Here is a 57,062-nt window from a genome sequence, read left to right as displayed (position 1 = left end):
GATCCGCTGCCGCGCCGGGGCGGACCGAGCTGGCTGGACTGGCTGCCCGCGTTCGCACTCCCGGTCGTGCTGGGCGCGGTGGTGCTGTTCATCGCCTGCGCCGACAAATACGCGGAGCTGTACGGGTTCGGCCAGGGCGTCGGCACCCTGCTTGCCGCCGTCCAGTCCGTGGCGCTGGCGGCGGCGCTGTTCCGGCCGGTCCCGGCGTGGTGGGCGATCACGGCCGTGACGGTGGTGATCGCGTGGTTCAGGTCCGGGGCCGTCCCCGAGGCCACGTTCCCCTGGTCCGGCGAGGGGCTGACCGTGCAGGCGTTGGTGCTGTTCCTGCTGGCCCTGCGCACCCGCCCCCGGATCGCGGCCGAGGTGCTGGCGATCAGCCTGCTGGTGTGCGTGGCCTGCCGCGCCTTCACCGCCCCGGCGCCCGTCCCCGACTCCGACCCCGGCTTGGTCATCTCGGTCCTGACGACCGCCGTGGTGGTCGGCACCGCGCTGCGCGGCCGCCGGGTGGCCCGGGCGCGACTGGTCGAGCAGCAGGAGCTGACCGCCGAGGAGCGGGCCCGGCGCACCCTGCTGGAGGAGCGCAACCGGATCGCCCGGGAGCTGCACGACGTGGTCGCCCACCACATGTCGGTGATCTCCATCCAGGCGCAAGTCGCCCCGCATCTGACCGAGAACCCCTCCGACGAGCTGAAGGAGAACCTGGCGGGCATCCGCCGCAGCGCGGTCGAGGCGCTGACCGAGCTGCGCCGGGTGCTGGGCGTGCTGCGCTCCGAGGACGCCCTCGCCGATGGCGTCCGGCATGCCCCGCAGCCCACCCTGGACCGGTTGGACGAACTGGTGGACACGGTGCGGGGGACCGGGGTCGCGATCGCCACCGAGATCTGCGGGGAGCGGCGGTCGCTGCCGCCGGGCATCGAGCTGTCAGCGTTCCGCATCGTGCAGGAGGCGCTGAGCAATGTGATGCGGCACGCACCGGGCGCGGAGGTGCGGGTGGAGATCGGGTACCACCCGGACGGGCTCACCGTCTGGGTCGTCAACACCGCCCCGGACCGGCCCACCCCGCCCTCGCCGGGCGCCGGGCACGGGCTGCTCGGGATGCGGGAGCGCGTCGCGATGCTGCGGGGCGAGCTGGCCACCGGCCCCACCCCGGACGGGGGTTACGAGGTGGCCGCCGTGCTGCCCATGCGCCACGCCACCGCAGCCGCCACGGCCACCGCAGCCGCCACGGCCACCGAGACCGTCGAGGATCCCGTATGACCATGAGCATTCGCGTCCTGATCGCCGACGACCAGAGCATGGTCCGCCAGGGCTTCACGGTGCTGCTGAACGCCGAATCCGGCATCGAGGTCGTCGGCCAGGCCGTGGACGGGGAGGACGCCATCGCGCAGGTCGCCGAACTCGCCCCCGATGTCGTCCTGATGGACATCCGGATGCCCGGGCTCGGCGGCATCGAGGCCACCCGTCGGCTCACCGAACCCGGCGGCGCCACCGTCAAGGTCCTCGTCCTCACCACCTTCGACCTCGACGAGTATGTGTACGAGGCGCTGCGCGCGGGCGCGTCCGGGTTTCTGCTGAAGGACGCGTCGGCCGAGGAACTGGCCCATGCGGTACGGGTGGTGGCGGCCGGGGACGCGCTGCTCGCCCCGAACATCACCAAGCGCCTGATCACCGAGTTCTCCCGGGTGTCCGCCGCCGCCCCGCGCGCCCCGCTCAAGGACCGCGTCGGCGCTCTGACGGAGCGCGAGACCGAGGTGCTGGCCCTGATCGCACAGGGCCTGTCGAACGGGGAAATCGCCACCCGGCTGGTGGTGGCCGAGCAGACCGTGAAGACCCATGTCGGCCGGATCCTCCTCAAGCTGGGCCTGCGCGACCGCACTCAGGCCGCGGTCTACGCCTACGAGACCGGTCTTGTGCGCCCGACGGCGTTCTGACAGCCCGCGTTCCGACCGCCGTGGTCCGACCCGTGAACGCGTGTTCAGTTAGTGAAGGCGTTGCTCCATCCATTGACCTGTTGTGTTCACCTCTTTATCGTCACTGCGACCGTCACCGGCGAACCACGACGGAGAACAATGACGTACTCCAACCCCCGGCTGCCGCGCGCCGCCCGGCTGATCGCCCCGCTGCTCGTCTGCGGGCTGATCGCCGCCGTGCCCCCGGCGTCCGCCGCTCCCGAATCCGACTCCTCAGCGGCGGCCCGTGCCGGCGGCGGGGGATGTGCGCGTGGGCCGTCCGACGGCTGGGCGCAGACCTCCGACCGCATCGATCCGAAGGACAGCTACCACGCGTACGTGGGCAACGGCTATCTCGGGCAGCGCGTGCCGCCGAACGGCACCGGCTACACGGGCGGCGGCGACAAGACCGGATGGCCGCTTTTCACACCCCGGTACGACGGCTCGTTCGTCTCCGGCCTGTACGGGCACAACAAGAAGACCACCGAGAACCGGCAGGTCGCCGCCGCCATCCCCACCTGGTCCACGCTCAACGTGGCCACCGGGGGCAAGGGCTCGGAGACCTTCGGCTCCGACACGTCCGCCGGTCGCATCTCGCACTACCGGCAGACCGTCTTCCTGCGCTGCGGCTTCGTCCGCACGTCCCTCACCTGGACGGCGTCTGACGGCCGCGCCACCGACCTCACCTACGACGTGCTCGCCGACCGCAACGACGCCCATGTGGGCGCCGTACGGCTGCGCATGACCCCGCACTGGAGCGGCGACGCCACCGTCACCGACCGCATCGACGGGCGCGGCGCGCGCCGCATGACGCAGACCGGCGGCGGGACGCATGGCGACCGTACGGTCGATGTGGCGTTCCGTACGGACGGCACCAAGACCGAGGGCGCCGTCGCGTCCACGCTGCGGCCCGGCCGTAACGTACAGAAGGCGAACGAGCAACGGCCCGAGGAGAGCGGCAAGTTGAGCGCCCGGCAGGGCGTCCGCTTCCCGGTGCGCCAGGGCCGGGCCTACGAGTTCACCAAGTACGTCGGCGTCGACACCGCGCTGACCTCCCACGCCCCGCGCGCCGACGCCGTCGCCGCCTCCCGCCGGGCCGCCGACCGTGGCTGGCCCGCGCTGTTCACCGAGCACACCGCCGCCTGGCGGAAGCTCTGGCGCTCCGACATCGAGATCGGCGGCCGCAGGCAGCGCGACCTCCAGGGCTGGGTGCGTTCCGCGCAGTACGGGCTGCTGTCCGCCACCCGCGCCGGTTCCCGCAACAGCATCTCCCCGACCGGGCTGACCAGCGACAACTACGGCGGCCTGGTCTTCTGGGACGCCGAGACCTGGATGTACCCGGGGCTGCTGGCGAGCCACCCCGAACTGGCCAAGTCCGTGGTCGAGTACCGCTACAAGACCCGCGCCGGGGCCCGTACGAACGCGCGCAAGCTCGGCTACCCCGGCCTCTTCTACCCCTGGACCAGCGCGAGCAAGGGCGGGCTGTGGAGCGAGTGCCACAGCTGGGACCCGCCGCACTGCCGCACCCAGAACCACCTCCAGAGCGATATCGCGCTCGCCGCCTGGCAGTACTTCCAGGCCACCGGGGACGCCGCCTGGCTGCGCGAGCGCGGCTGGCCGGTGCTCAAGGGGATCGCCGAGTTCTGGGCCGGGCGCGCCACCCGCAACGACGACGGCAGCTACTCCATCAGAGACGTCGCGGGCCCCGACGAGTACAGCAACGGCGTGGACGACGCGGTGTTCACCAACGCCGGAGCCGCCACCGCCCTGCGCGACGCCGCCCGCGCCGCCCGCGTCCTCGGCGAGAAGCCCCCCGCCGCCTGGGCCCGGATCGCGGACAAGCTGCGCATCCCGTACGACAAGAAGAAGCAGGTCTTCCAGCAGTACGACGGCTACAAGGGCTCGCTGATCAAGCAGGCGGACACCGTGCTGCTCATGTATCCGCTGGAATGGCCGATGTCCGGGGAGTCCGCCGCGAAGACGCTCGACTACTACGCGGCGCGCACCGACCCCGACGGCCCGGCCATGACCGACTCGGTGCACGCGATCGACGCCGCGTCCATCGGGGAGCCCGGCTGCTCCTCGTACACGTATCTGATGCGCTCCATCAAGCCGTTCGTGCGCGGCCCGTTCGACCAGTTCTCGGAGGCGCGCGGCGAGAAGGCGGGCGCCAACGACCCGCTGGCCGGGTCCCCCGCGCAGGACTTCCTCACCGGCAAGGGCGGCTTCCTCCAGGTCTTCACCCACGGCCTGACCGGGATGCGGATGCGCGAGGACGCGGTGCGCCTCGACCCGATGCTGCCGCCGCAGCTCCGCGACGGCGTCACGCTGCGCGGCCTGCGCTGGCAGGGCCGTACGTACGACGTGGCGATCGGCCCGCACGAGACGACGGTGCGGCTGACCGCCGGGGCGCCGTTCGACATCGAGACGCCGCAGGGCGGGAAGCAGGTCGTGAGCGAGGGCGCCCCCGCCGTCCTCAAGACCCGCCGCCCGGACCTCACCCCGACCACCAACCTCGCCCGCTGCCAGGAGGCGACGGCGAGTTCGCGGGAGCCGGGCATGGAGCCGGGCGCCGCCCTCGACGGCAACGCGGCCACCGCCTGGGTGCCCGACGCCGCCCGGGGCACGCTCACCGCCGACCTCGGCCGGACCGTACGGATCGGAGAGGTGACCCCGGAGTGGACCTCCACCCGGCCCGCCGCGCACCGCACCCAGACGTCGCTGGACGGCAGGCACTGGCGTGACGGTGCGACGGGCCCGGCCCGCTACGTCCGCGTCACGCTGCGCTCGGCGGACGACAAGAAGCGCGCGGGCATCGAGGAGCTGAAGGTCACCAAATAAGGCACGCGTGCAGTGCACGGAACATCAAGGACTGTGCACTGCACGCCAACGACATCCGGCCGCCGACGGTCCATCCTGAACAGGGAAGGTGAGCAGGGCTTCGACGGGGGGAGGCCCTGCTTATTTCCCCCCGGGCGTGCCCTGTAGTTCGAGGCCTCCCTGCGACAGGGCCGTCCGGCGGAATTCCCGGGGCGGCATGCCGTACGTGCCGCGGAACGCGCGGCTGAAGTCGGCCGCGTGGCTGAAGCCCCAGCGCGCGGCGATGGCGTGGATGGGGGTGCCGCCCAGCGCGGGGTCGGCCAGGTCCTGGCAGCAGCGCTCCAGCCGCTGGGCGCGGATCCAGGCGGCGACGGTGTGCCCCTGCCGCTCGAAGAGCCGGTGGAGGTAGCGCACCGAGATGTGGTGGGCCGCGGCGATCGAGGCGGGGGTGAGATCGGATGTGTGCAGGTTCCGTCGCGCGAAGTCCTGGATCCGCAGGACGAGGGCGTTCCGGTGGCTCTCGGGGGCCATCCGGAGGGTGGCGGGCCCGGTCTCCGCGTCGCTGCCGTCCAGCTCGTGCGCGAGCAGCGCGGTCAGCAGATCGGCCACGACGGTGCCCAGGCGCTGCGCGTCGGCCGGGCGGTACGCGGCGTGCTCCGCGCCCAGCCGGATGAGGACGTCGGCGAGGAGGGCGCCGATCCCGGTCCGCCCCGACAACTGCCGTCCGAGCAGCTGGTTGAGGTCGGCCACCGGGAACGGCAGCAGGGACGGCGGGATGCCGATCGTCAACTCGTCCGTCCTGCCGCGCGCGATGGCCCCCTCGTACGGCAGGGAGGTGCAGGTGAGCATGAACTGACGGTCGCCCAGCGTCGTCGTCACGCCCCCGTGCACCATGTCGGCCTCGCCGCGCAGGTTCAGCTGGAGGTGGTACAGCTCCGGATCCGACCGCCGGATATGGGTCTTGGTCCGCTGGGTCCACAGCGAGGGGAAGGACGACCCGGCCACCGTGACCCGGCCCAGGTCCATGCCCCACATGGTCGCGCTGAAGTCGTCCTCGTGGGCGCTGCGCAGTTCCATCGGGACCATCGGCCCCTCGCACAGGGCGCGCCAGGCCGCGAACCGTTCCGAGGGCGGGATGTCGTCGATCTGGAGGTCCATATCGATCATCACCCTTCTGCTGTGCGGCGATCGCCTGATACGACCCTAGTCGGCCTCCATAAGTGTTCGCTGAACGATCCGGTAGTCAACCGTCCGTATGGGTGGGCGATCTGGGTGCCTCTCAGGGCGCGGTGAGCACGCGCGGGCCGTCGTCCGTGATCGCCACGGTGTGTTCGTTGTGCGTCGCCCGGCTGCCGTCGACCGTACGGAGCGTCCAGCCGTCGTCGTCCTCCCGGTACGCGTCCTGGCCGCCCGCCATGAGCATCGGCTCGATCGCCAGCACCAGCCCGTGCCGCAGCCGGTAACCGCGCCCCGGCCGCCCCTCGTTGGGAACCGGTGGGTCCTCGTGCATCTCCCGGCCCACGCCATGGCCGCCGAAGTCCGCGGGGATGCCGTAGCCAGCCGCCCGGCCGACCGTGCCGATGGCGTGCGCGATGTCGCCGATCCGGGCGCCGACGACGGCCGCCGCGATGCCCGCCTCCAGGGCCTTTCGGCCGGTCTCCACCAACCGCTGGTCCTCGGGGCGCGCGGTGCCGACGATGAAGCTGATCGCGCAGTCGCTGGCCCAGCCGTCGACGACCGCGCCGCAGTCGATGGAGACCAGATCGCCGTCGCGCAGCCGGTAGCCGTCCGGGATGCCGTGCACGATCGCGTCGTTGACCGAGGCGCAGATGGCCGCGGGGAAGGGGGTCGAGGCGAAGTGCGGCCGGTAGCCGAGGAACGGGGAGGTGGCCCCGGCGTCCCGCAGCACCTCCCGGGCCACCTCGTCCAGTTCGCGCAGGCGCACGCCGATGGCGGCGGCCTCGCGCGTCGCCGTGAGGATGCCCGCGGCGACCCGGCCCGCTTCCCGCATGGCGTCCAGTGACGCGTCCGTCTTGATCTCTACCACGGTGTGGCCTCCCTGCGTGCTACCCAATTCTTATACCGGTATTAGTATCACGGTCATGGTGCGCACTCCTCTCACTCCGCTGGAACGTGAACGCGGCCGCTTCCTCGGCGTCCTGCTGCGGCAGGCCCGTGGCGAACGGTCCATGGCGGACGTCGCCGCCGGTGCCGGGATCTCGGCGGAGACCCTCCGCAAGATCGAGACCGGCCGGGCCCCGACGCCCGCCTTCTTCACCATCGCCGCCCTCGCCGCGACCCTCGGTCTGCGGCTGGACGACATCGCCGCGCGCTGTGCCGCGGCCGCCGTCCCGGAGGAGGGGGCGCGCGACGAGGCGGCGTAGCGACCCCGCGTGAAACCCCGCGCCCCGGCCGGTTTATTTCGGAAGGATGAAATCCGCACGCCTGTGCGTTGGTCCTTCCGGTAGCAGTGGAAAACCGGGAGGTCACGAGTGGCGGACGGCAAGGGCGACAAACGCGACGAAGAGAACGAGCGCGGCAAAAGCGGCCATGCGGATGTGGGTGCGGACGCGGACGCGGACCGGGGCTGGGCGCGGCGGCTGACCCGCCTCTGCCTGCGGTACCGCCGTAACGTGCTGCTCGCGCTCGGGTCCTCGCTCGCCGGGATGGGCGTCATGGCGCTGGTCCCGCTCGTCACCAAGCTGATCATCGACGAGGTGATCGTCCAGCATGACCGGGCCCTCGCACCCTGGGCCGTCCTGCTGATCGTGGCCGCCCTCGTCGTCTACGCCCTCACCTACGTCCGCCGCTTCTACGGCGGACGGCTCGCGCTCGACGTCCAGCACGATCTGCGGACCGACATGTACGAGTCGCTGGTCCGCCTCGACGGCCGTCGCCAGGACGAGCTGTCCACCGGCCAGATCATCGGCCGCGCCACCAGCGACCTCCAGCTGATCCAGAGCCTGCTCTTCATGGTGCCGATGATGATCGGCAACGTGCTGCTCTTCCTGGTCTCGATCGTCGTGATGGCGGTGCTCTCCCCGCTGCTCACCGTCGTCGCCCTCGCCGTCGCCCCCGCCCTGTGGGTGCTCGCCTCGCGCAGCCGCGTCAAGCTCTTCCCGGCCACCTGGTACGCCCAGGGGCAGGCGGCCGCCGTCGCCGGGGTCGTGGACGGGGCGGTGACCGGCGTCCGCGTCGTCAAGGGCTTCGGCCAGGAGGGCCAGGAGACCGGCAAGCTCCGCGAGGTCGGCCGCCGCCTCTTCGCCGCCCGGCTGCGCACGGTCCGGCTGAACGCCCGCTACACCCCCGCCCTCCAGGCCGTTCCCGCCCTCGGCCAGGTCGCGATGCTGGCACTCGGCGGCTGGATGGCCACGCGCGGGCAGATCACCCTCGGCACGTTCGTCGCCTTCTCGACGTATCTCGCGCAGCTCGTCGGCCCGGTGCGGATGCTCACCATGATGCTGACCGTCGGCCAGCAGGCCCGGGCCGGAGTCGAGCGGGTCTTCGAACTCATCGACACCGAACCGGTCATCCAGGAGCGCCCGGACGCCCGCGAACTGCCCACGGACGCGCCCGCGACGGTCGAATTCGATCACGTCACCTTCGGCTACGACCCTGACCGGCCCGTGCTCTCCGATGTGTCGCTGCGCATCGAACCGGGCGAGACGGTCGCCGTGGTCGGCGCCTCGGGCAGCGGCAAGTCCACCCTGTCCCTGCTGCTGCCCCGCTTCTACGACGTGACGGACGGCGCGGTGCGGGTCGGCGGCCACGATGTGCGCGAGCTGACGTACGCGTCGCTGCGCGATGCCATCGGGCTCGTTCCGGAAGACAGCTTCCTCTTCTCCGACACCGTGCGCGCCAACCTCGCCTACGGGCTGCCGGACGCCGACGATGAGCAGATCAGGGCCGCCGCCCGGGCCGCCCAGGCCGACGGCTTCATCTCCGCCCTCCCGGACGGCTACGACACCGAGGTCGGCGAGCAGGGCCTCACCCTCTCCGGCGGCCAGCGCCAGCGCATGGCCCTGGCCCGCGCGATCCTCACCGACCCCCGGCTGCTCGTCCTCGACGACGCCACGTCGGCGGTCGACGCGCGCGTCGAGCACGAGATCCACGAGGCGCTGCGGGGTGTGATGGCTGGGCGTACGACCCTTCTCATCGCCCACCGCCTCTCCACCCTCGCCCTCGCCGACCGCATCGCCGTCCTGGACGGCGGCGCTCTGGTGGACGTCGGCACGGACGACGAACTGCGGGGGCGCTGCGAGCTGTACCGCCGCCTGCTGACCGACCCGGACGAGCTGAGCGGCATCACCCGCGACCCGGCCGGACGCCTCGCCGTACGGCCGCGCGGCGGCGACGACCCGGAGCACGCGAACGCGCGGGTGAACGCGGCCGGGCTCGCCGGGTCCTTCGGCGGCGAGGCCGCCGCCACCGGGCTGGTCGAGCCGTGCCAGGACAGCACCGCCCATACGAACGGCGACCGGTCGCCGTCGCGCGGCGGCGACGACCCCGCGCACGCGGCACCGGGCACCGCCGTGGGTGGCGTCACCCCGGAGCTGTGGGTGCGGCGCGACGGGGACGGCCCCACAGAAACCGCGCCCATCGCCGGGATGCCCGCCACGCCCGAGCTGCTGGCCAAGGTCGAGGCCCTGCCGCCCGCCACCGACACGCCCGATGTGGACGAGGCGCGGGCCGCGCAACCCGAAGAGGCGTACGGCCTGCGGCGGTTGCTGCGCGGGTTCGGGGCGCCGCTGCTGTTCTGTCTGCTGCTGGTGGCCATCGACGCGGGGTCAGGGCTGCTGCTGCCCGTGCTCATCCGGCACGGCATCGACCAGGGCGTCCAGCGCCTCGCGCTGGGCGCGGTGTGGGCGGCGTCCGGGCTGGCGCTGGTCGTCGTCCTGGCGCAGTGGGCCGCGCAGTGGGGGGAGACGCGGCTGACCGGGCGCACCGGCGAGCGCATGCTCTACTCCCTGCGGGTCAAGATCTTCGCGCAGTTGCAGCGGCTCGGACTCGACTACTACGAGCGCGAGCTGACCGGCAAGATCATGACGCGGATGACCACCGACTTGGACGCGATGTCGACGTTCCTCCAGACCGGTCTGGTCACCGCCGTCGTCAGCCTGCTGACCTTCTTCGGCATCCTGGTCGCGCTGCTGGTGATCGATGTCCAGCTGGCGCTGGTGGTGTTCGCCACCCTGCCGCCGCTGATCATCGGCACGTTCGTGTTCCGCCGTAAGAGCGTCAGGGCGTACGAACTCGCCCGCGAGCGCGTGGGCACCGTCAACGCCGACCTCCAGGAGAGCGTGGCCGGGCTGCGGATCGTGCAGGCCTTCCGGCGCGAGCGCGTCGGCCGCGAGCGGTTCGCGGGGCGCAGCGACGCGTACCGGCAGGCGCGGGTGCGGGGGCAGTGGCTGATCTCGGTGTACTTCCCGTTCGTGCAGCTGCTGTCGTCCACCGCCGCCGCGCTGGTGCTGATCGTCGGCTCCGGTCGGGTCAGCGAGGGGACGCTGACGGCGGGCGCGCTGGTCGCCTATCTCCTCTACATAGACCTGTTCTTCGCGCCCGTGCAGCAGCTCTCCCAGGTGTTCGACGGCTATCAGCAGGCCACGGTGTCACTGGGCCGTATCCAGGAGCTGCTGCGGGAGCCGACCACCACCCCGGCGCCGAAGAGCCCGCGCGCGGTGCGGACGGTGCGCGGCGAGGTCGCCTTCGACGACGTGCGCTTCCGTTACGGCGGAGCGGACGGGGACGGCGAGGAGGCCCTGTCGGGCATCGGCATCACGATCCCGGCCGGGCAGACCGTCGCGTTCGTGGGGGAGACGGGCGCGGGCAAGTCCACGCTCGTCAAGCTGGTCGCCCGCTTCTACGACCCCACCGGCGGCGCCGTGCGGATCGACGGCACGGATCTGCGCGAGCTGGACCTCACCGCGTACCGCAACCGGCTGGGCGTCGTCCCGCAGGAGCCGTATCTCTTCCCCGGGACCGTGCGCGACGCCATCGCCTACGGGCGCCCCGGCGCGAGCGACGCCGAGGTGGAGGCGGCCGCGCGGGCGGTCGGCGCCCACGCCATGGTGGCCTCGCTCGACGGCGGTTATCTCCACGCGGTCTCCGAGCGCGGGCGCAATCTGTCGGCCGGTCAGCGCCAGCTGATCGCGCTCGCGCGCGCCGAGCTGGTGGGCCCGGACATCCTGCTGCTCGACGAGGCCACGGCCGCGCTCGACCTGGCCACCGAGGCCCTGGTCAACCAGGCCACGGACCGGCTGGCGGGCCGTCGCACCACGCTGGTCGTCGCGCACCGGCTGACCACCGCGGCCCGCGCGGACCGGGTGGTGGTCCTGGATCACGGACGGGTGGTCGAGGACGGTACGCACGAGGAGCTGGTGGCGCGGCCGGGTGGCCGGTATGCCGAGCTGTGGCGCACCTTTACGGGAGAGACGGCCCCGGTGGGGGCGTAGACCCGGTCGCCGGATGGTGTCCGGTGGCCAGGGAAGGTGGCGCCGCCCGGCCGTGACGACAACGGTATACGGCCGGTAACTCTCGGCGTTCGCCGCATATCACGTACGGTGACGTCACGGTTCCATGCCGCTCGCCCTCGCGATGCCCTCCACCTCGCGCCGGTCCGCCTCCCGCTGCTCGGCCTCGGCCGCCACCCGCTGCTTGTGGCGGTGCAGGAAGTCCGGGTCCTGGGCCCGTTCCTGGGGCACCAGCACCTTCATGCCCTTGGCGTGCGGGCTGTCGCCGAGGTCGACGACCACCCGCTCGTCCTGGGAGGTGAGCAGGCCGAACAGCACCAGCAACTCGGCCTGGAGTGCGGGGGTGAACAGCTCTTTCTCCTCGGGCCCCATGCCGAGTTCGTACGTCCCCCCGCGGACGGCCGGTGAGGTGCTCAGCTCGCGCAGCAGCCGCATGAGCAGCTCCAGCGAGCGCGGATCGATTCGTTCCTGCAATTCGGTCAGATACTGCGTCAGCCGCTCGGCCCGTTCGCTCCGGTCGTGCCGTTCGTCTCGGTCCATGTCAGCAGGATGCGCCATCACAGCCCGCTACGAAAGAGGGTGACGGTAACAACTCTCCGTATTCGGCGGCAGGTTGGCGTGATCGGACGTCTCTAGCCACTCCGTCTGTGCCCCGATAGGTTTCCGGCGACCTGTGTGAATCATGTGCATACAAGGGGAGGGCGAATGGGCAAGGCGCTCAGATGGCTGTTGTCGCTCGTGATAATCGTGGGGGCGGTCGGCGCCGCACCGGCTGCGGCCGCCCCCACGACCGGCACGGCCGAGCCGGACATCAAGGAACGCGTCCTGGCGATCCGCGGGATGAGCTTCGTCGAGGAGCAGCCGTACGACGGCTACCGCTTCCTCGTCTTCACGTACCAGCAGCCGGTCGACCACCGGCATCCGTCCAAGGGCACCTTCAAGCAGCGGTTCACCCTGCTGCACAAGGCCACCGACCGGCCGACGGTGTTCTTCACCTCCGGCTACAACGTCAACACCACGCCGCGCCGCAGTGAGCCCACGCAGATCGTGGACGGCAACCAGGTGTCCATGGAGTATCGGTTCTTCACGCCGTCGCGGCCGCAGCCCGCCGACTGGTCGAAGCTCGACATCTGGCAGGCCGCCAGCGACCAGCACCGGCTGTACCGGGCGCTGCACCGCGTCTACGGCAAGAAGTGGCTCGCCACCGGCGGCAGCAAGGGCGGCATGACCGCCACGTACTACCGCCGCTTCTACCCGGACGACATGGCGGGCACCATCGCCTACGTCGCGCCCAACGACGTGGTCAACAAGGAGGATTCGGCGTACGACCGCTTCTTCGCGGGCGTCGGCACCGCCGAATGCCGCACCAAGCTGAACGCGGTCCAGCGCGAGGCGCTCGTGCGGCGCGACGAGATCGTGGCGCGGTACGAGAAGTGGGCCGACGCGGAGAAGCAGACCTTCACGGTCGTCGGCAGCGCCGACAAGGCGTACGAGAACGTCGTCCTCGACCTGGTGTGGGCCTTCTGGCAGTACCACCTGCTGAAGGACTGCGCGGACGTCCCGGCGGCCACGGCCTCCACCGATGAGCTGTACACCTTCATCGACGACATCTCCGGCTTCTCCGCCTACACCGACCAGGGCCTGGAGACCTACACCCCGTACTACTACCAGGCGGGCACCGAACTGGGCGCCCCCACCTTCGAGACCCCCCACCTGGACGGTCTGCTCCGCTACCCCGGCATCTACAACCCGCGCAACTACGTCCCGCGCGACATCCCGATGCGCTTCAAGGCGGGCGCGATGCGGGACGTGGACCGCTGGGTCCGCCATGACGCGAAGCGGATGCTGTTCGTCTACGGCGAGAACGACCCGTGGGGCGCCGAGCCGTTCCGCCCCGGCAAGGGCGCGCGCGACTCGTACGTCTACACGGCCCCCGGCGGCAACCACGGCGCCAACATCGCCCAGCTGACCCCCGCCGAGAAGGCGAAGGCGACGGCGGCCGTCCAGAAGTGGGCAGGCGTCCCGACATCGTCCAAGCCCCTGGCCCCCCATGACAAGAAGCTGGACCGCCAGGACACCTCGACCCTGAGGCCGTAACCCCCGCGAGTAGCGCCACCCGCCCCTCGCCCCGGCACGGGAGCCCGAAGGGGCCGCCCCGGCGCCAGCCCTTGGCGGACGCCGGAAACGGTGCGCCCACCTGGGCCGGGGCGGGCGGTGGCCCGTAGCCGGGCTCGCTGCCGGGCGCCGTGTCCGGCGTCCGCCGGAGCCGGGGATGCCCAGGGGCGCTGTCCGGCTCGGGCCAAGGCGGGGCCGGGGCGCCTCAGGCTCAGCCGGGCGGGCGCTTCAGCGCCGTGGCGAGGTCTGCGGCCCACCCCGGGCCTGTGCCGGGGCGGGCGGTGGCCGTGGTTCCCGGGTCGCCGCCGAAGTCCGCATGATCCATGCGCCGTTGCCCCTCCCGGGCCAGGCCGGGCATTCTCGGGCCCGGCGGGCGGGTGCTCGGCTGCCGGGCCGGGCGCCGGGGGAGTCCCCCGGTTTCGGGAAGGGGCGGGGTGGGGGATCAACATCCCCGCCCCGCCGCCTCAGTACGAGAGCCCGTACCCGATCGGGTACAGCACCCGCGACGGGGCGTCCGCGCGGCGTATCGGGACCGGCAGGCGCCCGCGCGGGTTCCGCTGACCGGCGATGACCCGGGCAGCGGCCCGCACCTCGACGTCCGTCCAGCCGTAGGTGGCCAGCGACGCGCCGGGGTCGTTGCCCAACTGGGCGATGTCGTACGGGTCCTTGAGCGCGACGTGCACCACCGGCACCCCCGTCGCGGACAGCTCCGAGACCAGCCGCCGCTGGCCGGACCCGGCGTCGACGTCGCGGGTCAGGACGATCACCGCGTCCCGCTCGCGCGCCGCCGCGACCGCCTCGGCGATCCGTCCCGGGGACGGGGCGGGCGCGCTGCCGGTGCCCGTGGACAGGGCCTTCGCCGTGAAGCCGAGGGCGCCGAGGGCGCGGGCGAGGACGGCCGTCGGCGGGCCGCCGGTGCCGGTCGGGGCGGCGGGGTCCACCCCGACCACGAGCAGCGCGCGGTGGCGGCGCCGGGACAGCGGCAGCAGCCCGCCCCGGTTGGTGATCAGCGTCGTGGTGCGGTCCGCGATCCGGGCCGCGGTGGTGGCGTGCGCGCGAGTGCCCACCGTACGGTCCACCGCGCGGCCGCTGGTGTACGGATCGTCCAACAGCCCACGGCGCGCCTTGAGTTCCAGCACGCGCAGCACGGACGCGTCGAGCCGGTCCTCGCTGATCTCGCCCTTCCGTACCGCCGTGCGCACGCTGTTCCAGGCGGCGGGCAGATCGGGCGGGGTCAGCAGCTGGTCCACGCCCGCCTTCAGCGCGAGCACCGGCACCCGGGCGTCCCCGTACTTCTCGCGCACGCCCTGCATGCCGAGGGAGTCGGTGATCACGACGCCGTCGTAGCCGAGTTCGTCGCGGAGGACGCCGGTGATGATGGGGCGGGAGAGCGTGGCCGGGTCGTCGGCCGGGTCGAGCGCGGGGAACAGCAGATGCGCGGTCATGACGGAGTCGATCCCGGCGGCGATCGCGGCGCGGAACGGCGGGGCGTCCAGCCGCTCCCACTCCTTGCGGGAGTGGGTGATGGTCGGCAGCCCGACATGGCTGTCCACGGAGGTGTCGCCGTGCCCCGGGAAGTGCTTGGCGGTGGCCGCGACCCCGGCCCGCTGATACCCCTCGACCTGCGCCGCGACCAGCCGGGCGACCGCCTTGGGGTCGGCGCCGAAGGAGCGGATGCCGATCACCGGGTTGGCCGGGTCGACGTTGACGTCCGCGTCCGGCGCGTAGTCCTGCCGTACGCCGAGCGCGGCCAGCTCCGCCCCGGCGGTCCTTGCCGCCGCCCGTACGTCCGGCACGCTGCCGCCCGCGCCGAGCGCCATCGCGCCGGGGAGCAGCGTGGCGGGGGCCCCGATCCGGGCCACCATGCCGTGCTCCTGGTCGGTGGAGATGAGCAGCGGCACGCCCGCCGGGCCCTCCATAGCGGCCTTCTGCAGGCCGTTGCAGAGGGCGGCGACCTGCCGGGGGTCGCGGATGTTGTTCGCCCACTCCGTGTACATGATCCCGCCGAGGTGGTACCTGGCCACCAGCTCGGCGGCGCTGCCGACGCCGTACTTCTTGCGGTTGGCCGAGGCGTCGGCGGGGTCGGGCGCGGTGGCCGAGTGCCCGTACACCGACAGGACGAAGAGCTGGCCGATCTTCTGGTCGAGCGTCATACGGCCGAGGAGGGCCGAGGCGCGGTCCCGGTCGCTCTTCCGGGTCGGGGTGGCGGGGCGGCGCGGTGCCGCCGATGTGGTCGTGGCGGAGGCGGACGCCGACGCGGATGTCGACGTGGACGTCTCGGGCGAGCTGAGCGTACGCGGGCTGCAGGCGGTGGCGACGGCGGCGGTCGCCGCGGCGAGCAGGGTGCGGCGCGAGGTCGGCTGGTGCACCCGCACTCCTTCCATGATCTTTGGAGGGGGTGGCTGATGTTCATATGACACGCTGGTGTGCCCGGTGGGGCCTGGTCAATGGGAATCGGTGATTCGGTCCAACTTCGTTCATGACCAGGCGGCTTCGGTCGTCATGAGGTGGCGAAAGATGCGGCCCGTGCCGCCGACGCTCTGGGAGGGGTGCGCGTCGGCGGCGGGGCGCTGATGGCCGCAGGCGGCGAGGAGGGTGGTCAGCGACGCAGCCAGCAGCGAGGCCGATACCGCTGTGCGGGGACTCCCCATCAGTACGCCGCTTGGACGCCGCGCCGAGCGGGTCGGTTCCGTGGCGGGGGTGGCCTCCGGCGGTAGTTCCCCACCCCGCCCCTTCCCGAACCGGGGCCCGCGCCCCAGGCGCCCGGGTTTCGTCGCCGGGTGCGGGCCGGTGGTCGGGGTTGTGCCCACCCGTCCCGCCCCGCGGGACGATTGCCCACAACCGGGTCGACACTGCCCCGACGCGCGGCTTCGCCTCCCAGGCGGGGGGTCCGGGGGATTCCCCCGGTTTCGGGGAGGGGCGGGGTGGGGGAAGCCGCCGGAGGCGGTCAGGGGGTGGGGCTCGGGGGCCAGGCTTCGGTCAGGGCCGCCACCGTTTCGGTGATCGCGGGGCGGCGGGCGGCGCCCTCACGCCAGAGGGCGTAGAGGCGGCGTACCGGCAGCGGGTCGAGGGGGACCGCGCGGACCCCCTCCGGCAAGGGACCGCGCCCCAGGCGGGGCATCAGGGCGATGCCCAGGCCCGCCGCCACCAAGGCGATCTGGGTGTGGTTCTCCGCCGCCTGGTACGCCAGATCCGGTTCGCTGCCGGACGCCCGCAGCGTCCGTACGAGCCAGTCGTGGCACACCGACCCCGGCGGCTGGCAGATCCACCGCTGCCCCGGCAGATCCGTCCGCCGCAGCACATCGCGCCCCGCCAGCGGATGCCCCACCGGTACGAGGACATCGCACAGGTCGTCCCCGATGACCGCGCGCCGGAGCCCGTCCGGGGCGGGCAGCGGGGCGATGTCCCAGTCGTGGGCGACGGCCAGGTCGATGACGCCCTGCGCCACCAGGTCCACCGACAGATGCGGGTCGACCTCGACGAGCCGGGCGTCCAGCGCGGGGTGCTCGGCGGCGAGCCGGGCCAGTACGGCGGGCAGCAACCCCCGCGCGGCGGACGGGAAGGCGCCGATCACCAGCCGCCCGGTCGGCTGTCCGCGCCGCTCCTCCAGGCTGGTCTCGGCCCGTTCGACGATCGCGAGGAGCTGCTGCGCGGTGGCGGCCAGATGCTGGGCCGCGTCGGTGAGGACGACGCCCCGGCCCTGCCGTTCCAGCAGCGTGGTCCGGGTCTCCCGCTCCAACTTGGCGATCTGCTGCGATACGGCGGACGGGGTGTAGCCGAGCGCGACGGCGGCCGCGCTGACCGAACCGTGCACGGCCACCGCGTGCAGCGCCCGCAGCCGGGACAGATCCAGCAAGGCAGCCGACCCCCACTCACGTTTTACAGATGCTGCATCCAACCATGAAGTCATCCGCGCTAGTGCTAAAAGGTCCCGCCACCCGATGCTCGACCTATGCGACCTGCACACATCGGCCTCGCCGTGCTTGTCACGGCCCTGTGGGGCGTCAACTTCGTGGTCATCGACATCGGCCTCGACCACTTCCCGCCGCTCCTCTTCTGCGCGCTCCGCTTCCTGGTGGCGGCGGTGCCCGCGATCTTCTTCGTCGGCCTGCCGCGGGTCTCCTGGCGGTGGATCGCGGGGGTCGGGCTGACACTGGGTGTGGGGAAGTTCGGGCTGCTGTTCATCGGGATGCGGGAGGGGATGCCCGCCGGGCTGTCCTCGCTGGTGCTGCAGATCCAGGCGGTGTTCACCGCGCTGTTCGCGGCCGTCGTCCTCGCCGAACGCCCCGGCCGCCGACGGCTGCTCGGCATGGCGGTGGCGCTCACCGGTATCGGCGTCGCCGCCCTCGACGAGGGCACCTCGGGCCCGCTGCTCGGCTTCGTCCTCGTCATCGCGGCGGCGGCCTTCTGGGGCGTGTCGAACGTCCTCACCCGCAAGGCCGCCCCGCCCGACCCGCTGAGCTTCATGGTGTGGGTGAGCGTGGTGCCCGTCCTGCCGCTGCTCGGGCTGTCGCTGATGTTCGAGGGCGCGGACCCCGGCATGCACGCGCTGGCCACGCTCGACTGGTCCGGGGCGGGCGCCATCGTCTACGTCGCCTGGGGCGCCACCGTGCTGGGCTTCGGCATCTGGAGCTTCCTGCTGCGCACGTACGACGCCTCCGCGGTGGCCCCCTTCTCCCTGCTGGTGCCGGTCTTCGGCATGTCCTCGGCGGCGCTGCTGCTGGGCGAGGGGATCAGCCCGCTGCGCTGGCTGGCGGCGGCGCTGCTGGTGGGCGGCGTGGCGCTGACGTCGCTCCCGTCCGTACGCCTCCCCGGCCTCAGGCCGCGTCGGCGAGCAATCGCAGCAGGTGGTCCCGGCCCGGGGCCAGCAACTCCGGCAGCTCCCGCGCCGCCGGGTACCACCGCTTCTCGTACTCCCAGCACAGCCAGCCGTCCCACCCCTCGCGGCTGAGCAGCTCCACGCACTCGGTCAGCGGCAGCACGCCCGCGCCCAGCGCCAGCGGGGTGGTGTCGTCGGCTGAGGCGATGTCCTTGACCTGGACGTAGCCCAGGTGCGGGGAGAGCGCCGCGTAGCTGGTGGCGGGGTCCTCGCCGCCCAGCCAGGGGTGCATCACGTCCCAGATCGCGCCGACGCTGCCGTGCCCGACCGGCCCGAGGACGCGGGCCGCGTCGGCGCCGGTGCGGTGCGAGTCGTGGGTCTCCAGCAGGATCCGTACGCCCAGCTCCGTGGCGTACGGCGCGGCGTCGCCCAGGCGGGCGGCGGCCGACGCGTCGGCCTCGGCGGCGCTCCGGTCGCCGCCGCCCGGGAAGACGCGGACGTTGCGCGCGCCCAGGTCGTGGGCGAGCCTGACCAGGTCCCGCAGCCCGGTCAGGACCGGCTCGTCGGGCCCCTCCGCCGCGACCCGTACGTACCCGGCGACGGTCAGGATCTCCACCCCGGCGGCCCGGAACTCCGCCGCCACCCTGGCCCGTTCGTCCGGCGCGATCCCGGGGTGCACGGGTTCCTCGGTGTGCCCGCGCAGCTCGACACCGTGGTACCCGTTCGCGGCGGCGAGCCGGGCGACGTCGGGCATGGGCAGACCGGGGACGCCGAGGGTCGAGAAGGCGAGCTTCATGGCGGGCTCCGTGGGGGTGAGAGGCTTCCGGGAGGGGGCTTCCGGAGGACGGGTACCTTCCTTCCGGATCTTCAATCCGGACGCTAGGCAGCGGCGGGGGCGCGGTCAATCCCGCCGTGCCGAAGGATCACGTCCGGGACTTCATCAGCGGCTGGATGCGCGTACCGAAGTTGTCCAGGCCTTCGAGGAAGTCGTCGAACACCAGCATGATCCCCTTGGTGCCGTCCACCTCCGCGACCTCGTCGAGCATCGCCGCGACCGTCTCGTACGAGCCGACGAGCGTGCCCATGTTGAAGTTCACCGCGCCCTCGGGCAGCGAGATGGTCCGGGCGGTGGAGGAGCCGTCGGAGGTCGTGTCCGTGGCGGTTTCCCCGGCCATGTACGCCAGCGCCGCGTGGTCGGCGTTGTCGTGGTAGTCCTTCCACTTCGCCTGGGCGGCCTCGTCGGTCTCGTCCGCGATGACCATGAAGAGGGAGAGCGCCCCGACATCGCGCCCGGTCTCGCGCGCCGCGTCCGCGAGCGCGGCGGTGGTGTCCGAGAGCGCGAGCGGGGTGTTGACGCCGCTGCCCAGGATGAAGTTGTACTCGGCGTGCTCGGCGGCGAACTTCATGCCGGTGGCGCTCTGCCCGGCGGCGACGATGTCGATGTGCCCGTTCGCCGGGCGCGGCGACAGCACGCAGTCGTCCATCGTGTAGAACTCGCCCTTGAAGTCGCTGACGCCCTCCTGCCACAGCTCCTTCATGACGGTCACGTACTCCGCGGCCCGGGCGTAGCGGTTGCCGAAGTGCTCGTCCCCGGGCCACAGGTCCATCTGGGAGTACTCGCCGGGCGCCCAGCCGGTGACGATGTTGACGCCGAACCGGCCGGGGGCGATCGAGTCGACCGTCGCCGCCATGCGCGCGGTGATCGCCGGGTGCATGGCGAGGATCGGCGTCGAGGCGTACAGCCTGATCCGCTCCGTCACGGCGGCCAGGCCCGCCATCAGGGTGAACGATTCCAGGCAGTGGTCCCAGAACTCGGTATCGCCGCCGAACCCCTTGAGCTTGATCATCGACAGCGCGAAGTCGAGCCCGTGCTCCTCGGCCTTCCGCACGATGGCCTTGTTCAGTTCGAAGGTCGGCATGTACTGCGGAGAACTCTTCGAGATGAGCCAGCCGTTGTTGCCGATGGGGATGAAGACGCCGATATCCATGCCGCTCCTCAGCGGGTCGTTCTCGTCATGCTCGCCATGCGCGTCATGCAAAAGGCGACGAGAACGTGGCGCCCCGTCACCTCACCCCATCGTCGCATCGCATGGCCGAAGGCCGCCGGGGCCGCGTCGATGTCTCCCTCGGCCTGTCCTCTCCAGCACTAGGGTGGTCACAGGGCCCTTATGGGAGGACGGTGAAGACCCGTTGCGTCGCCGTGCACTACTCGCGTTAGCCGGAACGACCACCGCATCGTCGGCCCTCGCCGCCGCCCCTCCAACCGCCGCGGCTGCTTCGCGCCCGGCCCTGGTCGGCTTGGAGGACCTGCTGCTCTACGGTCCACCCCCGCTTGCCGGTGTGGACCCGACGAGCACCGTCCTCTCGGCGGCCGTGGAGAAGTCCCGGGCTGACTTCGCGGCGTGCAGGTACGACGCCCTCGCCCGCAAACTCCCTCAGCGCCTGGCGCTCACGTACGCCTGCGACGACGACTCGGCGGTCAGCGCCCGCGCGGCGCTGTTCAACCTCGCGACCCGCCTGTGCATCAAGCTCGGCGACGACCGGCTCTCAGCGGTTACGGCGGACCGGGCCGTGACGGCCGCCCGCGATGGAGCGGACCTGCTGGCTCTCGCCGAGGCGCACCGCATGGTCTCCAGCGTGTGCCGCAGACGGGGCGACTACGAGCGCGCGACCAAGATCGCGGTGCATGCCGCCGAACAACTCGCCGCCGACAGGAGCACCAACCGGTCCGGGCGACTGTCCACCCAGGGCAACCTCTACGCCAGCGCCGCGTACACGGCGGCGAAGGCAGGCGACCGCGACAGCGCGAACACCTTGATCACCGAGGCCGCAGCGGTGGCCAAGCAGCTCGGCCATGACGCCAACGTCGGCGGCTTCTTCGGCCCCAGCCAGGTCGCCCTCCATCAGGTGTCCGTCCACCACCTCCTCGGAGACGCCGGAGCCGCCGTCGCCCACGCCCGCACCGTCGCCGTTGACCGCCTGCCCGCCGAACGGCAAGCACGGCTGTGGATCGATGTGGCCCGCGCATTCGATCAGTGGGGCAAACCCGAGCACTGCTACCGCGCGCTGCTCTCCGCCGAGGCGGCCGCTCCCCAGGAAGTACGGCGCGGCTCCGTCCGCACGATCGCCACGGGCCTGCTTCGGCACGACCGCGCGCTCCCGGACGTCCGTTCCTTCGCCAAACGTATCGGCGGCGGGTAGCAGTCCGGGCGCTTACGGCGACGAGCCCCCTGCCTCCCGGGCAGCGGTTCGATGCCCTCCCCGGCCCTGCTCGGGTCAGCTTCTACCCCGGCGGCTAGCCGTCCGCCGTCAGCCGCCACAGCGACGTCACCTCCGCCGCCCGGGCCGCGTGCAGCGGGTCGCCGGGGTCGGTGGCGCGGCGGTGGGCGGGGCGGGTGTCGAGCCGGTCGACGACCCGCAGCCCCGCCGTCTCGAAGGCGTCCAGCAACTCCTCGCGGGTCCGCAGCCCGAGGTGTTCGGCGAGGTCGGAGAGGATGAGCCAGCCTTCGCCGCCGGGGGTGAGGGCGTCCGCGAGCCCGTTCAGGAAGCCGTGCAGCATGCGGCTGCCCGGGTCGTACACCGCGTACTCGACCGGCGAGCTGGGGCGCGCCGGGACCCAGGGCGGGTTGCAGACCACGAGCGGTGCGCGGCCCGGCGGGAACAGGTCCGCCTCGACCACCTCCACCCGCTCGGCGACCCCCAGCCGCGCCACGTTCTCCCGCGCGCACGCTAGCGCCCGCGCGTCCTGGTCGGTGGCCACCACGTGCTCGATGCCGCGCCGCGCGAGCACGGCGGCCAGGACGCCCGTCCCGGTGCCGATGTCGAACGCGGCCGCGCGGGAGGCGGGCAGCGGGGCCTCGGCCACCAGGTCGACGTACTCGCCGCGCACCGGTGAGAAGACCCCGTAGTACGGATGGACGCGGTCGCCGCCGAGCGCCGGGATCTCGACGCCTTTCTCGCGCCACTCGTGCGCGCCGATGAGGCCGAGTAATTCGCGCAGCGAGACGACGGCCGGTCCGCTTACCGCGCCGTACGCCTGCGCGCACGCCTCCCGTACGTCCGGCGCCCGGCGCAGCGGTACGGCGAGGTCGGCGTCCAGCGGCACCAGCAGCATCCCCAGCAGCCGGGCCCGCCGCCCCTGCTCCTGCCGGTGCCGGTGGAACGTCTCGGCCGCCGTCTCCGCCGGTCCGCGCCGCCCCCGCGGCCGCCGCGGCCCCCGGTCCACCCGCCGCGCCAGCGCGGCGAGCAACTGCCGGGCGCCCTGGTAGTCGCCGCGCCAGAGCAGCGCGGTGCCCTCGCAGACGAGGCGGTACGCGGCGTCCGCCGTCATCCGGTCGTCCGCGATCGTGACGCGCCGCGGCGGTGGCGCCCCGCTCTCGGACCGCCATGCGGCGGCCTGGGGCTGGCCGTCCTCGGTCCACTCGATGACCTGCTGCGTGCTCAGGGCGTACACCTTTGCTCTTGTGGGGTGCGCACCCGTGGTGCGCCTCAACCGATCCTTCCGGTACGGCCGCCCCGGCGCGAGCGGTTTCCGGGACGGGTGCCGCCCGTGTCACCAGCAGGAGTCCCAAAAGGAGCCGCCTGAGGGACCAACTACCGTTTCTACGTGGGCTTTTCGGGGAATGATCTCTACACGCTGGCAGGGGATTTTCAGCGACACCGGGGGGTCATACATGAGCCGTACGAACGCCACGGCTGAGCCGCAGCGCAACAAGGTCAAGCAGCTCGCCACCGAGCCGGTCCCGCCGGGGCTACCGCGCGAGCGCAACAGCGGCAACTTCAGTGATGAACACGTCGACCGCTCTCTCACCTCGCAGTTGGCCAAGGTCGAACGCGGGGAGACCATCGCGGCTCCCGGAAGCAGGACGGCGGACAGCGAAGACCGCGACATTCATGAGGAGGAGTGGCGGGCCCACGACCGGCACGGCCCCTACGGGCAAGGCCGCCGCCGCAAGAACTGACGCGGCGCGACGGTCCGCCTTGGTGATCACGCGGTCCACGGCGTCGGCGAGCAGCCGTGCCGCGTCGTTCGAGGCGCCGTCGATCAGCACCGTGCGCGCCCCCGCTTCGGCCAAGGCGCGCAGGACGGTCTCGGGCTCGTCGCCAACCGGCTGATGCGGGACGCGGAAGGCGCCTTCCCCGTGCCCGCCGGGCGCGCCTTCCTCGATCGTCCCGTTCCGCCGGATAACCAGGTCGTGGGTGCGTCTCAGCTCGCTCACGGCCCGGGCGCCGTACGCCACGGTGATGTACGGGCGTCCCGTACGCAGCGAGTGCCGCCACGGGCCCAGAACGAGCAGCGCTTCCCGCTCCAGGACGCCGCGCTCCACCTCGACGCCTGCCCGTTCCAGCACCGCCGCGCTACCGTCTCCCCGCGAGGTGGGGTGGCAAGCAGTTGTTGGTTGAGTGTGTATGAGTGCGTTCTGGCGTGTGTGAGTGAGTATCCGGGCCGTGGACTGTGCGATTCCAGGGGAGGGAACGGGAGTTCCCGGTTCGAATGGGTGACCTTTTCGCGGGTGTGGTCGTTGGGTGGGTGATGGGCGTGTTGCCGCCGGGCTCGCGGAAAGGGAGGGGCAGATGGGTGTGCTGCATGTGCTGTCGGCGCCGTTCGTCGTCCCCGGTCCGTCCGGTGTCGCGATCCGTACGCGGCTCAAGGGCCTGACCGCGAGGGACGAGGAGGCGCTGCGGCTGATCGGCGCGCATCTTGGGACCTTGGCTGCGCGTGACCTGAAGCGGCGCTGTGCCGAGGGGGTGGGGCACTGCGCGGACTCGTGGGCGGCGCGTAAACGCGCTGTGACCGGGGAGTCCTCGTCGCGGTGGGCGGGCAGTATCACCAAGGCCACGCACGACCAGTGGGCGTTATCGCGGCGTGCGCAGTACGCCCACATCCAGACCCTGGAAGCCGGTGTGCACACCATCACGCACCGCTTGTCGCTGCCGGTGGGTTCGAAGGGGACGAAGCGGAGCCCGGGCGGCTACCGCACCCGGCAGGAGTGGTTCGCAAAATCGCGCCGCCTGCGCGTCCTGCGGGACCGGCTCGCTGCCGAGTGTGCTGACCGCGAAGCGGGGCGTGTGCGCGTGGTGCGAGGGGGAAAGCGGCTGGCCCGCAACCGCCACCACCTCGAACAAGCGCAGCTCTCCGAGGCCGGGTGGCGGCAGCGGTGGGAGGCCCGGCGCTGGTTCCTGCAGGCTGATGGTGAGAGCGGGAAGCGGCTGGGGAACGAGACGATCCGCGTCAGCCCGGACGGTCAGGTCAGCATCAAGCTTCCGGCGCCGCTGGCGCATCTGGCGAACGCCCAGCATGGCCGGTATGTCCTCACCGGTGCCGTCGCCTTCCGTCACCGGGGTGCGGAGTGGGCCGACCGTGTGGCGGCGAATCGCGCTGTGGCCTACCGCATCCACCTGGACGTGGCCCGCCACCGCTGGTACATCACCGCCTCCTGGACCATCCCGCCGGTGAAGACCGTTCCGCTGGCTCAGGCCCGCGCCGGTGGCCTGGTCGGTGTCGATACCAACGCCGATCACCTGGCGGCGTGGCGCCTGGATGAGTATGGCAATCCGGTCGGCGACCCGCGCCGGTTCGTCTTCGACTTGAACGGACCGGCCACCTACCGCGACGCCCAGGTACGGCATGCGCTGGTACGCCTGCTGCACTGGGCCAAACGCCACGGCCTGAGCATCGCGATCGAGGACCTGGACTTCCAAGCGGACAAGACCCGCGAGAAGTACGGGCGGCGGAAGCGGTTCCGCGAGCTGATCTCCGGCATGCCCACCGCCAAGCTACGGGCACGGCTCGTATCGATGGCGGCCGAGTTCGGCATCACGATCGTGGCCATCGACCCCGCGTACACGTCCAAGTGGGGCGCTCAGCACTGGCAAAAGCCCCTCACCAGCCAGAACAGGAAGACCACTCGCCACGACGCGGCAGCGGTGGCGATCGGAAGGCGCGCCCTGGGGTACCCGATCCGGCGACGGACGGCACCGCCCCCACACGACCAGAGCGATCGTGCGGGGCATCGGACCGTCCAGGCCGCATCGGGCCTCCCGGGGCGTGAGGAAACCCGCCCCCGCATTCCCGGACCACGGACACGATCCGTCGGCGCCGGAGGCGGAGCGAAAGCGGGCGACCAGGGTGCCCAACACCGTCCGGGGCACCCGGCTGAGTACGAGTCCTCGCACCAGGACTCACTACCACTCAGTCTTTAGGAACGGTCCATGACGGCCATCAGGACGCGGGACACCTTCGCGTCGATCAACGCCTGTCGGCACGGCGGTGTCCGCCCGTGGTGGTTGCAGGGCTCCAGGGTCACCACGGCCGTGCCGCCCGCAGCCCGCTCACCCGCTGTGGCGAGCGCGTTGACCTCGGCGTGGTGGTCTCCCTTACGGAGGTGGTACCCCTCGCCGACCGGTACGCCGTCGCGGTCGAGGATCACGCACCCGACGGGCGGGTTGGGGCTCGTCGTCCCGAGGCCCTGGGCGGAGATGGCGATGGCTCGCCGCATGGCCGTCAGTTCGTCCGGTGTAGCCATGAGAACCCCAGTCCGCATCGGTCATGTGTCGTCCCACAGGAGCCAGACGGCTGCTTCGTCCCGGTCCTCGCTTCACATGTGGTCGGCGTGCTCACCTTCGTCGCTTTCGCCCAACTCGCACATGGCGAACGGGCCCTGCCTGCGAATGCACCTCTACTCGTGCGCTGGAAGCGCCCTGCCCCGGATAGCGGGAGTCTTCTGGGTGCCCAAATGTCGCATGCGCAGCCATGTCGTTGATGACCGCATGGAAAAGTTCAAGACTTTTTTCGCGGGCAGACTTCTCAAGCCTGGACACCAGCACGGCGCACAGCTCGCAAGATTCGGGATCAACGGGACCGATTCGAGGTTCGAGCAGACCGGTTAGGGGGTGCACTGTGCGAGAGCCTTTCTGGTGGTACTCGTCCCTGCCGGGTTTTCGAATAGGACGGGGGAGTCCCACGTCCAGTACGTCCGGCAGGGACGGAGCTGATTACTGGCCAGCGTGACGGCCATTGGCCCATGAGGACCTGAGGATCCGTTTGAAGAACTGCCGTCTGGACCGACCTTCGCTGGTGTCACAGATGTGGCATTCGAAAGGGCAGCGCGGGTGTTCAATCGGAGGCAGGTGGATCACGCCCGACTCTGCGTCCCTCACTCCGCCGTATTCAGTCCACCAACCCTCGGGGCTTCCTTCATGGGCGGTACCCGTAAGGTCTGATCCGGCGCCCTGATTGCACTCCTCTGTCACCGCAACCGCCCCAAATTCCTCCGCGTGCGGTCTTCTCGCACGCGTCCACGAAGCCGGATCGGGGTGTCGTGACGCTCGGGATTGAAGAGCGGGATGTACGGAGGCGCGGGGTCGGTGTCCCAAAGGATCGGGACGCGATCCTCAACCGGGACGCGCGGGATGGAGAGGGTGGGACGGTCGGCGTCCACGTCAAACCATGCGCGAGGGGCAGTGGTCAGACGGGACGCTGGCGGCCGAACGGGCGCAAGCCTCACGCCGGTCGAGGGCTTCCGGGGTGGGTTGGCCTCCGGCTCAGGCCGCATGAGCCCGGGGGGTAAGTCCGAGGCCTTGGTAGCGAGGTAGACCGCGCTGTGCCTCCCTGGGGACGTGACGATCAGTTGCCGCAGTCTCCGCAGCACCGATCGAGCGGTACCCTTTCGCATGTTGACGCTCCTGGTAAGCGTTAGCCACGCCCCCGGACGTCGCCACGTCGCGGGGGTCTTGCGTCGCGCAGCTGCCCTCGGCGCGAAGCGGCACCGTGAGGGTGATCTGTGCTCGTATAAGGCAACCGCTTCGCAGCAGGTGGCGGTACGGTGACTGTGCTGGCAGCTTTTAAGAGCTTTAAGTGCTCGCAGACGCTGGGGAGTTGAAGATCAATGAAGACTCCGGAACCGAACGCATGTCTTGATCGGCTCTATCGCGAGACTGGTTTGACGCTGCGCCAGTTCGCGCAGGACGTCAATCGCCTCGGCACCGAGCGCGGCACCCCCCTCAAGTACCGGGAACCGTCGGTTTACCAGTGGCTCCAGGGGCACATGCCAAGAGAGGCCGTCCGCCCCCTCATCCTCGAAGCGCTGGCCCGGAGACTTCACCGCCCTGTGACGTCCAGCGAGGCGGGCTTCCCCTCGTCGCCCGATCAGCTGAAACAACCCGCCAGTACAGTGCAGGGACTGATCCATCTGGGGAGGGAAGACATGGACCCGTCCCGCCGGGCCGTCCTCGGCACGGGGCTTTTCTCTGTGGCGCTCACCATTCCAGGCTGGCCCGATGTCGTAGGCCGGATGAAGGCCATAAAGACTGACCCACAGCGCCGCATCGGACAATCTGAGGTCCAGGCAGTATCGGCGATGACCGATCGTCTGTCAGACCTCGATGGAGAATTCGGCGGGCGCTATGCCCGTCCGATGGCTGCTGCTTTCTTGGTCAACACGGTTGCGCCCTACTTGAAAGCAAGCGCATCAAGCGAAACCCGCAAATCAATGATGTCTGCCGCTTCGTTCCTCTGCTATCTGACCGGGTGGATGGCAGTGGATGAGGGGGCCCATGGTCGAGCGCAAGAGTATTACGTAAAGGGTTTGGAGCTTGCGGGCGCTAGTGGCGACCGCAGGGCGTATTGCCATATCTTGCGAGGCATGTCAGTGCAGGCGGCAAATCTCGGTCACGGCACGCCAGCGGTGCGGCTCGCGAACGCTGCCGCAGAGGTATCCCCGGAGTCCAGCCCCCGTATGCGCGCCTTTCTCGCCGGGCAGCAAGCACACTCGTACGCGCTGGCGGGCGAGCCGACAAACGCATGGAACAGTCTCCGCGAGGCGGAACGCGCGGTGAACCAGGCGGAAGGCCAACTCGGTACGTTCGGTGGATTCAGCTCGGCAACATTGGCGTATTGCACTGCGGAGGTCCGGCACGCGTTGGGTGATGCGAAGGGAAGTGTCAAATCGCTGAAGGAGCACTTCCCTCTGCGGGATTCCACGGACACGCAGAGAAGTAAGTTGCTTTTCAGTTCCCTGCTTGCCGAGAGACAGCTTGAAATCGGCCACCTAGAGGCGGCATGCGCCACTTGGAATACCGTCCTCGATGACTATCCAGCGCTCCACTCAGGGCGAGTGGATGAAAAAGTAGCGAAAATCCGCACGCTGCTTTCGCCGTATCGCGCGAATTCCATTGCACGACAAACCGCCGAGCGTTCTCGTGAACTACTTGTGAAATGAAACGCGAAAGAATCCCACTCCCGCCGCCCCTAAGCCCGGTACACCAGCAGGTAGCGCCAGAAGAACAGGCGGCGCAGGGTGGAGCCGGGGAGGAGGCGGGTGGCTTCGGTGCGGGTTTGGGCGTAGGTCAGTGGGGGTGGCCAGACGAGGGGGATCTGTGCGGAGGGGGCGGGGCGGTGGCGCGTGGGGAGGAGGCGCTGTGCGTGGAGCAGGGACTTCGCCGGGAAGGCCCATGCGAAGTCGGCGGGTGAGTTGATCTCGTAGAGCCCGAGCACCGTCAGGATGCCGCCGGGTGCGAGGGCCTTCCGTAGCGTCAGCACCGTGTCGAACGGCATGTGGTGGAGGCTGGCGATGCACGAGATGACGTCGTAGTGGGCGTCGGGCAGGTGCGCCTCGCGTACGTCGGCCTGGCGGTAGCGGGGGCCGCCGCCGGTGGCGCGGGCGGACTCGATGACGGCGGCGTTGGGGTCCATTCCGTCGACCGACAGCCCCCGCGCGGCGAGCAGCCGGGCGAAGCGGCCCGTGCCGCAGCCGATGTCCAGGGCCGTGCGCGCTCCGGCCGGGATCTGTTTCAGCAGGAGCGGGTGGTAGTGGTCGTTGTAGTTCAGCGCCATGGGGGCGGACCCTACTCCCGGCCGATGACGACGCCCCGTCATGTGTCTGGCCGACTCATGATCCCCGTCCTAGCATGGGAGCGCTCCCGCGCACACCCCGAAAGCGGAGCTGGAGGCGCAGTGAATTGTCATGGGCATGTTCGTCGCTGGGGTCTTCGCGCCTCGGCTGTCGCGTCCGCCGCGACGCTGCTGGCCACCGTGGCGCTGGTGGACACCGCCGCCGCGCATGGGTCGGCCATCGGGCCCGCGTCGCGCAACTACGGGTGCTGGAAGCGGTGGGGCGGGGACTTCCAGAATCCGGAGATGAAGACCAAGGACCCGATGTGCTGGCAGGCGTGGCAGGCCGACACCAACGCCATGTGGAACTGGAACGGGCTCTACCGCGAGGGCGTCGCGGGCAATCACCAGGCCGCGCTGCCCGATGGGCAGCTGTGCAGCGCCGGGCGGACCTCGTCCGGGCGGTACAACGCGATGGACGTGCCCGGGAAGTGGGAGGCCACCTCGGTCGGGAACAGCTTCACGTTCAAGAACCACGACCAGGCGCGGCACGGTGCGGACTACTACCGCGTCTATGTGACCAAACAGGGCTACGACCCGGTCACCCAGCCGCTGCGCTGGAGCAACCTCGAACTCGTCGCCCAGACCGGCAAGATCGCCCCGGGGGCGGGGGAGACCTCCACCGAGCCGAGCCTGAATGGGGTCACCGTCTCGATCCCGGTCAACGCGCCGGGGCGCACCGGTCGCCACGTCGTCTTCATGGTCTGGCAGGCCAGCCACTTCGACCAGACCTTCTACTCGTGCAGTGATGTGATCTTTCCTGGGTGACCCATGTGGAATTGACCCGTGATTTTGGTGCTGGAATGACCCGGGCAGCGGGTCATTCCAGGCCGTACGGTCGCCGTATGACTGCAGAAAGCAAGACAGTGCTGACCCGCCGCGCGGACGCCGAGACCTGTGCCGACCCCAGCAGTGTGATGACCCTCCTCGGCGAGTCGGACGGCACGCCCGGCGGCTTCACGAGCTACCGGTCCAGCTTCGCCAAGGGGGCCGTGGGGGCACCAGCCCACTTCCACACCAAGGCGACGGAGCTGTTCTTCGTCATCGGCGGGTCCCTGCGCGTGCTGGTGGGCGAGGAGGTCACCACCCTCGACGAGGGCGACTTCCTCGCGGTGCCGCCGCGCACCCCGCACGCCTTCGCCGCCGCGCCCGGCGCCGAGGCGGACGTGCTGTTCGTATTCACCCCGGGCATGGGCCGGTTCGACTACCTGCGGCTGCTCGGCCGGGTCATGCGCGGGGAGGCCGACCCGAAGGAGATCGCCGAGTCAGCCGAGAGATTCGACAACCACTACGTCGACAGCCCGGTGTGGCGTGCCGCCCTGGAGGGCTCCGCGTGATCGACTCCACGACACACGTCCGGGTGGCCCGCCCCTCGCGGGACCTCACCGCCGCCGAACGCTTTTACGTGCACGGTCTCGGACTCGACGTGCTGTGGCGGACCACCGACCGCGTCCCGGGCGAGCACGATCTGCTGATGGTCGGCCCCAAGGGGGCGTCCTGGCACTTCGAGTTGACCCACGACCCCGAGCGCCCGCTGGAGCCGACCCCGACCGTGGACGACCTGTTCGTGGTCTACCTGGGCGGCCCCGTGGACGAGGCCCTGGTCGACCGCCTGGTGGCCACCGGCGGGACCAGGGTTGCGGCGCACAACCCGTACTGGGACGAGCACGGAGTGACCGTCGCCGACCCGGACGGCTACCGCCTCGTCCTGTGCTCGCGCACCTGGGGTTAGACGCGCACCTGGGATGAGACGCGCGCCTCAGCGCTTCGGCGGGGCCGTCGAGGCGCGGGCCATCAGTTCGGCGCGGATCATGGCCACGCCGCCCGGCGGCTGCGGCTCGCGGCCGAGGGCGAGGCGCCCGGCGCGTACTCCGGCGTCGTGCAGCGGCAGCCGCACCGTGGTCAGGGCGGGGACGGCGTCGGCGCTGAAGGGGAGGTCGTCGAAGCCCGCCACCGAGACGTCCTCGGGGATCCGCAGGCCCTGGTCGCGCAGGGCAGCGCAGACACCGAGGGCGATGGTGTCGTTGGCGGCCACGATGGCGGTCAGACCGGCGTCGCGGCGCAGGAGTTCGAGGGTGGCGTCGTAGCCGGAGGCGCGGTCGTAGAGGCCGTGGACGGTCAGCTGCTCCGCGTCCCCCGCCAGGTCGGCCGCGACCAGGGCCTCGCGGTGGCCCTCCAGCCGGTGGCGGGTGGTGGTGCGCTCGGCGGGGCCCGCGACGTAGCCGATGCGGCGGTGGCCGAGGGTCAGCAGATGCTCCGTCAGACGGCGGGCGCCGCCGCGGTTGTCGAAGGTGAGGGTGATCGCGTCCTCGATCGGGGGCCGCCCGCACAGCACCACCCGGGTCCCGGAGGCGGCGAGCCGGGACGCTTTGACGGCGACCGCCTCGGCGTGGCCGGGGCGCTCGACCGCGCCGCCGGTGAGGACGACGGCGGCGGCGCGCTGCCGCTGGAGCAGGGTGAGGTAGTTCAGCTCGCGCTCGGGCGAGCCGCCCGTATTGCAGATGACGGCCAGTTTCTCGGCGCCGCGCACCTGTTCGCCGCCGGAGCCGATGGAGCCGTTGCCGGAGCCATTGCCTCCAGCGGCACCCGGCGCGCCCATCTCGGACTGCACGGCGCCCGCGATGATGCCGAAGAAGGGGTCCGCGATGTCGTTGACCAGCACCCCGACCAGATCGGACGTGGCGGCGGCGAGAGCGCTTGCCGGGCCGTTGACCACGTACTCCAGGTCCTCGACGGCGCGCAGTACCCGGGCCCGGGTCGATTCGGCAACCGGATAGTTGCCGCTCAGGACGCGCGACACGGTCGCCGCCGAGACCCGAGCCCGTGCGGCCACATCGGCCAGGGTCACTGCCATGTTTCCTCCGTTGGATGGTCACCTGGGTGACGAGGGGTGGGACACCGCGTGCGCTGGTGGGGCCGGGTTCATCGTCTCACTGGTCAGCGCCGTAGCGGCCATCGCATATCGAACCGGGAACGGGCGCGGGAATCTGCTCGCCGGGGTCTTGTCCTGACATCCGGACCGTGCCTAGGGTCGACCCCCAGCAAGCGCTTTCCGTCCCGTTGGCGAGGAGCCTCACTCCATGGCGACACCGCAGTCCGCCGCCGCAGCAGCACCCGCCCGCATCCGTGCCGCGGTCATCGGCACCGGAGCCATCGTCTCGGGCAGTCATCTGCCCGCCCTGCGCGATCACGCCGACCGGGTCGAGCTGGTCGCCGCGGTCGATGTGGACGCGGAACGGCTCGACGCGTTCCGTACGACGGCCGCCGAGAGCGCCGGATTCACCGTGGCCGGTTATACCGATGTGGCCGCGATGCTGAAGACCGAGCGCCCCGACCTGGTGCTCATCGGCACCCCGCCGTCCCTCCACCGCGAGCAGACGGTGGCCGCGCTCGAAGCGGGCGCGTGGGTGCTGTGCGAGAAGCCGCTGTGCCTCACGCTCGCCGAGTACGACGAGATCGCGGAGGCGGAGAAGACCGGCGGGCCGTACGCGTCCGTGGTCTTCCAGCACCGCTACGGCTCGGGCGCCGTCCACGCCCGGGACCTGCTGGCTACCGGGGCGCTGGGCCGCCCGCTGGTGGCGCACTGCCAGACCACCTGGCACCGGGACACCGCGTACTACGCCGTGCCCTGGCGCGGCCGCTGGGACAGCGAGGGCGGCGGGCCCTCCATGGGCCACGGCATCCACCAGATGGATCTGCTGCTGCACCTCCTCGGCGACTGGACCGAGATCCGCGCCATGGCCGGGCGGCTGGTGCACGACGTGGAGAGCGAGGACGTGTCCACCGCGCTGGTCCGGTTCGAGAACGGAGCCATGGCCACCGTCGTCAACAGCGTGCTCTCGCCCGACGAGGTCAGCCGCATCCGTATCGACTGCGCGGACGCCACCGTCGAGCTGACCCACCTCTACGGGCACCGCAACGACGACTGGGTCTACACCCCCGCCCCGCACGTCCGCGACGAGCCCGCCCGGCAGGAGCGCTGGCGGACCCCCGCCGCCGATCTGCCCAGCTCGCACGCCGCCCAGCTGGCCGGGCTGCTGGACGCGATGCGGGACGGCGTACGGCCCCCGGGCAGCGGCCCGGACGCCCGCCGCACCCTCGAATTCATCGCCGCGCTCTACAAGGCGGCCTTCACCGGGCAGCCCGTGCACGCGGGGGAGATCGCGCCCGGCGACCCGTACTACGACGCCATGCACGGAAGCCACCCCGAGTGGGCCCCGAAGGCACCGAAGACCGCGCAGGCCGAGCAGGCCCCGAAGAAGGAGAGCTGAGGCCGTCATGAGCCAGCAGATCACCGTCACCCACACCCACGGCGAGCGGATCTCGGTAGCCTCCGGCGGCGTCGAGCTGATGGCGTACGTCTACGCGCCCGACCCGGACGCCTTCGAGGCCCGTAAGCCGTACGCCCACCCGCTGCGCACCCTCGCCGGAAGCCCGGTCTCCGGCTACCGGCCGAACGACCACCGCTGGCACAAGGGTCTGCAGATGACCTCCAGCCATCTGTCCGGCCAGAACTTCTGGGGCGGCAACTCCTACCTCGGCCCCGACGAGGGCTACCAGCGGGTCGAGGAGCGGGTCGGCTCCATGCGGCACGACGGCTTCCGGGAGTTCACGGTCACCGACGACCGGCTGCGCTTCACCGAGCAGCTCACCTGGGTCGCCAATCCCGCCATCCAGCACAGCGGCGGCCCGGAGTGGGCGCGCGAGCTGCGCACCATCGAGCTGCACTCGGTCGAGCCGGACGAGGGCACCTGGGCCCTGGACTGGTCCATCCGCCTCACCAACACCCGCGGCGAGGCGCTGCACTTCGGCTCCCCGACCACCGCGGGCCGTGAGATGGCCGGGTACACCGGGCTCAACTGGCGCGGCCCCCGCGACTTCACCGGCGGCGACGCCTTCGGCCCGGACGGGCGCGGCGGCGAGGGCGAGGCGGGCGCCTCGGACCTGATGGGCACCGCGGCCACCGACGCCCCCTGGGTCGCGTTCACCGGTGAGCACGACGGCATCGACGCGCACTCGACGCTGCTGTTCGCGCACGCGCCGGAGAACAAAGACGGGATCCACGCCTCGCACTGGTTCGTGCGTTCCGAGCCGATCCCCTCGGTCGCCCCCTCGTGGGCGTTCTTCGAGGAGTTCGAGCTGCCGCCGGGGGAGTCCTTCGGCTACCGCTACCGCGTGGTGGTCGCGGACGGCGCGTGGGACCGGGCGCGCGCCGAGAGCTACCTCAAGAACCACGGGTGGTGAGCCAGGTGAGCGAGATGGCAGCGATGCCCGCCCCGCTGCCGGGCGGCGTGGGGATGTCCCACATCAGCGCGTACGACTGGGAGGCGGCCGACGGCGTGTGCGGCGGCAGCCCCCACCTCCACCTCGCCTGCACCGAGGCGTACGTGGTGACCGCCGGGCGCGGCGCCGTCCAGACCCTGACCGTCGCGGACGGCTTCACCGAGACGCCGCTGGAGCCGGGCGCGGTGGTGTGGTTCACCCCCGGCACGGTGCACCGCATGGTGCAGGGCGGCGGCCTCAAGGTGACCGTGCTGATGCAGAACAGCGGGCTGCCCGAGGCCGGGGACGCGGTGTTCACGTTCCCGCCCGAGGTGCTGGCCGACCCCGAGCGGTACGCGGCGGCCGCCGCACTGCCCGCCAAGGAGGGCCCGGAGGCGGACGCGGCCGCGCGGCGCCGCCGGGACCTGGCGGTCGAGGGCTATCTGACCCTGCGCGCCGCCGCCGAGAAGGGCGACGACGCTCCGCTGCGCGCCTTCCACGAGGCGGCCGTGCGGATCGTCGCGCCCAAGGTCAAGGAGTGGGAGCCGCGCTGGCGGGACGGTGCGCTCGCCGCCGCCCGGCGCACCGGTGAGCAGCTGACCGCGCTCGCGGCGGGCGACCCGGCCCACCTCGCCGACGCGCGCGTCACCGCGACCGGGCCCAGCCGCCGGGGCGGTTACGGCATGTGCGGCCGCCGGGACGAGTACGAACTGCCCGGCGCGACGCTCCCGTACTACGGCGAATAAGCACCGGCATCCCCCACAGGAACAGGCACGAACAGGCACATCGGCACATCACAGGAGGGAGGTCGGTCCGGCCATGCGCAAGAAAAGGACAAAGGTGTCCTGCGCCCTGGCTCTCGTCCTCACACTCGGCGGAACCCTCACGGGCTGCGGCGGCGGTGAGGGCGGTGGCTCGGGCGGCAAGGTCACCCTGCGGTTCACCTGGTGGGGCAACCCCGACCGGGCGGCCCGTACCGAGGAGGCCGTCAAGCTGTTCGAGAAGAGCCATCCGAACGTCGACATCAGCACGTCGTTCGCGGGCTTCGACACGTACAAGGCGAAGCTCGCCACCCAGGCCGCGGGCGGCGACGCACCCGATGTGATGCAGCTGGACTACCGGCAGATCAACCAGTACGCCACCTCCGGCATCCTGCTCGACCTCGGCGAACACCGCGAGCTGCGCACCAAGGACATCGACAAGGGGCTGCTGGCCACCGGCGTCGTGGACGACAAGCAGTACGCGCTGCCGGTCGCCCGTGGCGCCGAGGCCATACCGTACGACGCGTCGCTGTGGCGCAAGGCGGGCGTCCCCGAGCCGACGATCGACTGGACGTGGGCCGACTGGACCGACGCGATGCGCAAGCTGAAGGCGGCGAAGAAGGACATCGGCGGCAAGGTCGGCGCCACCGACCCGGGCCAGAGCGAGGACGTCTTCGAGATCTGGCTGCGCGGCCGGGGCAAGTCCCTCTACACCGAGGGCGGCGGGCTGGGCTTCACGGCCGACGATCTGACCCGCTACTGGGAGTTCTGCACCAAGCTCCGCAAGGAGGGCCTGGTGTCCTCCGCCGAGCAGACGACGCAGATGGACGGCTCGGTGGAGAACACCCCGCTCGGCCGCCTGAAGTCCGTATCCGACTTCAACTGGGACGCACCGTCCAGCGGCTACGAGGCCATCGTCGGGAAGGGGCTGAAGCTGGCCCCGCTGCCCGCCGGTGACGACGGCAAGCCCGCCCTGTACTACAAGCCGTCGATGTTCTTCGGGGCGTCCGCCAAGACCCAGCACCCCAAGGAAGCCGCCCAGTTCATCGACTTCCTGCTCAACGACGAGAAGGCCGGGGCCATCCTCGGTGCCACCCGCGGCATCCCGGCCAACGACACCATCCGGGACAAGGTGCTGCCCAAGCTGGAGGGCTTCGACCAGGTCGTCTCCGCGTACCAGAAGCAGTTCGAGGGCAAGCTCGCGGATCCGCCCGCCGCGCCGCCCAAGGGCGACGCCTCGCTGCAGTCCACCTTCACGCGCGACTACGACCAGGTGTCGTACGAGCGCCTGTCGCCGCGCCAAGCGGCGGAGAACTACATCACCGAGGCGAAGGCGGAGCTGAGGCAATGACCGCGACCGCGACCCGCCCCCAGGACGCCGCGCCCCCCGCCGAGGGCGCCAAGCGGGCACCGAAGCGCGAGAGGCAGGGCGCCGCCTGGGTGTTCCTGTCGCCATGGGTGATCGGCGCGACCGTGCTGACGCTGCTGCCGATGGCCGTCTCGCTGTATCTGTCGTTCACCGACTACGACATGTTCGACGCCCCGCAGTGGATCGGCCTCCGCAACTACACCCAGATGTTCACGGAGGACCCCCGCTACTGGCGTTCGGTCACCACGACGCTGACGTACGTCGTGATCGCGGTGCCGCTGCAGCTGGTGCTGGCCCTCGCCGTCGCGATCGCGCTGAAGTCCGTCAAGCGCGGCAAGGGCTTCTACCGCTCCGCGTTCTACGCCCCCTCGCTGCTCGGCGCGTCGATGTCCATCGCCCTCGTCTGGCGGGCGATCTTCAACGACGGCGGCACCGTCGACAACCTGCTGTCCGGCGTCGGCATCGACATCGGCGGCTGGATCAACAAGCCCGGCTGGGCGATCCTGTCGGTCGCGCTGCTGACCATCTGGCAGTTCGGCGCCCCCATGGTGATCTTCCTGGCCGGGCTCCAGCAGATCCCCGCCGAGCTGTACGAGGCGGCGGCGGTCGACGGGGCGTCCTGGTGGCGGCAGTTCCGCTCCATCACCATCCCGATGCTGTCGCCGGTGCTCTTCTTCAACCTGGTGCTCCAGATGATCCAGGCGTTCCAGGTCTTCACCCCGGCCTTCGCGGTCAGCGCGGGCAAGGGCGGCCCCGCCGACTCCACCCTCGTCTACACCCTCTACCTCTACGACCGCGGCTTCACCGCCTCCCACATGGGCTACGCCTCCGCCATGGCGTGGGCGCTGCTGCTGGCCATCGGCGTCGTCACCGCGATCCTCTTCCGGACCTCCCGGGCCTGGGTCTTCTACGCCAACGACAACAACGAGGGGGCCCGATGACCACCGCCCCGATCACCGCCAGCCCGGCCGCCGGACGGTCCAAGGGCCGGATCGCGCTGCACGTCTGCCTGATCGCCATCCTGCTGGTGATGCTGTATCCGCTGGCCTGGCTGCTGGCCACCTCGTTCAAACCGGCCGACGAGGTCATCGCCAGCCTCAAGCTGCTCCCCAGCCATCTGGAGTGGAGCAACTACACCACCGCCATGGAGGGCGTGAACGAGGTCAGCGTCGGGCAGCTGCTGTGGAACTCGCTGCTCATCGCGTGCGGCGCCGTCCTCGGCAACGTCATCAGCTGCTCGCTCGCCGCGTACGCCTTCGCCCGGCTGCGGTTCCGGATGCGCGGGCCGCTGTTCGCCTTCATGATCGCGACGATCATGCTGCCGCACCACGCGATCCTCATCCCGCAGTACATCATCTTCAACCAGCTCGGCATGGTGAACACCTACTGGCCGATGATCCTGCCGAAGTTCCTGGCCACCGACGCCTTCTTCGTCTTCCTCATCGTCCAGTTCATGCGCAACCTGCCGCGCGAGCTGGAGGAGGCGGCCCGGATCGACGGCTGCGGGCCGTTCCGCTCCTTCTTCAGCGTCATCCTGCCGCTGACCAGGCCCGCGCTGATCACCACCGCGATCTTCACCTTCATCTGGACCTGGAACGACTTCTTCACCCAGCTGATCTACCTCTTCGAGCCGGAGAAGTTCACCCTGACCCTGGCCCTGCGCTCCTTCGTGGACGCCTCCAGCCAGTCGGCGTTCGGCCCGATGTTCGCGATGTCGGTCTTCGCGCTGCTGCCCATCGTGCTCTTCTTCCTCGCCTTCCAGCGGTTCCTGGTCGAGGGCATGGCCAACTCCGGAATCAAGGGGTGAGCCGCCATGCCGTCCTCCGCGACCACCCGTGAACCGGGCGAGCTGACCGGTCCGCGCTTCGCCCTCTTCGCCGACGTGCTGGCGGTGGGGCTGGCCACCGCCGCCGCCTCGCTCCCGCTGATCACCGCCCCCGCCGCCATGTCGACCGCCTGCGCCGTCCTCGACCGGCGGGTACGGGAGGACGCCCCCGCCACCGCGGGCGGCTACCTCCGCGCCCTGCGGACCCGGCTGCGCACCGGGGATCTGCTGGCCGGGGCCGGGATGCTGTTCGGCGGCGCGCTGCTGCTGTTCAACGCGCTCGCGGCCGGGGCGGGCCTGCCCGGCGCGGCCGTCTTCCGGCCCGCCCTGCTCGTCGTCGGCGGGCTGCTCACCGTCGTCCTGCTGCGCGCCTGCGCCCGCCCCGAATCGGCGACCAGCTGGCGCACGGCGCTGCGCTCGGCGGCGTACGCCAGCGTGCGCGCCCCCCGCGCGAGCCTCGTTCTGCTGCTGGCCGTGGCCACCGCCGCGGTCTGCGCCTGGGCCTACCCGCCCCTCCTCTTCCTCGTCCCCGGCCCGCTCGCGATCGCGGCCAGAGCCACGGAGCACCACCCATGAGCCTGCTTCGCCGTCATTTCCTCGCCGGAACCGCCGCCGTGAGCGGGTTGCTCGCCTACGGTGCGCCCCAGGCCGCGGCCGCCCCCGGCCGTACCGACAAGCCGTTCCTGGATCTGCTCACCCAGGCCGCCGACAAGCGGGTGGCCGAGGTGGTGGACGGGCTCGACGCCACCCTCGCCCAGCTGAACAACCTCGGCCAGGCTCGCCCCGCCGCCCGCAGCCTGCGGCTGCTCACCTCCGTCCATGTGTGGGCCGACGCCGAGCACCACCACGACGCGGCGCTCATCGCACCGATGACCCGGCTCGCCGACGCGCTGGCCGCCGCCCAGTTCGACGACGGCCTCTTCGACCAGGGCGCGGTGCACTCCCCGCCGGACACCGCCTTCTCGATCGTCGACCTGGGCATGCTCTACGGGCTGCTGGACGATGACGACCACGCGTCCACCGCGAAGGTCCGGGCCACCCTGAAGACGATCCTCCGCAAGGCCGGTTCGGGGCTCGCCACCGGCGGGCTGCACACCCCCAACCACCGCTGGAAGGTGTGCGCCGCGCTCGCCCGGATCAACTCGTTCTGGCCCGACGCCCGCTACACCCGCCGCATCGACGCCTGGCTGGCCGAGGGCATCGACCAGTACGCGTCGGGCCAGTACAGCGAGCGCAGCGCCACGTACGCGCCGATCGTCACCAACCCCGCGCTGCTGACCCTCGCCCGGCTCACCGACCGCCCGAAGCTGTACGACACGGTGCGCCGCAACCTGGAGGCCACGCTCCACCTCGTGGAGCCCAACGGCGATGTGGAGACGGTGCATTCGCGCCGCCAGGACCAGAAGACGGTCAAGCATCTGTCCGAGTACTGGCTCCAGTACCGGGCGCTGGCGCTGCGCGAGAAGGACGGGCGCTTCGCGGCCATGGCCGAGACCGTTCAGCGGCGCGGGGCGGACCAGACCTTCGACGAGACCCCGCTCGGGGACTTCCTCGCCGAGGTGCTGGACGAACCGGAGCTGGCGGCGCCGCTGCCGAAGGCCACCGCGGCGCCCTCCGAGTTCACCTGGCGCGACAAGGACAGCGGGCTGGTGCGGATCGGCCGGGGCGCCACCCGTACGTCCCTCTTCGGCGGTACGGACTTCCCCGACGTCCACGCGATCTCCTCGGGCCTGTCCACCAACCCGACCTTCTTCAAGTGGCGCAAGGGCGCGGCGATCCTGGACTCGCTGCGGCTGTCCCCGCAGTTCTTCTCGCTCGGCCACTTCCGGGCCGAGGACATCGAGCGCACGGCGGACGGCTGGCGGCTCTGGGCGGACGTACGCGCCGGGTACCACCTGCCGCTGCCACCGCAGCACCGCCGCCCCGACGGCCGCTACCCGCTGACGAACGACGGCCGCTTCTGGTCCGCGATGGACTTCCCGCACCGCCCCAAGGAGTGGCGCACCCTGCACACCGAGGTGCGGGCGGCCGAGGCGGACGGCGGCTGGAACCTGGACGTGGAGGTCGGCGAGTCCGACGTCCCGCTCGCCCTCGAACTGTGCTTCCGCGGCGGCGGAAAGCTCACCGGGGTCGAGCCCGTGCCCGGCCAGAAGGACACGTATCAGCTGGTCAAGGGGTACGGAACGTACACCTCCGGCGACGACGTGATCACCTTCGGCCCGGGCAACGGCAGCGGCCCGCGCCAGCCCGCCACCGTGGACCCGGGGGAGCGCTACACCTGGATGGGCGGCGATCTGCCGGTCTCCGGGCTGCGGGTGCTGATCACCGGGCGTTCGCCTCTCGACTATCGCTTGACGCTGCGCTGACTTCGAGATGAAGCGCTGACCGCCTCTGTGTCTCCCCTGTGCCCGCTCTGTACAGGGGTGGCCGGGGCGGCTAGCGTTGGTTTTTAGAAAGCGCTTACTGCAAGCGCTTACGGTGACCCTGGTGAGGAGAAGAAGCCACGTGACACGCAAGACCGTGCGGATCGCCATGAACGGTGTGACCGGCCGGATGGGATACCGCCAACACCTCGTCCGGTCGCTCCTCGCCATCCGCGAACAGGGCGGCATCGACCTCGGCGACGGCAGCGTGCTGTGGCCCGAACCGCTGCTCGTCGGCCGCCGCGAGCACGCCCTGAAGGCGATGGCCGAGCGCCACGGCCTCGACCCCGTCGCCGACGTCTCCACCGACCTGGACGCCGTGCTCGCCGACGACACCGTCGACATCTACTTCGACGCGCAGGTCACCGCCGCCCGCGAGGACGCCCTCAAGAAGGCCATCGCGGCGGGCAAGCACATCTACACCGAGAAGCCCACCGCCACCGACCTCGACGGCGCCCTCGAACTGGCCCGGCTCGCCCAGGCCGCGGGCATCAAGCACGGCGTCGTCCAGGACAAGATCTTCCTGCCGGGGCTGCTGAAGCTGAAGCGGCTCATCGACGGCGGCTTCTTCGGCCAGATCCTCTCCATCCGCGGCGAGTTCGGCTACTGGGTCTTCGAGGGCGACTGGCAGAGCGCCCAGCGCCCCTCCTGGAACTACCGTGCCGAGGACGGCGGCGGCATCGTCGTCGACATGTTCCCGCACTGGGAGTACGTCCTGCACGAGCTGTTCGGCCCCGTCCGCACCGTCCAGGCCCAGACCACCACCCACATCCCGACCCGCTGGGACGAGCAGGGCAAGCCGTACGACGCCACCGCCGACGACGCGGCCTACGGCATCTTCCAGCTCGAGGGCGGCGCCATCGCCCAGATCAATTCCTCCTGGGCGGTCCGCGTCAACCGCGACGAGCTGGTCGAGTTCCAGGTCGACGGCACCGAGGGCTCCGCCGTCGCGGGGCTGCGCAACTGCCGCGTCCAGCACCGCTCGGCCACCCCCAAGCCGGTCTGGAACCCGGACCTCCCGGCCACCGAGTCCTTCCGCGACCAGTGGCAGGAGATTCCGGACAACGACGCGTTCGACAACGGCTTCAAGTCCCAGTGGGAGCTGTTCCTGCGCCACGTCGCCCTGGACGAGCCCTGGCGCTGGGACCTCCTCGCGGGCGCCCGCGGCGTCCAGCTCGCCGAGCTGGGCCTCGCGTCTTCCGCCGAGGGCCGCCGCTTCGACGTCCCGGAGCTGAACCTGTGACCCTCCACCTCCCCGGGCCGGGCGGCGCGACCCGCCCCTACGAGCCCCGCACCGAGCCGCTGGCGCTGACGAAGGGTGCTGCTTTTACGTCCCGCGTCGTGTTCTCGGCCGCCCATGTGGCCGCCGACCCGTACGCCGACGTCAGCCCCGACAGCCCCGCCGCCGTCGACTGGGACGCCACCCTCGCCTTCCGCCGCCACCTGTGGTCGCACGGTCTCGGCGTGGCCGAGGCCATGGACACCGCGCAGCGCGGCATGGGCCTCGACTGGGCGGGCGCCGCCGAACTCATCCGGCGCTCGGCGGCCGAGGCGAAGGCGGTCGGCGGGCGCATCGCGTGCGGCGTCGGCACCGACCAGCTGGCCCCCGGCGACCGTACGGCGGCCGAGGTGCGGACCGCGTACGAGGAGCAGCTCGCCGTCGTCGAGGAGTCCGGCGCCCAGGCGATCCTGATGGCCTCGCGCGCGCTGTGCGCCGCCGCCAAGACCCCGGACGACTACCTCGACGTCTACGGCCATCTGCTGCGCCAGGCGCGCGAGCCGGTCGTCCTGCACTGGCTGGGCCCGATGTTCGACCCGGCCCTGGAGGGCTACTGGGGCAGCGCCGACCTGGACGCCGCCACCCGTACCTTCCTCGACGTGATCGCCGCCCACCCCGACAAGGTCGACGGCATCAAGGTCTCCCTGCTCGACGCCCAGCGCGAGGTCGACCTGCGGCGCCGCCTGCCGGACGGGGTGCGCTGCTACACCGGCGACGACTTCAACTACCCCGAGCTGATCGCGGGCGACGACCACGGCTTCAGTCACGCGCTGCTCGGCATCTTCGACCCGCTGGGCCCGCTCGCCGCCGAGGCCGTACGCCGCCTGGACACGGGCGACACCGAGGGCTTCCGGGCCCTGCTCGACCCCACCGTGGAACTCTCCCGCCACCTCTTCCAGACCCCGACCCGCTACTACAAGACGGGCGTCGTCTTCCTGGCCTGGCTGGCGGGCCACCAGTCGCACTTCACGATGGTGGGCGGCCTCCAGTCGGCCCGTTCGCTGCCGCACCTGGCGCGGGCGTACGAACTGGCCGACGGGCTGGGCCTGTTCCCGGACCCGGCGCTGGCGGAGTCCCGTATGAAGCATCTGCTGAACGTCTACGGAGTGGCCCAATGAACGCCGTGCCCCGGTTGAGCCTGAACCAGGAAACGATCAAGCAGTGGTCGCTGCCGGAGCTGGCGGAGGGCTGCGTCAAGGCGGGAGTCACGGGCGTGGGCCTGTGGCGCGAGCCGGTCCAGAAGTACGGCGTGGAGGCCGCCGCCGCGCTCATCCGGGACGCGGGGCTGACCGTCACCTCGCTGTGCCGCGGCGGCTTCTTCACCGCGCTCGACCCCGATGAGCGCGCCGCCGCACTGGCCGACAACCGCACGGCCATCGACGAGGCCGCCACCCTCGGCACCGACACCCTGGTCCTGGTCTCCGGCGGCCTCCCGTCCGGCAGCCGCGACCTGTTCGCCGCCCGCGAGCGCATCGCCGACGCGCTGGGGGAGCTGGGCCCGTACGCCGCCGAGCGCGGCGTCCGCCTGGCCATCGAGCCCCTGCACCCCATGTACGCCTCCGACCGCTGCGTCGTCTCCACCCTCGCCCAGGCCCTCGACCTGGCGACCCGCTTCCCGGCCGACCAGGTCGGCGTCGTCGTGGACACCTACCACCTGTGGTGGGACGACACCGCGGCCGCCCAGATCGCCCGCGCGGGCGCCGAGGGCCGCATCGCCGCCTTCCAGCTCGCCGACTGGATCACGCCGCTGCCGGAGGGTGTGCTGCTGGGCCGGGGCCAACTCGGTGACGGCGCCGTCGACTTCCGCTGGTTCCGCGAACAGGTCGACGCGACCGGCTACGACGGACCCATCGAGGTCGAGATCTTCAACCCGGACCTCTGGGCCCGCGACGGCGCCGAAGTCCTGGCCGAGGTCGCCGACCGCTACCGGGAGCTGGTGCTGTAACCGGGCCCGGGTAGGGTGCGGCCATGAACACGGGGGCACGAAGGATCATCGAGCCACGGCTGCGGATACGTGACGTCCTGCTGCGCGGTGCGCTGCACGGACTGGCGTCGATCGTCGTCCTGCTGATCGCCATGTGGTGCGTCGGCGATCACAACGACCGGGAGGAATTCCTCGCGGTCGTCGGCGGCATCGCGCTCGTCTTCGGCGGGGTGTTCGCCCTGTTCGGCGCGTTCCTCTGGGCGTGCTGCCGCGGCGACATCCGCCGGTGGCGCGACGTTCGCTCGGTCACCAGCCAGTACGAGGGCGCCACGATCATGGCCCCGGCCATGGTCCGCTGCGGCGTCATGGCCCTGGTCCTGGCGCCCGCCGCGATGGGGCTGTACGGCGTGGTCGACGAGGCGGCGTACGGAAGCTGGCTCTACGGCGCCTGACGCCCGTTCGCCTCGTCCTCCGGCGGCGGCACCGCGTATCCGGGCACCGACGGCCACCGCACCGTCAGCACCACCGACTCCTCCTCCGCGCACCAGGAGTGGTCGACACCGTGCCCCCACACGACGTAATCCCCCTGCTGCTCCAGGAGAACGCTGCGGCCGGGCAGCTCCACGCGGAAGCGGCCGCTGATGAGCACCAGCAGCGCCGTCCGCTCCTCGCCCCTCACCCACCGCGCCCGCTCGTCCCCGGGCGGATGGACACCCCACTTGATCTCCACGTCCGCACTGTGGCGGGGATCGTCGGCGTCCTTGAAGGGCCCGAGGATCCACCCCCGGTCCAACGCCGCGTCCTTGCCCGCGTTGCCCACGTACACGCTGTCATTCACGCTGTCGCTCACGTCTCCGGAAGCTAGCAGGCTAGGGTACGCGCGGCGCGAGAGACGCGTGGCCGCCGCACTGGGCCGGTGACTTTCCCGCCGAGGGCGACCAGGTCATCGCCGGGCTCTTCGCCGAACACCCCGACTGGCTGGGCCCGTACGGCCACCGGCTGATCATCGAACGGGCCACCGGTCTGGTGGTCGGCTCGATCGGTCTGTTCTGGCCGTCGGGTGACGGCGCCGTCGAGATCGGCTACGGCATCGTGCCCTCCCGCCGGGGCCGTGGCTACGCCCCCGAGGCCACCCGCGCCCTCACCGCCTTCGCGCTCGGCGCGCCGGGCGTCCACGCGGTGCACGCCACCGTGGAGCTGTCGAACCCGGCCTCCGCCAGGGTGCTGGAGAAGTCCGGCTTCCAGCGCCATGGCACATCACCCGACCAGAAAACAGCTCGCTACCAGGCGCGTTGATTGCCAGCCCGTACCCGTCCACCGTGGGCTCACCGGCGGCAACCCACCGCCGGTGAGCTGCGGCCACCTCGTCCCACAGTCGGCGCGGCCCGAACTGGGACACCGCGAACATCGCCGTCTGCTCCCCGTCGTAGTCGACCGCCGCCCAGGAAGTGGCGGCGTCGTCGGCCAGCCACAGCCGGGTGTGGACACCAGCCACATCGGTCGCCCAGGAGTGCCAGACGCCGGGTACGGCGAGCCCGACGGCGAATTGCGTGTCCACGTCGTGCCCGGCCACGGACCGTGGCGAGACGTCGGTCACCGACAGGTCCGCCAACTGCCCCTCCCGCAGCACATCCCGGCTTAACCCGACGTCCGGCCGCTGCCCCCGCATGGTCATGTAGGAGCCGTGCGGCGCGAAGCGTCCCGAGGCCCCGCCGTCGGTGTCTCTGGTCAGCACCAAGGTCCCGTAGCAACACCAAGCGCTGTCCCAGGGCGTGACCATCCGGCCCCCGGGGCGGGTCTGCGCCAGCCAGGCGGACGGCACCGCCCGTACCGAACAGGTGGCGATGACCCGGTCGTACGGCCCTCCCGCCGCCCACCCACGGGCACTGTCCCCGCACTCCACAGCGGGGTCGAACCCCGCTCGGGCCAGGCGCTTCCGAGCCCCGTCCGCCAGCCCCGGGTTGATCTCGACCGAGACGACCCGGTCACCGCCCAGCCGTGCCGCCAGCAGCGCGGCGTGAAAGCCGGTCCCGGTGCCGATCTCCAGCACCCGCATGCCGTCCTCGATCTCCGCTTGCTCCAGTATGCGGAGGGCCGTGCTCGGCGCGGACGCGGAGGACATCGGCACCTGGAGCCCCTCCTCCATCGCGAGTTGGGTGACAAGCGGCTCATCGGCGTACGCCACCTCCCTCCAACGCGCGGGCTCACGCGCCCGGTCGCACGGCGCATAGCCGCCGTCCCCGTCCCGCAGCCACAGCCGGTCGGGCAGGAACAGGTGGCGCGGCACCGCCCGCAGCGCCCGCGCCCACTCCTCGGGTACGGGGTGCCCCAGGCTCTCGGTGAGCTGGGCCAGCAGCCGGTCGATCACTTCTGCCCCGGCTACGGCGTAGGCCGCCCCGGCGGCGGAGGCGGCACTGGCCGCCCCGGCTGATGCCCGTCGTCGCCGATGGGCGAGCGGTGCTTCATCTCCAGGCTTCTCTCTCCGCTTCCACGTTGCCCAGCCCACGACGGTGGTCGCAGTGGTCACTCGCGGCCCGCTCGATGTGACTGGCAGCGATGGTTGTCACTTTTGGGCTGTTCCTGAGCATTCCGCTGAGAAGCCTCAGTCACGAGGTGAACCGGAGTCAGATTGCAGCCGTTATGGCTACATGAGGAATCGGCCGAGTTCGACAAGTGCGTGATGCAAGTTGGCGTACTCGATCCGGCGTTGGCTGCCGGGTTGGCACTCAGAGGTCGACGACACCGTGGTCGCTAACAATCACAGAATGGAAGGACTGGTCATGCAGAACGCGGATTACTCTCCCGCGCTGTACGCGTCTGATCCGGAGGGCAGTGACGGTTCTTTCGATCAGGATGTTTCTCCAGAGGAACTCGCTGAACACTATGCGCGATTCAATCCATCCGTTAGTCATGTCCCCCCTCGGACTGTTGGCTTCGGATCCAGTGAATATGGCATCCACCCAAGCAATGTCACCGTCGCCCGAACCGGTGGCGCCGCTGGGCGCCGAGTCCTATACCGGACAGGCGGAGAGCCTCTTTATCGATTTGACGGACGCACGCCGGAACAGATCTATGCAGCCGGTGGATTTCAGCCGATAAGCGACAGGTTTCCTGTAAGCTTGCAGTCGTACCAGAACACCACGCAACGTTCCTCGCTCGTCAGCTTTACCCGAGATCCGGACCCTTCGGCCGAAATGCTTGAGCGTGCAGACGAGCTCTCGCGCGCGCATGACCCCAGTCGAAGTCCCGACGCTCCGGTATATCGCTACAATATGTCGGTGCCCGGCGGTATCGATTTGACCGCGTCACTCGACACGCAGTCCTATCCTGACCAGGCAGAGGTCGTCTTTTATAAAGGTGTCCGGGGCGACTACATCGTCAGCGCCACACCGTACGGCTTTGATGCCGAAGGAAGCCCGGTGCAAACGGGGCCAACGGTTAATTACCCCCCCGCGTCGACGCAGGGGCAGCCCGGCCATTCGCAAAGTCAGGTGGCATGGGCCGCTAATCTTAGGAGTTCTTCCGTGGAGCGCAGCCCTTCTAGGGAAGGGCGCGATTCCGGGCAATCGGAAGTAGGCGCACACGTCGCACAACATGGTCAGCATGCGCATGGCGGGCAGAAGCGGGGGCGGAGGTAGCGAACAAGCCTGCGTGGATTGCAACGGCCCTTCGTGTAGGTTGTTGCGACCTCTCGTGGACTTACTGACCTGCAATGTGTGGTGGTCGGCCAGGGCGGTGCGCTATAGCCCGGAGCAGATGCCCTCGACGGGGTTGAGGTCGGGTGCGCAGGGCGGCAGTTGGATGACCGTGGGCCAGTCACGGTCAGCGGTATACCGCCGCATGCCTGCCGTGAGGTGGGTGTTGAGGTTGAATGCGGTAGAGGGCTGCGTTCGCCTGGCGGTTGCCGCCTCGGTTGAGGCGTCGATGTCGGCTCTTCCCGGAGGAATGCTCGACTGGGCTCACGCCGCACAAGGCGGCGAAGGACGCCTCGCTGGCAAGGCGGTCGTGATTTTCCCCGGCGGCGATGAGCAGAGCTGCCGCGCTGTCGGGGCCGACGCCAAAGACTTTGAGCGGATGCGCACAGCCAGCAGCTGCAGTGCCTGGTGGACGGCGCCATGCTCGGACTTGAGCTGGGCGCAGGCGGCGAAGAGTGCCGGGTTGCCCAGCGGCTCGAGCGATTCACGCAGGCCGGGATCAGCGCAAGGACCGCCCGAGCTGCCGCTTCGGCATCGATGGCATCGGTCTTGCCACGCTGTCGCCGGGTGGCACGGTCTGGCCGGTCAACCTCGATGACCTGCACGCCTTCTGCCTGCAGATATCGGCACAGTGATGTTCCGTAGGATCCCGTGCCTTTCACCCCGGCTCGAAGAACGACGCCGAAGGAGCGGGCCCATGCCAGCAGATCGCGGTATCCGGCCCGGGTCACGGGGAATGAGCTTGTGGCCAGCAAGGCGCCCAGCGCGGTGAGCACAGCGGCGACGTGCACGTTTCTATGGGTATCGACGCCCAGGACCACTTCAACAGTGGCCGTGCGAGGCGCATTTAAGGAATGTTGATCTGCGAACGCGGTGGGCATGGGTGCCTCCTCCGGGCCGGTTCTCTCTGGCCGGCTGTGACGGAGACGGGCGGTCAAGACTGTGACGATGCCGAAGCGAAAGCCCCTATGGGGACACGTCCGTTCGCCGGGGGCCGACAAGTCCCGCCCGGACCACGGCCGACAGATCAACTCTCTGGACACCAAGGTCAGTCCCAGACCGGGCCAGACCGTGATCCGAACGAGACACCGTCATTCTCACAGTCCCAGACCAGCACGATGGGGCCGCCGAGCTGGTCGTGGGCGGTCTGGATCAGGTCGCGGTAGTCCTTCCAGGAGAAGCTCTTGCGCCCGTCGGGACGTTGTCGGGGCAGGGCCGGTAGATCAGCCGGGAGCGTTCGCCGGGCTTGTAGCAGACCAGCGCGGCGACAGCATAGCTGGAGCAGCTCTTGTGGAACCGACGCCCGATCAGGGTCTTGATCCGCCTTGTGGCCAGGCTTTGCGCCAGCACTGTACCGACCGGACGCTGACTCGCAGGTTGTGCGCGATGTCCGCGTTCTCGTCGCCCTGCTGGGGTCGCTCGGCCGCCTCCGACCGCAACTTCTCGCGGAAGGCTCGCCGCTCGTCCGTCAGCCCGCCGCCTTGCGCGTACCTCATGCACTCGGCATCCCGCAGGGGTCGAAGCAGCAGCGGCTCGTCCACCGGCGCGCCGGGGTCCTGGTACGGCGCGGTGTACGCCCGGGCCGTACGCCGTCGGCGCAGCACCGAGCGGGCGGCGTTGACCACGGCGGTGTGCAGATAGGCGTGCGCGTCCTGGAGGTCGTCCAGCCGCGCGCCGTGTCGGCGGCAGACGGCGGCGAACGCGTCCTGGACGACGTCCTCGGCGGTGTGCGGATCGTCCACCAGGAAGATCGCCAGCCGGACCATGTCGAGCCGCCGGGCCCGATAGAGATCTGCCAGCGTGGGAGGTGGCTCCTCGTCGTCCTGGGCGTCCACGGGTCTCAGCAGCCGGGGGCGCACCCCCGGTGCCGGGGCGGTCGTCCGGGCACGGCGAAGCAGCCGGGCCCATCAGGGCAGGACAAGGGTGAGCTGCATTGTCCTCGTTCATCTCGTCGGTGCGGCAGGGCCGACTCCGGATCCGGCCCTGCCCGGGGTTGTCGCGGCACCCGGAAATTCTTGGATCAACCCGAGGGACACCGCTGGCGTCACTACAGACCGCAGGGCCCCATGGGCCCACCGGCTACCCGGAGGTCTACGAATGAGACGGCGAGCGATACGCACGGGCTTATGCGCCCTGGTGGTAAGCCTGGCCGTGGGCGCCACCACCCTCACGCCCGCGCACGCGGCCACCGCCGCCACGAAGGACGGCCACGAGGCGACTCGGGACGCGCTGCGGCAGTGGGTGGAGAAGGGCGGGATACCCGGGGTGGCGGCCACGGTGTGGGAGGACGGGAAGACATGGTTCGGTTCCGCGGGGCACGCGGACACCGACACCGGTCGGAAGCGATCGCCCGATGACCACTTCCGGGCGGCGAGCATCACCAAGCTGTTCATCGCGACCGTCCTCCTCCAACTGGAGGCGGAGGGAGAGCTGAGCCTGGACGACTCGGTCGAGAAGTGGCTGCCCGGGGTGGTGCGGGGCAAGGACTACGACGGCAGCGGGATCACCCTGCGGAGCCTGCTCAACCACACCAGCCGCCTGCACAACTACACCGATGACCCGGACTTCCGGATCAACGCCGCCGGCAGCGGCTTCCCCGAGCACCGCTACGACACGTACACGCCCGAGGACCTGGTGGCCGTTGCGATGAAGCAGGAGCCGCCCCCCGTACAGAAAGGGGAGCCGTGGTACTCGAACACCAATTACATCCTCGCGGGGATGGTCATCAAGAAGGTGACGGGCCACTCCTACGCCCAGGAGGCCGAGCGGCGGATCATCAAGCCGCTGGACCTGGACGAGACATCGTTCCCCGGCACCTGGCCGAAGATGCCGAAGCCGCACCCCGTCGCGTACTCCTGGCTCCACGACGACTCCCCCGGAGCCCCCGTGCACGACGCCACCGAGCAGAACATGAGCTGGCTGGGCGCGGCGGGCGAGCTGATCTCCACCGCCGATGACCTCAACCGCTTCGACCGCGCCCTGATGCGCGGCCGACTGCTGCCCCGCGCCCAGCTGGACGAGATGCTGAACGAGGTGCCCTCGGGCGGCCAGATCAGGTACGGGCTCGGGGTCGAGAAGGCCACTCTGTCCTGCGGTGTGAAGGTGGTGGGCAAGACCGGCCGTACCAATGGCTCGCTGTCGGCGGTGGTGGGCACGGAGGACGGCACGCATCAGCTGACGTTCAACGCCAACGGCGACCGGCTCCCGGAATCGTCCCTCTTCTTCAACGTGATCGAGGCGGAGTTCTGCGGCCCGGGTCGGAAGACCGGCCCGAAGTAACAGATCAATAACTTCGGAAAATCGTGCAACCCTTCCCCGCCTTGGCCGGTCGTACCTGGCATCGGGCTTCCTGGGGAGGGATCTGGGGGGATTCAGAGGGAGCCCTGTGGAGGGGGAAGCGAGGGGCCTGGTCGACGGACCGGGCCCCTCGAAACGCGTCCGGGCCTCGTCCTAGCGCAGGTCGGGGCTCACCGGCCGGTCGTCCGCCAGCTCGCCGAAGAGCTTCTTCGCGCGTGCGGTGTCCCACCGCACGGCGCTGCCCTTCGAGGTCCGGAAGCCCAGGCTGGAGACCGGGACCTTGACCTGCTGCCCGTCACCGGCGGTCACGCCCTTCATCGCCTGGAACAGCGACAGGAGATCGGGCATCTCCATGCCCTTGTCGACAATGAGCGTGTCCAGCCCCGCGCGCATCGTCGGATACATCGTGAACGGGTCGAGGGCGACGCCCGGCGTGGCGGCCTTGTGGGCGAGTGCGGCGAGGAATTTCTGTTGATTCTTGGACCGTCCGAGATCGCCCTCGGCCTCTTGGTGGCGCTGCCGGACGAATGCGAGTGCCTTGGATCCGTCGAGGTTATGGCAGCCCTTCTTCAGATTCAGGCCCGATTTCTCGTCCCGTACATTCCTGTTCACGCACATGTCCACGCCGCCGACCGCGTTCACCAGGCCCACGAATCCCGCGAAGCCTATTTCGGCGTAGTGGTTGATGCGCAGACCCGTATTGTGCTCGATGGTGCGGATGAGCAAATCGGGGCCGCCGAGGGAGTACGCCGCGTTCAGCTTGTTCCGGGCCGCGCGGTAGTGCTTGCCGGTCTCGGGGCGGGTGAACGAGGGGATGGTCACCCAGGAGTCACGCGGGAGGCTCATCAGCGTGCTGCCGTGCGCACCGGTGTGGAGCACCATCATCGAGTCGGTGCGGCCGCCGTCGGCGGAGCCGGTGTGCAGCTGCTTCTTGGCCGCGCCGGACAGCCCCGTGCGGCTGTCGGAGCCCACGATCAGGTAGTTGGTGCCCTTGCCGCTCGGCGGGCGGTCCGTGGCGGCCTTGCCGAGGTCGACCTTGCGGTCGAGCGTGCTGTCGGCCCAGACGTAGGTACCGGCGGACGCCACGAGCGGTACGGAGATCAGGAGGGCCACCGCCCGCGCGATCCGGCGGCGCCTGCTGGCGGGTTGCCGGGGCGGTCTCCGTCTGATGACCGGGCCGCTGATGACCGGGCCGCCGCCGAAGCCCGCCCCGCCACCGTTCTGGTTCCTGTCCACCCACTCGCTCATGGCGCGCCAGTCTGCATGTTCACCAGTCCTACATCAAATGGACGACAGTTCTTCATGATCGTTAGATCGGAGTTGCTGGGCGGCGGTGCCCGAGCGGTGCATGCGGTGCCACGTCAGCCGGGCGCCGAGCAGCGCGGCGACCACGGACTGGATGACCACCAGGTACATCAGCTGCCGGTAGACGAAGAGCTGGAACGGCATCGACCACAGCGACCGCAACCGCTCCCCGTCCAGCCGCAGCGCGTATCCGGCGCACACCAGCTGGACCGCGAGGAACGCGCACCAGATCCCGGCCGACTGCACGGGGCTGAGGAAGAGCGCGCCGTACAGGGCGAACAGATCGACGATCGGCGCGATCAACGGCAGCAGTACCTGGAAGAGGACCAGGTACGACAGCCCCCGGCGCCCGAAGCGCCCGGCCGGGCCCAGTTCGACGGCGGCCCTCCGGTGCTTCCACATGGACTGGAGCGTGCCGAAGCACCAGCGGTAGCGCTGCCGCCACAGCTGGCGCAGCGAGGTGGGCACCTCGGTCCAGGCGACGGCCGTCTCCTCGTACACCACGCGCCAACCGGCCCGCCACAGGGCCATGGTCAGGTCGGTGTCCTCGGCGAGGGTGTCCTCACTGACCCCGCCGACGCCCATCAGCGCGTCCCGGCGGAACGCGCCGATGGCGCCCGGGACGGTCGGCATGCACTCCAGCACCTCGAACATCCGGCGGTCGAGGTTGAAGCCGAAGACGTACTCCAGGTGCTGCCACCGGCCCAGCAGGGTGCGCCGGTTGCCGACCTTGGTGTTCCCGCTCACCGCGCCGATGGCCGGGTGGGCGAGCGGCTGGATGAGCTGGTGCACGGCGTCGGCCTCGAAGACGGTGTCGGCGTCGACCATGACCACGATGTCGTGGGCCGCGTGCGCGAGACCGGTGTTGAGGGCGGTCGCCTTGCCGGAGTTGACCTGCCGGATCACCGACACCCGGGGGTCGTCGATCCAGGTGGCGAGGTCCGCCGTCCGGTCCGTCGACCCGTCGTCGACCACGATGATCTGGAGATACGGATGGGTGGAGGCCAGCAGCGAACGGACGGTGGCCTCGATGCCCGCCTCCTCGTTGTACGCGGGGACGATCACCGTCACCGGCTCGTTGACCTCGCGCAGCCAGGGGGAGCCGGGGCGGAAGCGGGTCAGCCGCCGGACATGGGCGCGGGCGAAGAAGACGAGGGTGACCAGCCGCAGCAGGCCCAGCGCACCGGCGATCGCGAGCACCCAGGCCATGGCGCTGGTGAACGCCCGCCCGATGGCACCGGCCCAGAGCAGCGCATGGCCCTCCGCGCGCTCCCACAGGGACGCCGGGATCTCGCCCGAGGGCGCCCCGATCCCGGCGGTCACGGTGGTGAACCGGTCGACCCGCCGGTCGCCGAGCAGCTTCTTCGCCTCCTGGTACGCGCTCTCGTTCTGGCTGAACTGCCGGACCACGCCCTGCGACGGCTTGCGGTACCACTGATCGGCGGTGACCAGCGTGTATCCGTCGGCGGCGACGCGCTGCGCCGCCTTCCACTCGGCGCCGCACAGGGTGTCCATCGCGGTCGTCTGGGGCATCCGGAGCAGCCCGGTGCGGACGCCAGAGGAGCCCGCCAGCGCCGACTGCGTGAGTGACAGTTCGAGACCGGTGCGAGCGGATGACGAGGTGCCCAGGTCGGCGCCGGTGTAGGTGTTCGACCCGATCTCATGGCCCGCGGCGCGGATCCGCCGCACCAGGTCCGGGTGCTCGGCCGCCTTGGCGCCGTAGAGGAAGAAGGTGGCGTGCGCGTGGTGCTCGCGCAGCAGGTCGAGCAGGCGCGGCGTCCATACGGGGTCGGGGCCGCCGTCGAACGTGAGCGCCACGGTGCGCGCGGGCACCGAGGCCGACGACACCTTGCCGTCCTTGATGCGCAGAACCGGGCCTCCCTTGTCCACGGCCCGGGGCGCGGGGGTGGCGCAGGGGCGCCGCGTCTTCGCGGCGTCGATCTCGTTGTCGGTCCACCCCTGGAACATCAGCATGGCGAACATCACAGGGAGGACGATGATCAGAAACAGCCAGTGTCCCCGCGGATCACGGGCCGCGGCATGCCGACGTCTGGGCTTGCGGCTCATCCGCCGACGCCCGGGGCCGCCCGGCGGAGGACCCGGACGACCCGTCTTCGGCCCGGCGCGGGGCCGGGCGCGGTGACCACCACCAGGGCGCGGTGAGCGTTCGCTATGAGACGGGTTTTCTGTCGCTTGCGGTTCCGGCTGGCCTTACACATGTGGAGGGAGTGTAGCGATCAGTCATTTCGGCGCGACCCCTCGATTTCCTACTGGCCAGTTGTCCCGCGTGACAAAGAACTCACTTATGGCGGAAGGGCGGCAGTGTCGCTCTTGGCGGTTGACGGGCCGCCGTATTCGATGATCGAATCGCCAGCCTCGTCAACCGCCAGCCGGAATGCGGTCATTCACGTTGCCGTTAAGCGCATTTCGCCGACACCGCACCGGATGAATTCAGAACGGCACGCCGCAGCGCAGCAGTACGTTCGCGTACGGCCGCGCCTCACCGGTCCGTACGACCAGTTTCGCCGTGGCCGTACGGGACTTCAGCTCCTCGTGCGACACGAGGTCCAGCGCGGGGTACGGGAAGTACGCGTCCAGCAGCGCCATCGCCGCCGGGTTGTACTCGCTCACCTCCTGCGCCGCGACCGCCCCCTCGGTCACCAGCTCGTCCAGCAGCCCGGCCAGCACCTGCTCGAAGGACGGCACCCCGGCCGTGAAGGCCAGGTCGACGACGACGGGACCGGAGGACGGTATCGGCAGGCCCGCGTCGCACACCATCACCGTGTCGGTGTGGCCCAGCAGCGCAAGGCCCGCGCTCAGATGACGGTTGAGGATCCCCGCACGCTTCACAGGGCGGCCACCTCGTCGGTGGTCGGGAAGGACACCTGCGCCCCGGCCCGGGTCACGGCGGCCGCGCCGACGCGTACGGCGTACCGGACGGCGGTCTCCAGGTCGTCGCCGACGCCCAGGCGCCAGGCGAGCGCACCGGTGAAGGCGTCACCGGCGCCCGTGGTGTCCACGGCCTCGACCGGCAGGCTGGGCACCCGGACCGTACGGTCGCGCTCGGCGACGAGCGCGCCCTCGCCGCCCAGGGTGACCACCACCGAGCGCGGGCCGCGCGCCAGCAGCGCCGCCGCCCACGCCTCGGGGTCCGTGGCGTCCCCGGCCGGGTCGTCGCTCAGCAGATAGCGCGCCTCGTGCTCGTTGACGACGAGGGGATCGCACGCGGCGAGCACATCGGCGGGCAGGGGCGCGGGCGGGGACGGGTTGAGCACCACGCGCGGCCCGGGCCGGTCGCCGAGGCCCGCGCCCGCCGCGCGGACGACCTCGGCGACCGTCTCCAGCGGGATCTCCAGCTGGAGCGAGACGACACGGGCGGCGGCCAGCAGGCTCCCGGCGCCGCGTACGTCCTCGGGGGTGAGCCGGGAGTTGGCGCCGGGGGAGACCACGATGCTGTTGTCGCCCGAGGGATCCACCGTGATCAGCGCGACCCCGGTGGGCGCGCCGCCGACCAGGACGCCGGTGGTGTCGACCCCGGCGTCGCGCTGCGAGTCCAGCAGCAGTCGGCCGTGGCCGTCGTCGCCGACCCGGGCCAGCAGGGCCGTACGGGCCCCGAGGCGGCCTGCGGCGACGGCCTGGTTGGCGCCCTTGCCGCCCGGGTGGACGGCCAGGTCGGAGCCGAGGACGGTTTCCCCGGCCCCGGGGCGGCGGTCGACGCCGACCACCAGATCGGCGTTGGCCGACCCCACGACCAGGAGGTCGTAGTCGTGCATGCGGTATGTCCTTTCAGACGGCCAAGATTGTCAGCTGTCAGCGGATACCTGTCAGCGGATACCTGTCAGCTGATACCTGTCAGCTGTCAGGCGTCAGCCGATACCTGCCAGCTGTTACGCGTCAGCTGATACCTGTCAGCCGATCATTGTCAGCTGTCGCCGGAGGCCTCACTTCGCCGCGACGACCTTCACCGGGACCTTGACCGTCCCGGCGATCTTCTGACCCTTCGCGGCCTTGATCGCGTTCCGTACGACCAGCCGTCCCAGCTCCTCGGGCTGCTGGGCGACGGTCGCGGTCATCGTGCCGTTCTTCACCGCCTTGAGCCCGTCCGGTTCGCCGTCGAAGCCGACGACCTTCACGGACTTGCCCGCCTTGGAGCCCAGCGCCTTGATCGCGCCGAGCGCCATCTCGTCGTTCTCGGCGAAGACGCCGTCGACGCCGGAGTGGGCCTGGAGCAGGTTGGTGGTCACGTCCAGGGCCTTGGTGCGGTCGAAGTCCGCGGGCTGCTTGCCGACGACCTCGATGCCCGGGTACTCCTTCAGCCCCTCCGCGAAGCCCTGGCCGCGCTCGCGCGAGGCCGACGTACCGGCGACGCCCTGGAGGACCAGGATCTTGCCCTTGCCGCCGAGCCGTTCGGCCAGCGTCCTGGCGGCGAGCTTGCCGCCCTCGATGTTGTCGGAGGCCACCAGGGACGCGATGTCCGCCTTGTTGACCGTGCGGTCGGCGGCGAGTACCGGGATACCGGCCTTGTTGGCGGTCTTCACGGACGGGCTCGCCGCGTCCGAGTCGACCGGGTTGATGATGATCGACTTCATGTTCTGGCTGGTGAAGTTCTGTATCTGATTGGCCTGCTGGGAGGCGTCGTTCTGGGCGTCGGTGACGGTGAGGCTGATCCCGGCGCGCTTGGCCTCGGCCTGGGCGCCCGCCTTGAGCTGGACGAAGAAGGGGTTGTTGAGGGTCGAGACCGACAGCCCCACCTTGGGCTTGTCGCCGCTGTCGGAACCGGAGTGCCACAGCGACGAGCCGAAGGCGAACGCGGCGACGACCACGGCGGCCACCGCGAACTTCCCGGCGTTCATGGCAG

At 70.9% G+C, this 57,062-nt stretch carries 45 protein-coding genes and 6 pseudogenes (2 of these 51 cut by a window edge); 28 read left to right on the top strand and 23 right to left on the bottom strand.

Features of this window, described 5'->3' with window-relative positions:
- The 3 genes from ACFV9T_RS08965 to ACFV9T_RS08955 form a co-directional block, all read left to right on the top strand.
- Window positions 1-1,257: the 3' portion of a sensor histidine kinase gene (locus ACFV9T_RS08965; RefSeq protein ID WP_385437739.1), read on the top strand. The gene continues 90 nt to the left of window position 1, outside the view; the window shows 1,257 of its 1,347 coding nt (coding positions 91-1,347); its start codon lies off the left edge, out of view; its stop codon occupies window positions 1,255-1,257.
- Window positions 1,254-1,931, top strand: a complete 678-nt coding sequence (locus tag ACFV9T_RS08960; RefSeq protein ID WP_385437737.1) for a response regulator — start codon at window positions 1,254-1,256, stop codon at window positions 1,929-1,931. Before ACFV9T_RS08965 ends, ACFV9T_RS08960 begins: the two co-directional genes overlap by 4 nt.
- Window positions 1,932-2,069: 138 nt before the next feature.
- A complete protein-coding gene (locus tag ACFV9T_RS08955; RefSeq protein WP_385437736.1) occupies window positions 2,070-4,790 on the top strand; it encodes a glycosyl hydrolase family 65 protein in 2,721 nt (906 codons plus the stop codon).
- A gap of 120 nt (window positions 4,791-4,910) precedes the next feature.
- On the opposite strand, the gene ACFV9T_RS08950 is transcribed toward ACFV9T_RS08955, so the two are convergent.
- Both ACFV9T_RS08950 and map read right to left on the bottom strand, forming a co-directional pair.
- Window positions 4,911-5,936, bottom strand: a complete 1,026-nt coding sequence (locus tag ACFV9T_RS08950; RefSeq protein ID WP_385437735.1) for a helix-turn-helix domain-containing protein — start codon at window positions 5,934-5,936, stop codon at window positions 4,911-4,913.
- A gap of 112 nt (window positions 5,937-6,048) precedes the next feature.
- On the bottom strand, window positions 6,049-6,816 hold the full coding sequence (map, locus tag ACFV9T_RS08945) for a type I methionyl aminopeptidase (protein ID WP_385437734.1): 768 nt from the start codon (window positions 6,814-6,816) through the stop codon (window positions 6,049-6,051).
- Between the two features lie 55 nt (window positions 6,817-6,871).
- On the opposite strand from map, the gene ACFV9T_RS08940 reads away from it, so the two are divergent.
- Together ACFV9T_RS08940 and ACFV9T_RS08935 are read left to right on the top strand one after the other, a co-directional pair.
- Window positions 6,872-7,153 (top strand): helix-turn-helix domain-containing protein, encoded by a 282-nt coding sequence (locus ACFV9T_RS08940; RefSeq protein WP_385437733.1) that lies wholly within the window; start codon window positions 6,872-6,874, stop codon window positions 7,151-7,153.
- Window positions 7,154-7,327: 174 nt separating this feature from the next.
- On the top strand, window positions 7,328-11,221 hold the full coding sequence (locus tag ACFV9T_RS08935) for an ABC transporter ATP-binding protein (protein ID WP_385437893.1): 3,894 nt from the start codon (window positions 7,328-7,330) through the stop codon (window positions 11,219-11,221).
- 114 nt (window positions 11,222-11,335) lie between these two features.
- Here ACFV9T_RS08935 and ACFV9T_RS08930 read toward each other — a convergent pair whose 3' ends face one another.
- Window positions 11,336-11,779, bottom strand: coding sequence for a hypothetical protein (locus ACFV9T_RS08930; RefSeq protein ID WP_385437732.1), 444 nt, complete (start codon window positions 11,777-11,779; stop codon window positions 11,336-11,338).
- Window positions 11,780-11,944: 165 nt separating this feature from the next.
- On the opposite strand from ACFV9T_RS08930, the gene ACFV9T_RS08925 reads away from it, so the two are divergent.
- Window positions 11,945-13,336: a S28 family serine protease gene (locus ACFV9T_RS08925; RefSeq protein WP_385437731.1), complete on the top strand. Its 1,392-nt coding sequence runs from the start codon at window positions 11,945-11,947 to the stop codon at window positions 13,334-13,336.
- Window positions 13,337-13,818: 482 nt separating this feature from the next.
- Here the strand turns inward: ACFV9T_RS08925 and ACFV9T_RS08920 are convergent, their stop codons facing one another.
- The 3 genes from ACFV9T_RS08920 to ACFV9T_RS08910 all read right to left on the bottom strand — a co-directional run bounded on the left by ACFV9T_RS08920 (window position 13,819) and on the right by ACFV9T_RS08910 (window position 17,210).
- Window positions 13,819-15,723, bottom strand: a complete 1,905-nt coding sequence (locus ACFV9T_RS08920) for a glycoside hydrolase family 3 protein (RefSeq protein ID WP_385437730.1) — start codon at window positions 15,721-15,723, stop codon at window positions 13,819-13,821.
- A gap of 108 nt (window positions 15,724-15,831) precedes the next feature.
- Window positions 15,832-16,005: a hypothetical protein gene (locus tag ACFV9T_RS08915; RefSeq protein ID WP_385437729.1), complete on the bottom strand. Its 174-nt coding sequence runs from the start codon at window positions 16,003-16,005 to the stop codon at window positions 15,832-15,834.
- A 296-nt stretch (window positions 16,006-16,301) separates the two neighbouring features.
- Window positions 16,302-17,210 (bottom strand): LysR family transcriptional regulator, encoded by a 909-nt coding sequence (locus tag ACFV9T_RS08910; RefSeq protein ID WP_385437727.1) that lies wholly within the window; start codon window positions 17,208-17,210, stop codon window positions 16,302-16,304.
- 96 nt (window positions 17,211-17,306) lie between these two features.
- Here ACFV9T_RS08910 and ACFV9T_RS08905 point away from each other — a divergent pair.
- A pseudogene (locus ACFV9T_RS08905) lies at window positions 17,307-18,086 on the top strand (EamA family transporter); the annotation flags it as partial.
- Window positions 18,087-18,171: 85 nt separating this feature from the next.
- Here the strand turns inward: ACFV9T_RS08905 and ACFV9T_RS08900 are convergent.
- A complete protein-coding gene (locus ACFV9T_RS08900; RefSeq protein ID WP_385437725.1) occupies window positions 18,172-18,969 on the bottom strand; it encodes a sugar phosphate isomerase/epimerase family protein in 798 nt (265 codons plus the stop codon).
- Window positions 18,970-19,096: 127 nt separating this feature from the next.
- Window positions 19,097-20,161 carry a pyrimidine utilization protein A gene (gene rutA / locus ACFV9T_RS08895; RefSeq protein ID WP_385437724.1) on the bottom strand — a complete coding sequence of 355 codons (1,065 nt, stop codon included), beginning with the start codon at window positions 20,159-20,161 and terminating at the stop codon, window positions 19,097-19,099.
- 352 nt (window positions 20,162-20,513) lie between these two features.
- Here rutA and ACFV9T_RS08890 point away from each other — a divergent pair, with 352 nt between their 5' ends.
- Window positions 20,514-21,374: an XRE family transcriptional regulator gene (locus ACFV9T_RS08890; RefSeq protein WP_385437722.1), complete on the top strand. Its 861-nt coding sequence runs from the start codon at window positions 20,514-20,516 to the stop codon at window positions 21,372-21,374.
- Between the two features lie 94 nt (window positions 21,375-21,468).
- Here the strand turns inward: ACFV9T_RS08890 and ACFV9T_RS08885 are convergent, their stop codons facing one another.
- Window positions 21,469-22,626, bottom strand: coding sequence for a methyltransferase (locus tag ACFV9T_RS08885; RefSeq protein WP_385437721.1), 1,158 nt, complete (start codon window positions 22,624-22,626; stop codon window positions 21,469-21,471).
- Between the two features lie 298 nt (window positions 22,627-22,924).
- Complete coding sequence (locus ACFV9T_RS08880; protein ID WP_385437719.1) at window positions 22,925-23,524, bottom strand: hypothetical protein; 600 nt, start codon at window positions 23,522-23,524, stop codon at window positions 22,925-22,927.
- A 223-nt stretch (window positions 23,525-23,747) separates the two neighbouring features.
- Between ACFV9T_RS08880 and ACFV9T_RS08875 the strand changes: the two genes are divergently transcribed.
- Window positions 23,748-25,376 carry an IS200/IS605 family accessory protein TnpB-related protein gene (locus tag ACFV9T_RS08875; RefSeq protein WP_385437717.1) on the top strand — a complete coding sequence of 543 codons (1,629 nt, stop codon included), beginning with the start codon at window positions 23,748-23,750 and terminating at the stop codon, window positions 25,374-25,376.
- 5 nt (window positions 25,377-25,381) lie between these two features.
- On the opposite strand, the pseudogene ACFV9T_RS08870 reads toward ACFV9T_RS08875, so the two are convergent.
- Window positions 25,382-25,699 (bottom strand): annotated as a pseudogene (locus tag ACFV9T_RS08870) (bifunctional diaminohydroxyphosphoribosylaminopyrimidine deaminase/5-amino-6-(5-phosphoribosylamino)uracil reductase RibD); the annotation flags it as partial.
- Between the two features lie 1,362 nt (window positions 25,700-27,061).
- Between ACFV9T_RS08870 and ACFV9T_RS08865 the strand changes: the two are divergent.
- Window positions 27,062-28,393 carry a tetratricopeptide repeat protein gene (locus ACFV9T_RS08865; protein ID WP_385437716.1) on the top strand — a complete coding sequence of 444 codons (1,332 nt, stop codon included), beginning with the start codon at window positions 27,062-27,064 and terminating at the stop codon, window positions 28,391-28,393.
- 29 nt (window positions 28,394-28,422) lie between these two features.
- On the opposite strand, the gene ACFV9T_RS08860 is transcribed toward ACFV9T_RS08865, so the two are convergent.
- Complete coding sequence (locus tag ACFV9T_RS08860; RefSeq protein WP_385437715.1) at window positions 28,423-29,007, bottom strand: class I SAM-dependent methyltransferase; 585 nt, start codon at window positions 29,005-29,007, stop codon at window positions 28,423-28,425.
- 120 nt (window positions 29,008-29,127) lie between these two features.
- Here ACFV9T_RS08860 and ACFV9T_RS08855 point away from each other — a divergent pair, with 120 nt between their 5' ends.
- From ACFV9T_RS08855 to ACFV9T_RS08845, 3 genes are all read left to right on the top strand, one after another.
- The gene (locus ACFV9T_RS08855) at window positions 29,128-29,832 is read left to right on the top strand and encodes a lytic polysaccharide monooxygenase (protein WP_385437714.1); all 705 of its coding nucleotides are present in this window, start codon (window positions 29,128-29,130) and stop codon (window positions 29,830-29,832) included.
- Window positions 29,833-29,909: 77 nt separating this feature from the next.
- Window positions 29,910-30,401 carry a cupin domain-containing protein gene (locus ACFV9T_RS08850; RefSeq protein ID WP_385437713.1) on the top strand — a complete coding sequence of 164 codons (492 nt, stop codon included), beginning with the start codon at window positions 29,910-29,912 and terminating at the stop codon, window positions 30,399-30,401.
- Window positions 30,398-30,796 (top strand): VOC family protein, encoded by a 399-nt coding sequence (locus ACFV9T_RS08845; RefSeq protein ID WP_385437712.1) that lies wholly within the window; start codon window positions 30,398-30,400, stop codon window positions 30,794-30,796. Before ACFV9T_RS08850 ends, ACFV9T_RS08845 begins: the two co-directional genes overlap by 4 nt.
- 27 nt (window positions 30,797-30,823) lie before the next feature.
- Here ACFV9T_RS08845 and ACFV9T_RS08840 read toward each other — a convergent pair whose 3' ends face one another.
- Window positions 30,824-31,918: a LacI family DNA-binding transcriptional regulator gene (locus ACFV9T_RS08840; RefSeq protein WP_385437710.1), complete on the bottom strand. Its 1,095-nt coding sequence runs from the start codon at window positions 31,916-31,918 to the stop codon at window positions 30,824-30,826.
- Window positions 31,919-32,144: 226 nt separating this feature from the next.
- Between ACFV9T_RS08840 and ACFV9T_RS08835 the strand changes: the two genes are divergently transcribed.
- The 12 genes from ACFV9T_RS08835 to ACFV9T_RS08780 all read left to right on the top strand — a co-directional run bounded on the left by ACFV9T_RS08835 (window position 32,145) and on the right by ACFV9T_RS08780 (window position 44,359).
- Window positions 32,145-33,335, top strand: coding sequence for a Gfo/Idh/MocA family protein (locus tag ACFV9T_RS08835; RefSeq protein ID WP_385437709.1), 1,191 nt, complete (start codon window positions 32,145-32,147; stop codon window positions 33,333-33,335).
- 7 nt (window positions 33,336-33,342) lie between these two features.
- Window positions 33,343-34,308: a PmoA family protein gene (locus tag ACFV9T_RS08830; RefSeq protein WP_385437708.1), complete on the top strand. Its 966-nt coding sequence runs from the start codon at window positions 33,343-33,345 to the stop codon at window positions 34,306-34,308.
- A gap of 14 nt (window positions 34,309-34,322) precedes the next feature.
- Entirely contained in the window at window positions 34,323-35,072 is a 750-nt protein-coding gene (locus ACFV9T_RS08825; RefSeq protein ID WP_385437891.1) for a cupin, read from the top strand.
- 73 nt (window positions 35,073-35,145) lie between these two features.
- Window positions 35,146-36,438 carry an ABC transporter substrate-binding protein gene (locus ACFV9T_RS08820; protein WP_385437707.1) on the top strand — a complete coding sequence of 431 codons (1,293 nt, stop codon included), beginning with the start codon at window positions 35,146-35,148 and terminating at the stop codon, window positions 36,436-36,438.
- Window positions 36,435-37,397 carry a carbohydrate ABC transporter permease gene (locus ACFV9T_RS08815; RefSeq protein WP_385437705.1) on the top strand — a complete coding sequence of 321 codons (963 nt, stop codon included), beginning with the start codon at window positions 36,435-36,437 and terminating at the stop codon, window positions 37,395-37,397. The genes ACFV9T_RS08820 and ACFV9T_RS08815 overlap by 4 nt, the downstream gene beginning before the upstream one ends.
- Window positions 37,394-38,263, top strand: a complete 870-nt coding sequence (locus ACFV9T_RS08810; protein ID WP_385437704.1) for a carbohydrate ABC transporter permease — start codon at window positions 37,394-37,396, stop codon at window positions 38,261-38,263. The genes ACFV9T_RS08815 and ACFV9T_RS08810 overlap by 4 nt, the downstream gene beginning before the upstream one ends.
- A 6-nt stretch (window positions 38,264-38,269) precedes the next feature.
- Entirely contained in the window at window positions 38,270-38,857 is a 588-nt protein-coding gene (locus ACFV9T_RS08805; protein ID WP_385437702.1) for a hypothetical protein, read from the top strand.
- Entirely contained in the window at window positions 38,854-40,647 is a 1,794-nt protein-coding gene (locus ACFV9T_RS08800) for a hypothetical protein (RefSeq protein WP_385437701.1), read from the top strand. The genes ACFV9T_RS08805 and ACFV9T_RS08800 overlap by 4 nt, the downstream gene beginning before the upstream one ends.
- A 139-nt stretch (window positions 40,648-40,786) precedes the next feature.
- Entirely contained in the window at window positions 40,787-41,947 is a 1,161-nt protein-coding gene (locus tag ACFV9T_RS08795) for a Gfo/Idh/MocA family protein (RefSeq protein WP_385437700.1), read from the top strand.
- Window positions 41,944-43,101 carry a dihydrodipicolinate synthase family protein gene (locus ACFV9T_RS08790; RefSeq protein ID WP_385437698.1) on the top strand — a complete coding sequence of 386 codons (1,158 nt, stop codon included), beginning with the start codon at window positions 41,944-41,946 and terminating at the stop codon, window positions 43,099-43,101. The genes ACFV9T_RS08795 and ACFV9T_RS08790 overlap by 4 nt, the downstream gene beginning before the upstream one ends.
- Window positions 43,098-43,928: a sugar phosphate isomerase/epimerase family protein gene (locus ACFV9T_RS08785; RefSeq protein ID WP_385437697.1), complete on the top strand. Its 831-nt coding sequence runs from the start codon at window positions 43,098-43,100 to the stop codon at window positions 43,926-43,928. Before ACFV9T_RS08790 ends, ACFV9T_RS08785 begins: the two co-directional genes overlap by 4 nt.
- 23 nt (window positions 43,929-43,951) lie before the next feature.
- The gene (locus tag ACFV9T_RS08780) at window positions 43,952-44,359 is read left to right on the top strand and encodes a DUF6336 family protein (RefSeq protein WP_385437696.1); all 408 of its coding nucleotides are present in this window, start codon (window positions 43,952-43,954) and stop codon (window positions 44,357-44,359) included.
- Here the strand turns inward: ACFV9T_RS08780 and ACFV9T_RS08775 are convergent.
- Window positions 44,347-44,745, bottom strand: a complete 399-nt coding sequence (locus ACFV9T_RS08775) for a signal peptidase I (RefSeq protein WP_385437888.1) — start codon at window positions 44,743-44,745, stop codon at window positions 44,347-44,349. The two genes, ACFV9T_RS08780 and ACFV9T_RS08775, sit on opposite strands and share 13 nt — an antisense overlap.
- A gap of 65 nt (window positions 44,746-44,810) precedes the next feature.
- Between ACFV9T_RS08775 and ACFV9T_RS08770 the strand changes: the two are divergent.
- Window positions 44,811-45,203, top strand: a pseudogene (locus ACFV9T_RS08770) (GNAT family N-acetyltransferase); the annotation flags it as partial.
- A 478-nt stretch (window positions 45,204-45,681) separates the two neighbouring features.
- On the opposite strand, the pseudogene ACFV9T_RS08765 reads toward ACFV9T_RS08770, so the two are convergent.
- A pseudogene (locus ACFV9T_RS08765) lies at window positions 45,682-46,194 on the bottom strand (methyltransferase domain-containing protein); the annotation flags it as partial.
- Window positions 46,195-46,672: 478 nt separating this feature from the next.
- Here ACFV9T_RS08765 and ACFV9T_RS08760 point away from each other — a divergent pair.
- The gene (locus ACFV9T_RS08760) at window positions 46,673-47,545 is read left to right on the top strand and encodes a hypothetical protein (RefSeq protein ID WP_385437695.1); all 873 of its coding nucleotides are present in this window, start codon (window positions 46,673-46,675) and stop codon (window positions 47,543-47,545) included.
- Window positions 47,546-47,777: 232 nt separating this feature from the next.
- On the opposite strand, the pseudogene ACFV9T_RS08755 reads toward ACFV9T_RS08760, so the two are convergent.
- The 3 genes and pseudogenes from ACFV9T_RS08755 to ACFV9T_RS08745 form a co-directional block, all read right to left on the bottom strand.
- Window positions 47,778-48,483, bottom strand: a pseudogene (locus ACFV9T_RS08755) (transposase); the annotation flags it as partial.
- 188 nt (window positions 48,484-48,671) lie between these two features.
- A pseudogene (locus ACFV9T_RS08750) lies at window positions 48,672-48,910 on the bottom strand (hypothetical protein); the annotation flags it as partial.
- On the bottom strand, window positions 48,910-49,437 hold the full coding sequence (locus ACFV9T_RS08745) for a sigma factor (RefSeq protein WP_385437694.1): 528 nt from the start codon (window positions 49,435-49,437) through the stop codon (window positions 48,910-48,912). The pseudogene ACFV9T_RS08750 and the gene ACFV9T_RS08745, both read right to left, overlap by 1 nt.
- Window positions 49,438-49,699: 262 nt before the next feature.
- Between ACFV9T_RS08745 and ACFV9T_RS08740 the strand changes: the two genes are divergently transcribed.
- The gene (locus tag ACFV9T_RS08740) at window positions 49,700-50,881 is read left to right on the top strand and encodes a serine hydrolase domain-containing protein (protein ID WP_385437693.1); all 1,182 of its coding nucleotides are present in this window, start codon (window positions 49,700-49,702) and stop codon (window positions 50,879-50,881) included.
- Between the two features lie 171 nt (window positions 50,882-51,052).
- On the opposite strand, the gene ACFV9T_RS08735 is transcribed toward ACFV9T_RS08740, so the two are convergent.
- The 5 genes from ACFV9T_RS08735 to ACFV9T_RS08715 form a co-directional block, all read right to left on the bottom strand.
- Complete coding sequence (locus ACFV9T_RS08735) at window positions 51,053-52,147, bottom strand: LCP family protein (protein ID WP_385437692.1); 1,095 nt, start codon at window positions 52,145-52,147, stop codon at window positions 51,053-51,055.
- Window positions 52,148-52,180: 33 nt separating this feature from the next.
- Window positions 52,181-54,271, bottom strand: a complete 2,091-nt coding sequence (locus tag ACFV9T_RS08730; RefSeq protein WP_385437690.1) for a bifunctional polysaccharide deacetylase/glycosyltransferase family 2 protein — start codon at window positions 54,269-54,271, stop codon at window positions 52,181-52,183.
- A gap of 384 nt (window positions 54,272-54,655) precedes the next feature.
- Window positions 54,656-55,054: a D-ribose pyranase gene (gene rbsD / locus ACFV9T_RS08725; protein WP_385437689.1), complete on the bottom strand. Its 399-nt coding sequence runs from the start codon at window positions 55,052-55,054 to the stop codon at window positions 54,656-54,658.
- On the bottom strand, window positions 55,051-55,977 hold the full coding sequence (locus ACFV9T_RS08720) for a ribokinase (protein ID WP_385437687.1): 927 nt from the start codon (window positions 55,975-55,977) through the stop codon (window positions 55,051-55,053). Before ACFV9T_RS08720 ends, rbsD begins: the two co-directional genes overlap by 4 nt.
- A gap of 168 nt (window positions 55,978-56,145) precedes the next feature.
- Window positions 56,146-57,062 carry the end of a substrate-binding domain-containing protein gene (locus ACFV9T_RS08715; RefSeq protein WP_385437685.1) on the bottom strand. Its footprint extends 1,033 nt past the window's final position, so the window shows 917 of its 1,950 coding nt (coding positions 1,034-1,950); the start codon falls outside the window, past its right edge; it ends in the stop codon at window positions 56,146-56,148.

The organism is Streptomyces sp. NPDC059850, from assembly GCF_042731515.1.
In the GTDB taxonomy this organism is placed as follows: Bacteria; Actinomycetota; Actinomycetes; order Streptomycetales; family Streptomycetaceae; genus Streptomyces.
This window is presented reverse-complemented; position numbering and strand designations above follow the sequence as displayed.

What these genes read in the sequence shown, in the direction of transcription:
- ACFV9T_RS08960 (WP_385437737.1), top strand. Translation starts at nt 1,254, where the DNA reads ATGACCATGAGCATTCGCGTCCTGATCGCCGACGACCAGAGCATGGTC.
- ACFV9T_RS08955 (WP_385437736.1), top strand. Translation starts at nt 2,070, where the DNA reads ATGACGTACTCCAACCCCCGGCTGCCGCGCGCCGCCCGGCTGATCGCC.
- ACFV9T_RS08950 (WP_385437735.1), bottom strand. Translation starts at nt 5,936, where the DNA reads ATGATCGATATGGACCTCCAGATCGACGACATCCCGCCCTCGGAACGG.
- ACFV9T_RS08940 (WP_385437733.1), top strand. Translation starts at nt 6,872, where the DNA reads ATGGTGCGCACTCCTCTCACTCCGCTGGAACGTGAACGCGGCCGCTTC.
- ACFV9T_RS08930 (WP_385437732.1), bottom strand. Translation starts at nt 11,779, where the DNA reads ATGGACCGAGACGAACGGCACGACCGGAGCGAACGGGCCGAGCGGCTG.
- ACFV9T_RS08925 (WP_385437731.1), top strand. Translation starts at nt 11,945, where the DNA reads ATGGGCAAGGCGCTCAGATGGCTGTTGTCGCTCGTGATAATCGTGGGG.
- ACFV9T_RS08915 (WP_385437729.1), bottom strand. Translation starts at nt 16,005, where the DNA reads ATGGGGAGTCCCCGCACAGCGGTATCGGCCTCGCTGCTGGCTGCGTCG.
- ACFV9T_RS08900 (WP_385437725.1), bottom strand. Translation starts at nt 18,969, where the DNA reads ATGAAGCTCGCCTTCTCGACCCTCGGCGTCCCCGGTCTGCCCATGCCC.
- rutA (WP_385437724.1), bottom strand. Translation starts at nt 20,161, where the DNA reads ATGGATATCGGCGTCTTCATCCCCATCGGCAACAACGGCTGGCTCATC.
- ACFV9T_RS08875 (WP_385437717.1), top strand. Translation starts at nt 23,748, where the DNA reads ATGGGTGTGCTGCATGTGCTGTCGGCGCCGTTCGTCGTCCCCGGTCCG.
- ACFV9T_RS08865 (WP_385437716.1), top strand. Translation starts at nt 27,062, where the DNA reads ATGAAGACTCCGGAACCGAACGCATGTCTTGATCGGCTCTATCGCGAG.
- ACFV9T_RS08860 (WP_385437715.1), bottom strand. Translation starts at nt 29,007, where the DNA reads ATGGCGCTGAACTACAACGACCACTACCACCCGCTCCTGCTGAAACAG.
- ACFV9T_RS08850 (WP_385437713.1), top strand. Translation starts at nt 29,910, where the DNA reads ATGACTGCAGAAAGCAAGACAGTGCTGACCCGCCGCGCGGACGCCGAG.
- ACFV9T_RS08840 (WP_385437710.1), bottom strand. Translation starts at nt 31,918, where the DNA reads ATGGCAGTGACCCTGGCCGATGTGGCCGCACGGGCTCGGGTCTCGGCG.
- ACFV9T_RS08835 (WP_385437709.1), top strand. Translation starts at nt 32,145, where the DNA reads ATGGCGACACCGCAGTCCGCCGCCGCAGCAGCACCCGCCCGCATCCGT.
- ACFV9T_RS08830 (WP_385437708.1), top strand. Translation starts at nt 33,343, where the DNA reads ATGAGCCAGCAGATCACCGTCACCCACACCCACGGCGAGCGGATCTCG.
- ACFV9T_RS08825 (WP_385437891.1), top strand. Translation starts at nt 34,323, where the DNA reads ATGGCAGCGATGCCCGCCCCGCTGCCGGGCGGCGTGGGGATGTCCCAC.
- ACFV9T_RS08820 (WP_385437707.1), top strand. Translation starts at nt 35,146, where the DNA reads ATGCGCAAGAAAAGGACAAAGGTGTCCTGCGCCCTGGCTCTCGTCCTC.
- ACFV9T_RS08815 (WP_385437705.1), top strand. Translation starts at nt 36,435, where the DNA reads ATGACCGCGACCGCGACCCGCCCCCAGGACGCCGCGCCCCCCGCCGAG.
- ACFV9T_RS08810 (WP_385437704.1), top strand. Translation starts at nt 37,394, where the DNA reads ATGACCACCGCCCCGATCACCGCCAGCCCGGCCGCCGGACGGTCCAAG.
- ACFV9T_RS08805 (WP_385437702.1), top strand. Translation starts at nt 38,270, where the DNA reads ATGCCGTCCTCCGCGACCACCCGTGAACCGGGCGAGCTGACCGGTCCG.
- ACFV9T_RS08800 (WP_385437701.1), top strand. Translation starts at nt 38,854, where the DNA reads ATGAGCCTGCTTCGCCGTCATTTCCTCGCCGGAACCGCCGCCGTGAGC.
- ACFV9T_RS08785 (WP_385437697.1), top strand. Translation starts at nt 43,098, where the DNA reads ATGAACGCCGTGCCCCGGTTGAGCCTGAACCAGGAAACGATCAAGCAG.
- ACFV9T_RS08780 (WP_385437696.1), top strand. Translation starts at nt 43,952, where the DNA reads ATGAACACGGGGGCACGAAGGATCATCGAGCCACGGCTGCGGATACGT.
- ACFV9T_RS08760 (WP_385437695.1), top strand. Translation starts at nt 46,673, where the DNA reads ATGGAAGGACTGGTCATGCAGAACGCGGATTACTCTCCCGCGCTGTAC.
- ACFV9T_RS08740 (WP_385437693.1), top strand. Translation starts at nt 49,700, where the DNA reads ATGAGACGGCGAGCGATACGCACGGGCTTATGCGCCCTGGTGGTAAGC.
- ACFV9T_RS08735 (WP_385437692.1), bottom strand. Translation starts at nt 52,147, where the DNA reads ATGAGCGAGTGGGTGGACAGGAACCAGAACGGTGGCGGGGCGGGCTTC.
- ACFV9T_RS08730 (WP_385437690.1), bottom strand. Translation starts at nt 54,271, where the DNA reads ATGAGCCGCAAGCCCAGACGTCGGCATGCCGCGGCCCGTGATCCGCGG.
- ACFV9T_RS08720 (WP_385437687.1), bottom strand. Translation starts at nt 55,977, where the DNA reads ATGCACGACTACGACCTCCTGGTCGTGGGGTCGGCCAACGCCGATCTG.